Source organism: Pseudomonas sp. DCB_AW (genome assembly GCF_026240895.1).
In the GTDB taxonomy this organism is placed as follows: domain Bacteria; phylum Pseudomonadota; class Gammaproteobacteria; order Pseudomonadales; family Pseudomonadaceae; genus Aquipseudomonas; species Aquipseudomonas kermanshahensis.
In genome coordinates, this window is sequence record NZ_JAPFCE010000001.1 from 281,305 (window position 1) to 336,264 (window position 54,960).

Sequence of the window (54,960 nt, forward strand, 5' to 3'; positions counted from 1 at the left end):
GTTTGATACTGGTCAGCACACGCACGTCGGCCTGGGCTGAAAATGCGATGAAAGCGACAAAAAGGGCTAGGAATCGGGACACGGTGAATACTCGGCTCGACAGAAACAGGTAACATAATAACGTCTCCATCCAGAACCGTCGCTGCCCATGTCCATCACGCCGCTGGCCAACCGCCCCCACGATCACTCCCATTGCGTACACAGCGCACTGGCCGAAGCCGATGCCTTGTGCACCCGCCAGGGGTTGCGCCTGACCGCACTGCGCCGCCGTGTGCTGGAGCTGGTCTGGCAAAGCCACAAGCCGCTGGGGGCCTACGACATTCTCGCAGTGCTCAGCGAGCAGGACGGCCGCCGCGCCGCACCGCCGACCGTGTACCGCGCCCTGGATTTTCTCCTCGACAACGGCCTGGTGCACCGCATCGCCTCGCTCAACGCCTTCATCGGCTGCAGCCACCCAGAGCATGTGCACCAGGGCCAGTTCCTGATCTGCCGCGCCTGCCATGTGGCCATCGAGCTGGAGCAGGACAGCATCAGCGACGCCATCATCAGCAGCGCCAAGGGCGTCGGCTTCAGCGTCGAAACCCAGACCGTGGAAGTAGTCGGCCTGTGCAGCAACTGCCGGAGCGCGGCATGAGCGACGCCCTGATCCGCCTGGAGCAGGTCGGTGTCACCTTCGCCGGCGAGGCGGTGCTCGACAGCATCGACCTGTCAGTGGCACCGGGCCAGATCGTGACCCTGATCGGCCCCAACGGGGCAGGCAAGACCACCTTGGTACGCGCCGTGCTGGGGCTGCTCAAGCCGCACCGGGGCAAAGTCTGGCGCAAGCCGAAGCTGCGCATTGGCTACATGCCGCAAAAAATCCAGGTGGATGCCACGCTGCCGCTGTCGGTGCTGCGCTTTTTGCGCCTGGTACCCGGCGTAGACCGCCCAGCTGCCTTGTCGGCGCTGCAGGAAGTGGGGGCCGAGCAGGTCATCGACAACCCGATCCAGACCATTTCCGGCGGCGAGATGCAGCGCGTGCTGCTGGCCCGGGCGCTGCTGCGCGAGCCACAACTGCTGGTGCTCGATGAGCCGGTGCAAGGGGTCGACGTGGTCGGCCAGACCGAGCTGTACAACCTCATCACCCGCCTGCGCGACCGCCACGGTTGCGGCGTGCTGATGGTTTCCCACGACCTGCACCTGGTGATGAGCGCCACCGACCAGGTGGTCTGCCTCAACCGGCATGTGTGCTGCTCCGGCCACCCCGAGCAGGTCAGCAACGACCCGGCCTTCGTCGAGCTGTTCGGCCAGAACGCGCCAAGCCTGGCGATCTATCACCACCATCACGACCACAGCCACGACCTGCACGGCTCGGTCGTCGCCCCTGGCACCCATGTTCACGGAGAGCACTGCAAGCATGGCTGATTTTCTTCTTTATGCCCTGCTTGCCGGTCTGTCCCTGGCGTTGGTGGCCGGCCCTCTGGGGTCTTTCGTGGTGTGGCGGCGCATGGCCTATTTCGGCGATACCCTGTCCCACGCCGCGCTGCTCGGGGTAGCCCTGGGTTTCGCCCTGGACGTGAGCCCAGCACTGGCGGTAACCGTGGGCTGCCTGCTGCTGGCGATCTTGCTGGTGACCTTGCAGCAACGCCAACCGCTGGCCTCCGACACCCTGCTTGGCATCCTCGCCCCCAGCACGCTGTCCCTGGGCCTGGTGGTCCTGAGCTTCATGCACGATGTACGCATCGACCTGATGGCCTACCTGTTCGGCGACCTGCTGGCCATCAGCACCACTGACCTTGCCTGGATCCTCGGCGGCAGCGTGCTGGTATTGCTGCTGCTCGCCGCACTGTGGCGGCCGTTGCTGGCCGTGACCGTGCATGAAGAATTGGCCATGGTCGAGGGCCTGCCAGTAGCGGGCCTGCGCCTGGCCTTGATGCTGTTGATTGCCGTGGTGATCGCCGTGGCGATGAAGATCGTCGGTGTGCTGTTGATTACCTCGCTGCTGATCATCCCCGCCGCCGCCGCGCAACGCCACGCCCGCTCGCCCGAGCAGATGGCCTTGGGCGCCAGCCTGCTGGGGGTGACGGCGGTGTGCGGCGGCTTGGCCATGTCCTGGTTCAAGGACACCCCGGCCGGCCCCTCCATCGTGGTCTGCGCGGCAGTGCTATTCTTGCTGAGCCTGGCCCTGCCAAAACGCTGAAAACCGGGGTGCGCAACAGCGCACCCTGCAACCTTTTCGCGGGTAAAAGGTCTGTAAGACTTGTTTTCGAGCGTGCACACCTGGGTGTAGACTTGCTCGCTTTTTGCGCAAATAGAGAGTCGCAGGAATGAAGCCGTTCGCCTCCCGTTATCTGCTTGTTGCCGCGTTTTCCCTGTTCCTGGCTGCCTGTTCCAGTGCCCCGGTCGAACAGGCCGATGCACCTGCCCAAGCCGATGCCTGGCAGCAGTTGCAACAGAACATCGCCAGCAATGAGCTGGCTACCGCCGAAGACCAGTTGGCTGCCTTGCAGGCCCAGTCACCTGTTGACCCGCGCCTGGAACAGTACCAGCGGCAGCTGGCCGAAGCGTACCTGCAGCGTAGCCAGATCGTCCTGCAGAAGGGCGACGTCAACGCTGCAGCCACCGCCTTGGCACGTGCCCGCGCGCTGATGCCCCAGGCCCCGGCGGTCACCGGTGGCGATGCCGTCAGCCAGGCCCGTAAGGCCGAGCTGGAAAAGGCCGAGGCTGCGCTGAAGGCGGCCGAGGCCAAGCCCCAGGCGCGAGTGATCGACCCAACTGCACCGAGCACGGTGATTGCGCTGAAGACCACGGACATTGCCGCCATGCGCCGTCAGCTCGATGAGATTGCTGCCGATGTGGTGAGTTACCAGTGCGACGTGGTGTTCCAGGTGCCGCGCACCGAGGATGCACCTTGGTTGAAGACGCTGCTGGAAAAGCGAGTGCACAAGATTGACAGCGGGTTCAAGCTAAACCAGAAGCACGAAATTCAGCGCAAGCTGCCCGCCCAGGTGGTACTGGTCCCGCATCAGCGCTGAACAGCTTCGCGGGGCAAGCCCGCTCCCACAAGGCCACCACTACCTTCGGGAACTGTGGTGCACTTGTAGGAGCTGGCTTGCCGGCGATGGGCTGCAAAGCAGCCCCCCTTAGGCAGGCACCGCCTCAGCAGCCGCCTCCCGCTCCCAAACCCGATGCCCCTCTACCGCTTTCACAAAGGCATCCACGGTTTTCTGGTCATCCCCCAGCAGCAAGCCCTTGTCCTCCTTGAGCCCCAAGCTGCCCAGCAATGCCTTGCCTTCCTTGGCCAACGCGATCGCCTTCAGGTGCTTGTAGCCTTCCAGCAGGAAGTGCTTGGCCAAGCCACTGGCGCCCAACGCATCCAGCGACGCCTTGCCAGCCGGCACCAGAATGCCGTCGAACATGATCGAAGGCATGCCCTCCATCGACGCATCCACCGGCAGCGGCTTGCCTTGGGCGGTTTTAACCGGCGCCGAACTTGGCCCCAGCACCAGAATGCGCGCACTGTGCGCCTCCAGCGCCTTGACCAACTGATCGACACTCGCCCCATCCACCCCATCGGCCACCAGCACGGCAATCTTGCGGCCTTTGATACCGACACTGCCCGGGTGATTCATCTGGCTCAAGGCCGGTGATTGCGCCAACTTGCTGCCTTTGACCTGCACCGTGCCAGCCTTGGGCGCAGGCAAGCCCAGGTTGGCCGCCACCGCTGCTGCCAGCTTCAGGTCGATGTTGGCCAGAATCTCGTTCACCTCTCGCACGCGGATGTGCTCGCGCTCCACCTTGCCCAGCTCGAAGCTGTACGCCTTGATGATGTGCTGCTGCTCATTGGGGCTCATGCTGTGGAAGAACAAACGCGCCTGCGAGAAGTGATCGCCGAACGACTCGCTGCGCTGGCGAATCTTCACCGCGTCGATGCGTTCCTGATAGCTCTCAAAGCCGCCATCCTGGGCCGCGGCAGGGGTTTCTTTCGGCCAGCCGCCGTCAATCGAGTTGGGTTCGTAGGACGCGCGGCCCTTGTGGATAGTCTGCCGGTGCAGCGCGTCACGTTGGTTGTTATGGTTCGGCGCGACCGGGCGGTTGATCGGGATTTCATGGAAGTTCGGCCCACCCAGCCGGCTCAGTTGCGTGTCGGTGTAGGAGAACAACCGGCCTTGCAGCAGGGGGTCATTGGAAAAGTCGATGCCCGGCACGATATGCCCAGGGCAGAACGCAACCTGCTCCACTTCGGCGAAGAAATTGTCGGGGTTACGGTTGAGCACCATCTTGCCCAACGGCGTAACCGGCACCAGTTCTTCGGGGATGATCTTGGTGGGGTCGAGCAGGTCGAACTCGAATTTGTGCTCATCGGCTTCCGGCACGATCTGTACGCCCAGCTCCCACTCAGGGTAGTCGCCGGTCTCGATGGCCTCGCTCAGGTCGCGGCGGTGGAAGTCGGTGTCCTTGCCCGCAAGCTTTTGCGCTTCGTCCCACAGCACGGAGTGCACGCCTTGGCGCGGCTTCCAGTGGAACTTGACGAAGCTGGCCACGCCTTCGGCATTGATCAGGCGGAAGGTGTGGATGCCAAAGCCCTCCATCATCCGCAGGCTGCGCGGAATGGCGCGGTCAGACATGGCCCACATGACCATGTGCGCCGACTCAGGGACCAGCGAAACGAAGTCCCAGAACGTGTCGTGGGCCGAACCGCCGGTGGGCATTTCGTTGTGCGGCTCGGGCTTCACCGCATGCACAAAGTCGGGGAACTTGATCGCATCCTGGATGAAGAACACCGGCATGTTGTTGCCAACCAGGTCGAAATTTCCTTCATCGGTGTAGAACTTGACGGCAAAACCACGCACGTCCCGCACTGTGTCACCCGACCCACGTGGGCCCTGCACGGTGGAAAAGCGCACGAACACCGGGGTGATCTTCTCAGGGTCCTGCAGGAAACCGGCCTTGGTCAGCTCGGCGTGGCTGCCGTAGCTCTGGAAGTAACCATGGGCGCCGGTGCCTCGGGCATGGACGATGCGTTCAGGGATGCGCTCATGATCGAAGTGGGTGATCTTCTCACGCATGATGAAGTCTTCGAGCAGCGACGGCCCGCGTGGCCCGGCCTTGAGGGTGTTCTGGTTGTCGGCGATCTTCACGCCTTGATTGGTGCGCAGGGCCTGGCCTGTGGCATCGCTGCGCACATTTTCAAGGCTCTGCAGCTTGGTATTGGTATTGGCATGATCAGGGCTGTTGACCCCGGCGGCCTGGCTTTCTTTGGGTGCATCAACTTTCTTGCTGGGCATGGTCGGCTTTCCTCATCAGTCATCAGGCATTGCCCGTGAGGGCTTGTTCTATTAGTGACTGGAGCCCGATTGGCTACGTTCAATAAGCTTTACCGGTTGTCGCGTTATGCCCGCCGGGTTGGTGCATTACGAAATAAATGCTAAGAACAGCTATGGGAAAAGGCTAAAATGCGCCACCCCAGCTAACCGCTGCCCCAAATTCCATGCGCCCCACAAGGTTCGCTACGTGATCGAGTTCCAACATGTGCACAAGACCTACCGCGTCGCCGGTAGGGAAATCCCCGCCCTCAACCCGACCAGCCTGACTATCGAAGATGGCCAGGTGTTCGGCCTGATCGGCCACTCCGGCGCTGGCAAAAGCACCCTGCTGCGCCTGATCAACCGCCTCGAAGAGCCTTCGGGCGGCAAGATCATCGTCGATGGCGAGGACGTCACCGCGTTCAACGCCAACCAGCTGCGCGGCTTCCGCCAGCAGGTCGGGATGATTTTCCAACACTTCAACCTGCTGGCCTCCAAGACCGTGGCCGACAACGTGGCCCTGCCATTGACCCTGGCCGGCGAGCTGTCGCGCAGCGACATCGACAAGCGCGTCACCGAGCTGCTGGCCCGCGTCGGCTTGCAAGACCACGCCAAGAAGTACCCCGCGCAGTTGTCGGGCGGCCAGAAGCAGCGCGTCGGCATCGCCCGCGCCCTGTCTACCAACCCTAAGATCCTGCTGTGCGACGAAGCCACCAGCGCGCTTGACCCGCAGACCACTGCGTCGGTGCTGCAACTGCTGGCCGAGATCAACCGTGAGCTGAAGCTGACCATCGTCCTGATCACCCACGAAATGGACGTGATCCGCCGGGTCTGCGACCGCGTGGCCGTGATGGACGCCGGGCAGATCGTCGAACAAGGGCCGGTGGCCGATGTGTTCCTGCACCCGCAGCACGCGACTACCAAGCGTTTCGTCCAGGAGGACGAGCAGGTCGATGAAGGCGAGCAGCGTGACGACTTCGCCCACGTACCCGGCCGCATCGTGCGCCTGACCTTCCAGGGCGAGGCCACCTACGCACCGCTGCTGGGCACCGTCGCCCGCGAGACGGGCGTCGACTACAGCATCCTGGCCGGGCGTATCGACCGCATCAAGGATGTCCCCTATGGGCAGCTGACCCTGGCCGTCACCGGCGGCGACATGGAAGCGGCGTTCGACCGCTTCAAGGCAGCTGACGTACATATGGAGGTACTGCGTTGATGGACGCCCTGAATTTCTTTGCCAACGTCGACTGGGCCGAAATCTGGCTGGCCACCATCGACACCATGATCATGCTGTTCGGCTCGCTGTTCTTCACCGTGCTGCTGGGCCTGCCGTTGGGCGTGCTGCTGTTCCTTTGCGGCCCGCGCCAGATGTTCGAGCAAAAAGGCGTGTACGCGCTGCTGTCGCTGGTCGTCAACATCCTGCGTTCGCTGCCGTTCATCATTTTGCTGATCGTGATGATCCCGATCACCGTGCTGATCACCGGCACCTCGCTGGGCGTCGCCGGCGCCATTCCGCCTCTGGTGGTCGGGGCCACGCCGTTCTTCGCGCGCCTGGTCGAAACCGCCCTGCGTGAAGTGGACCGCGGCATCATCGAAGCCACCCAGTCGATGGGCGCAACAACGCGCCAGATCATCACCAGCGCGCTGCTGCCCGAAGCCCGTCCCGGCATCTTCGCGGCCATCACCGTAACCGCCATTACCTTGGTGTCGTACACCGCCATGGCCGGTGTGGTCGGCGCGGGCGGCCTGGGCGACCTGGCCATCCGCTTCGGCTACCAGCGCTTCCAGACCGATGTCATGGTCGTGACCGTGGTGCTGTTGCTGGTGCTGGTTCAGGTGCTGCAGAGCGTGGGCGACAAACTGGTCGTGCATTTTTCCCGTAAGTAACCCCAATGGGGTCGGCCTGGCCGACCCGTTCGGGGGCCGTCGCGGCCCTCACAAGGAGTGATCAATGAAGAAGCTGCTTGCTGTTGCTGCCGCTGTCGCGGCCTTCTCGGCCCACGCCGATACCCTGACCGTCGCCGCCACCCCGGTGCCGCACGCCGAGATCCTCAACTTCGTCAAACCGCAACTGGCGAAAGAAGGCGTGGAGCTGAAGGTCAAGGAATTCACCGACTACATCCAGCCGAACGTGCAGGTGGCCGAAAAGCGCCTGGACGCCAACTTCTTCCAGCATCAGCCGTACCTGGACGAGTTCAACAAGGCCAAGGGCACCGACCTGGTCAGCGTGACCGGCGTGCACATCGAGCCGCTGGGCGTTTACTCGACCAAGGTCAAGAAGCTCGACGAGCTGCCCTCCGGCGCTACCGTGGTCATCCCCAACGACGCCACCAACGGCGGCCGCGCGCTGCTGCTGCTGGACAAGGCCGGCGTGATCAAGCTCAAGGACAACAAGAACATCCTGTCGAGCGTTAAGGATGTTGCACAAAACCCGAAAAACGTGAAGTTCCGTGAGCTGGAAGCGGCCACCATCCCGCGCGTGCTGACCCAGGTCGATGCGGCCCTGATCAACACCAACTATGCGCTGGAAGCCAAGCTGAACCCTGAGAAAGACGCGCTGGCCATCGAAGGCAGCGACTCGCCATACGTGAACATCCTGGTTGCCCGCCCGGACAACAAAGACTCCGAAGACATGAAGAAACTGGCGGCCGCGCTGCACTCGCCAGAGGTGAAGCAGTTCATCAACGAGAAGTACAAGGGCGCTGTCGTACCGGCGTTCTAAGCCTCTAGATCAGGCTGGATTCTTCGCGGGGCAAGCCCGCTCCCACAGGTACATCGCTAGCCTCAGGCTTTGGGATAATGCTGTGGGAGCGGGCTTGCCCCGCGAAGCTTTTAAAGCCTGTTTAGTCCCGCTTGACCAGCCCCGGCAACTGCGCCACCAGCTTCTGGTTGTTGAACGGCGCACGAATGAACCCGCGCTGACGCCCATCCGGCCCAACGATCGCCAGGTTGCCGCTGTGATCCACGGTGTACCCCGGCTTACTGGTATCAGCCGGAATGAACGGAATGCTCAAGGCATTCGCCAGCTTCTGGGTGTCTTCGATCGACCCCGCCACCCCGACAAAATCTTTGTCGAAGTAGCCCAGGTACTGCTTGAGCTGGTTCGGCGTGTCGCGGTTAGGGTCCACGCTCACCAGCACCACCTGCAACCGGTCCACGGCTTCCTTGGGCAATTCGCTCTTCACCTGGCGCAACTGGGCCAGGGTGGTGGGGCAGATGTCTGGGCAATAGGTGTAGCCGAAGAACAGCAGCGACCATTTACCCTTCAGGTCATCCAACTGCACGGGTTGGCCATCCTGGTTGGTCATGGTCACATCCGCCACCGTACGGCTCTGCGGCAAGAGGATGATGCCGGCGTCGATCAGCTCGGTGGGGTTCGGCTGATCGCGGCCATTGAGCACCTTGTTGACGGTCAGGCCCAGGATCAACGCGACCAGGGCGACGAGGATGAAGACGGTTTTCTGGGTTCGGGTCATAGGTTCAACAACAGGTAGTGGTCAATAAGCAACGCGATGAACAGCGCGAACAAGTAGCCGATAGAGTACTTGAAGGTGCCAATCGCCGCGTGCGGCCGGCTGCCACGGTACAACACCCAGGCCCACTGCAGGAAGCGCAGGCCCAAGGCGAGGGCACAGGCGAGGTACAACGGGCCGCTCATGTGGATGGCATAGGGCAGCAGGCTCACCGCCAGCAAAATCAGGGTGTAGAGCAGGATATGCAGCGCGGTGTAGCGCTCGCCATGGGTCACCGGCAGCATCGGGATATCGGCCTTGGCGTACTCCGCTTTGCGGTGGATGGCCAAGGCCCAGAAGTGCGGCGGGGTCCAGGCGAAGATAATCAGCACCAGCAACAGCGGCTCGGCACTGACATGGCCGCTGACCGCCACCCAGCCAAGCAGTGGCGGCGCCGCGCCGGCCAGGCCACCAATCACGATGTTCTGCGGCGTGGCACGCTTCAAGAAGCCGGTGTAGAGCACCGCATAGCCCAGCAACGACGCCAGTGTCAGCCAGGCGGTCAGGCTGTTGGTGAACACCAGCAACAGCGCCATGCCCAGCACCGCCAGTGCCAACGCAAAGGCCAGCGCCGGTAGCGGCGCGACCCGGCCTGTGGCCAACGGCCGTTTGTGGGTACGCGCCATCAAGGCGTCGATGCGCCGGTCTACCACGTGGTTGACCACCGCCGCGGCGCCCGCACACAGGCCAATGCCCAGGTTGCCGAACAGCAGCACGCTCCAGGCAACGCCTGCGCGGCTGGCGAGGAACATGCCTGCCAGGGAGGTGATCAACATCAGCACCACCACCTTGGGCTTGGTCAGCTCCAGATAATCGCGCCAACCTGCCCGTCGTACGCTTAGAAGCGTCGCCACGAATCGTTCCTCATAGGGTGGGAGATATCCACGCCCACCACCGGCGTCAGGCGCCAGCCATGGCCGACGCGCACTTTGTCGACCACGCGGATGCGGTAATTGACCAGCACCATGCTCATCAACAGCATGGCCCCGCCTGCGTTGTGGGCCACTGCCACGCCAAGCGGCAGGTGGAACAGCACGTTGCTGATGCCCAGGCCGACCTGCACGGCCAAGGCCAGCAACACCAGCCGGGCCAGGCCAGAAAGGCCGCAGCGGTACAGCTTGAAGCTCAGCATCAGCAGCACGGCACTGACCAGCAAGGCACCCAGCCGGTGGCTGATGTGGATGGCCGTGCGCGCATCGCTGTCCAGTTGCCCGCCCAGGTAGTTGGGGCCGACGTGCTGGGTCAGGTGAAAGCCGTTGCTGAAGTCCGCTGCCGGCCACCATTGGCCGTGGCAGGTCGGCAAGTCGATACAGGCGACCGCCGCATAATTGGCGCTGACCCAGCCCCCCAAGGCGATCTGGCCGATCACCACCAACAGCGCCAGGGCCGCGATCCGGCGCAGGCTTAACGGCAGTTTTGGCAATGGCGCAAAGGCCCGGGATAGACGCAGAGACAGCAGAAACAGCAGGCTCAAGGTGGTGAACCCACCCAGCAGGTGCGCGGTGACCACTTGCGGCCACAGCTTGAGGGTTACTGTCCACATGCCAAACGCCGCCTGGGCCAACACTACCCCCAGCAACAGCACCGGCAAGCGGTAGGGCTGGCCATCACGTGCATGCCGGCGCACGGCCTGCAACGCCAGCCAGGCAATCACCAGCGCCAGGGTGCCGGCGAAGTAGCGATGGACCATCTCGGCCCAGCCCTTGGCGGCTTCCACCGGGTGTTCGGGGAAGTGCATTTCGGCATGGGCCAGCTGGGCGTCGGTCTTCGGCACACTGATAAAGCCATAGCAGCCGGGCCAATCGGGGCAGCCCAGGCCTGCATGGGTCAGGCGGGTATAGGCGCCCAGCAGCACGACCAGCAGTGCCAGCAGGGTGGCGAACACAGCGAGGCGGAATCCGGGTCTGGCCATGACAGGCTCCTAGCCGATGTTGGACAACTTGAGCAGGTGGCGCAGGTCGTCCAGCACGTGCTTGCCGTTGACCTTGGCGTCGTAACGCAACACCAAGTTGCCGTGCGGGTCGACGATCCACAGTTGCGGGCCAAGCTCACCGACCTTGTTCAGGTAGCGCTGGGCATCCAGCGGGTAGCGTTGCAACTGCGGGTACTCACGGCCAAGCAGCGCCTGGTAGTCAGCGCTCAACGGCTGCGCGGCAGCCAGCGCATGGCTGGCACGGCCGGCATCACGGCCCAGGCCAACTTGTATCTGCCGGGCCAGGTACACCAGGCGCTGGCAATCTTCGGCGCAGGCCTCGGGCGTGCTGACCAACACTTGCCAGCGCGCGTCCTGGCCATCGATGCCGATATCGCTGCGGCTCTCGCCGTTGCCGATCATCGCGCCGTGGTAGCTGCGGCCGTCTGGCACCCAGAACTTGAGCTTGTACATGCTGGTGGCCAGGATCATCGGGCCGAGCACTACCAGCAGAATCAGAATCAGCTGCAAACGCCCGCGGGTTCTGGGCTTGCTGCGTTCAGGCACGTCCAGTGGACGGGTGGCGGCGGCCATGGTGGTTCTCCTTTTTATCGTTGTGCCAGCCAAAGTAGAGGTAAAGCAGCACCAGCGCGGTGGCCAGGGCAAACCACTGCACCGCATAGCCCAGATGCTTTTCCGGCCCCAGTGCGACGACCGGCCAACCCAGGCGATAGCTGGCCGGCCCGGGCTCCAGGCGCAGCTCATGGGCGTAGCCTTCACGGCCCAATTGCTGCCACAGCTGGGCGGCATCGATGGCCGTCAGCAAGTGCGGCCATTGGCCGCCGGCGGGGTCCGGGTGCAGCTGGAAGGTGCTGCCAGGCGCTACATACACCGACGCGTCCAGCGCCAGCGGCTGCGCCGGGGTTGCGAAGTGCACCGGCACGCGGCGGTCCGGCCACGGCAACCAGCCGCGGTTGACCAGCAACCACAGCCCACTGGCCTGGTCATGGAAGGGCTGCAACAGCTCGACGCCGGCCTCGCCGTCGCGCATTCGGTTATCCAGCAGCAGGCTGTGTTCACCATCGAAACGGCCGTACAGGTGCACACGGCGGTAGGCGGCATCGTCGCGTTGCTGCAACTGGGCAGTGGAGAGCGGCGTGTCGAGGCTGCGCTCGGCATAGGTCGCCAGCAGCGCGCGCTTTTCGTCGGCGCGGCCCAATTGCCAGCAGCCAAGCGCGATCAACCCCGGTAGCAGCGCAAGCACCACCAGGGTCGGGACCCAACCTGGGCGAAACGGCCTCACAGGCGCCTCGCTATACTTATCCACATCACCGCATCCCCCCGGAGAAGCGCCATGCTCAAGGCCGCGATTGTCCTGATGCTGTTGGCCACGGTTGCCAGCCTGTTCAGTGGCCTGGTGTTCCTGGTCAAGGACGACGAAAACTCGACCCGTTTGCTGAAGGCATTGACCGTGCGCGTGACCCTGGCGGCCCTGACCATCGGCCTGGTGGCCTACGGCTTCATCAGTGGCCAGCTGGTGTCACACGCCCCCTTCTGAACCTGTATCGCCTTGACTGGCCTGCACATGTGTCAAAGCACATACACAAAGATGAACAGCCCCACCCACACCACATCGACGAAGTGCCAGTACCAGCTGGCCGCCTCGAAGCCGAAGTGTTTGTCGGGGTTGAAGTGCCCGCGCAGGATGCGCACGAACATCACGATCAAGATGATCGTGCCCAGCGTCACGTGGGCGCCGTGGAAGCCGGTGAGCATGAAGAAGGTCGCGCCGTAGATCCCCGAGCCCAGCGTCAGCCCCAGCTTGGTATAGGCCTCGTGGTACTCGTAGGCCTGCAGCGTGATGAAGCTGATGCCCAGCGCGATGGTCAGCGCCATCCACAGTTTCAGCGCACCCCGGTGGTCACGCCGCAAGGCATGGTGGGCAATGGTGATGGTCACACTCGAGCTCACCAGCAAAATGGTGTTGATCAACGGCAAGTGCCAAGGGTCGATGACTTCCTTGGGCGGCGGGAACAGTTTCGGGTCAGGCGTGTGCAGCAGCGGCCAGGCAAACTCGAAGCTGGGCCACAGCATGTGCGCAACGCCTTTGGCCCCTTCACCGCCCAGCCAAGGCCCGGCCAATACGCGGACGTAGAACAGCGCGCCAAAAAAGGCCAGGAAGAACATCACCTCGGAAAAGATGAACCAGCTCATGCCCCAGCGGAACGAACGGTCCAGCTGCGGGCTGTACAGCCCGCCACGGCTTTCTTTCACCACCGCCCCGAACCAGCCGAACAGCATGTAGGCCAGGCACAGCGCGCCGACGAAGAAAATCAACGGCCCATGGGAGTCGGGGTGCCCGGCTTTCATGTCGTTGAACCAGGTGCCAAGGCCGAACACCGTGATGAACATGCCGACCGTCGCGATGATCGGCCACTTGCTCTGCGCCGGAACGTAGTAGTGCTCATGACTTGCCATTGCTGTTCTCCTTCCCTTAACGGGCGCCCTGGACGTCCTGGGCCGCAACATGCGCGACCGGCGGGTGGCGAGCGGTGATGTCGAACAAGGTGTAAGCCAGTGTCAGGTGCTTCACGCTGGCCGGCAGATCGCGGTCGACGATGAAGCGCACCGGCATCTCGATGCGTTCGCCGGGCTGCAGCACCTGCTGGGTAAAGCAGAAGCACTCGGTCTTGTGGAAGTACGCCGCGGCCTCGGCCGGGGTGATGCTGGGTATCGCCTGGGCGCTCATCGGCCGGTCGGTCGGGTTGCGCGCGACGAAGATCATCTGGTTGACCGCACCTGGGTTCACGTCGATCTGGTCGGCCGTGGAGTAGAAATCCCAGACCATGTCGCTGGCGTTGGTCGACATGAACTGCACCCGTACCGAGCGCGACGGGTCGCTGACCTGGCTGCCTTCGTACTGGCCGCCGGTCTTGCCATTGATGCCAAAGGCCCTGCACATCACGTCGTAGATCGGCACCAGGGCGAAACCGAAGGCGAACATCACCACCGTCAGCATCAGCAGGCGCATGACCAGGCGTTTGAGCGACAGGCCGTTCATGGCTATTTCACGTCCGGTGGCGTCTGGAAGGTGTGGTAAGGCGCAGGCGAGGGGATCGACCACTCCAGGCCCTCGGCACCGTCCCAGGGTTTGGCCGGCGCCGGGGCGCCGCCGCGGATGCACTTGATGACGATGAACAGGAAGAAGATCTGCGTGGCACCGAACATGAACGCGCCGATCGAGGAGACCATGTTGAAGTCGGCGAACTGCAGGTTGTAGTCCGGAATACGCCGCGGCATGCCCGCCAAGCCCACGAAGTGCATGGGGAAGAAGGCCATGTTCATGCCGACGAACGACAGCCAGAAGTGCAGCTTGCCGAGGGTTTCGTCATACATGTGTCCGGTCCACTTCGGCAGCCAGTAGTAGGCCGAGGCGAAGATGCCGAAGATCGCCCCAGGCACCAGCACGTAGTGGAAGTGCGCGACCACGAAGTACGTGTCGTGGTACTGGAAGTCGGCAGGCGCGATGGCCAGCATCAACCCGGAGAACCCGCCGATGGTGAACAGGATGACGAAGGCGATGGCGAACAGCATCGGCGTCTCGAAGGTCAGCGACCCTTCCCACATGGTGCTGACCCAGTTGAACACCTTCACCCCGGTCGGCACGGCAATGAGCATGGTGGCGTACATGAAGAACAGCTCGCCCACCACCGGGATGCCAACCACGAACATGTGGTGCGCCCAGACGATGAACGACAGGAAGGCGATCGCCCCGGTGGCATAGACCATCGAGGTGTAGCCGAACAGCGGCTTGCGCGAGAACGCCGGGATGATCGAGCTGACCGCGCCGAACGCCGGCAGGATCATGATGTACACCTCGGGGTGGCCGAAGAACCAGAACACGTGCTGGAACAGCACCGGGTCACCGCCACCCGCGGCGCTGAAGAAGCTGGTGCCGAAGTGGATGTCCATCAGCATCATGGTCACCACACCGGCCAGCACCGGCATCACGGCAATCAGCAGGAACGCGGTGATCAGCCAGGTCCAGACGAACAGCGGCATTTTCATCAAGGTCATGCCGGGGGCGCGCAGGTTGAGGATGGTGGCAATGACGTTGATCGCGCCCATGATCGAGCTGATGCCCATCAGGTGGATGGCAAAGATGAAGAAGGTCACGCTGGCCGGGGCATAGGTGGTCGACAGTGGCGCGTAGAAGGTCCAGCCGAAGTTCGGCCCGCCGCCGGGGCTGAACAAGGTCGAGACCAGCAGCAGGAAGGCCGCAGGCAACAGCCAGAAGCTGAAGTTGTTCATCCGCGGCAGGGCCATGTCCGGCGCGCCAATCATCAGCGGGATCATCCAGTTGGCCAGGCCTACGAAGGCTGGCATCACCGCACCGAACACCATGATCAGCCCGTGCATGGTGGTCATCTGGTTGAAGAACGCTGGCTCGACGATCTGCAGCCCCGGCTGGAACAGCTCGGCGCGGATCACCATGGCGAACGAGCCACCGAGCAGGAACATCATGAAGGCGAACCACAGGTACATCGTGCCGATGTCCTTGTGGTTGGTGGTCAGCACCCAGCGCATCAGGCCCTTGGCCGGGCCGTGGGCATGCTCATGGCCGTGGGCGTGGTCGTCGATCACTGCACTCATGTCCTGTCTCCTGCAATCCATTGATTGCCGCGAGTAACCCGGTTCATTGCGCTTCTGCCTGCTTGAGCGCCAGCACATCCTTCGGCGTGACCATGTCGCCCTTGTTGTTGCCCCAGGCGTTGCGCTCGTAAGTGACCACGGCGGCAATGTCGACTTCCGAGAGCTGCTTGCCGAACGCGGCCATGGCCGTGCCCGGTTTGCCGTGGAAGACGATGCTCAGGTGGCCTTCCTTCGGCCCGGTGGCGATCTTCGAGTCCTTGAGGGCTGGGAACATCGGCGGCAGGCCCTGGCCTTCGGCCTGGTGACAGGCCACGCAGGTGGTGTGGTAGACCTTGTCGCCGCGCTCGACCAGCTCTTCGAGGGTCCACTCTTTGCTGGTCAGCTCCTTGAGCTTGGCCGCCTCGGCCTTGCGTTCGCCCAGCCAGGTGTCGTAATCGGCCTTGGACTTGACCTCGACCACCACCGGCATGAAGCCGTGGTCCTTGCCGCACAGCTCGGTGCACTGGCCGCGGTAGATGCCGGGCTTCTCGATGCGCGTCCAGGCCTCGTTGACGAAGCCTGGGATGGCATCACGCTTGACCGCGAACGCCGGCACCCACCAGGAATGGATCACGTCGGCGGCGGTTACCAGAAAGCGCACTTTCGCGCCCACCGGCAGCACCAGCGGCTGGTCGACTTCGAGCAGGTAGTGCTCGTCCTTGGGGGCCTTGTTGTGTATCTGATCGGCGGGGGTGGCCAGGTTGCTGAAGAACTCCACGTCCTGGCCCAGGTACTTGTAGTGCCACTTCCACTGGTAGCCGGTGACCTGGATGTCGATGTCCGACTCACTGGCGTCGTAGATGTCGATCAGGGTCTTGGTCGCGGGGATGGCCATGGCCACCAGGATCAGGAACGGCACCACGGTCCACATGATTTCGACCCAGGTGTGCTCGTGAAAATGCGCTGCCTGTTGGCCTGTGGAACGGCGGTGGACGACCATCGACCAGAACATCGCGCCGAACACCACGATGCCGATGATCACGCAGATCCAGAAGATGGTCATGTGCAGGTCGAAGACGGCGTTGGAGACTTCCGTCGCCCCCGGGTGCATGTTGACGGTCCAGGCGGCGTTGGCCTGTCCGAAAACCGTCCACAACAGGAGGCCCATCCAGACATGTGGATGTCGCATCATTGCGGGTTCCCCTTCTAATTCTTGTAGTCCCGAAGGCGTGGCCTGCGGCAAGAGGGAACGGCGGTCAAGACTGCCTGGCTTCGACGACCGAGCCCCTGCAAAAGCAGACGGGCCTCATCAACGAATCACGTTCAACGGGAGTATAGACAGCGACCAATGGCACGCAATGCAGCCTGTGAAATGAACTTCACGAAATTGCGCAATGCCCTGAAAACCGCGCGCTTGATAGGATATGGCGCAATAGTGGCATACCGATATGCCAGAGCAAGCACACGTTTGCGCGGTTTATAACAAATACGTCTTAGGTATTCTGTATACCGAGCTAATTTAGTGTCTTCCGTTTGACACGTAATGTCCCTGGAGTTGTCATGAACATCGCTGCTGTACGCGAGCAGATTAGCCAAGCCCATCAACACGAACTTGAAACCGGCCAACTGAAAGAACGTCTAGAGCTACAACTGCCGCACTTGCACCCCTCGATCCAGCTACCTGAGCAGGACGCCCAGGGTAGCTTGGCGCGTTTCGTCAGCGCCTACATCGACCAGGTTCCAGAGCTGCTGGAGGCTGCCCACGAGGTAGCCCGTGAAGCGGGGATCGAGTCGCAGATCAAACCGGTACTGAAAATTGCCGAAGCTTATTTCCAGCAGCCGCCCACGGTGATGCAAGGGCATGTCGGGCTGGATTGCCTGCTGGACGAGGCCTACCTGGCGCATCGCCTGGTGGAGGAGGTCAACGACCTGTACATCCGCCACTTCAAGCAGCCGTTGATTCCGTTCGACACCACGATGGCCAACCTGATTGCCCATCAACTGATCGGCGAGACCTTCGCCAACCAGCTCGATGAAGTGGTGCATCATTCGGTCGACGAGATGCTCAATGACGAGAGCTTTGCGGTGGAATCGGTGGAGGCTTATCGCGAGAAGCTGAGCAGCCCGGAAACCGGCAACGCCTGGAAGCGTTGGCCGTGCCTGTCGCGTCAGCTGGGTGTTGAGCTGGGCCAGCCTGCCTGATACTCCTGTCCCGGCCTCTTCGCGGGGCAAGCCCGCTCCCACAGGTAGGGTGCTGTTCTCAGGGACAGCACCCTACCTGTGGGAGCGGGCTTGCCCCGCGAAGAGGCCAGATCAGTCAACACAACAGCTAAATACTAAGCCCCAACCCCAGCCGTCGTCCGCAGCCGCCCCTCGATGCGCCGCTTCAAGCGCCGCTGCTCGATCAACAAGCGCGACCCATTGGCTGCATTGCTCCGGCCCCAGTCCTCAAGCAGTTCCAGGCACGAGTGGTCGATATAGCTGAGGTTGCCCAACGGCACATGCAAGGTGGTCCCCGCCGGCACCGTGTCCAGCACCTGGGTCAACGCCGGCACCTTGAGGAAGGTCGCAGCGCCACTCAGGCGCAGTTCCATGTGCCCAGGCTTGCCCAGGCTCACCAGGTTGATTTTCAACCGCGCCGCCTTGAAGGCCAGCTTGAGCAAGGTCAAGGCAAAGCCCAGCAGTACACCGGTCAGCAGGTCGGTGAAAATGATCGCCAGGGCCGTCGCCGCATAGGTGAACATCGGCATGCGGCCATACCGGCCCAACCCACGAAACGCCTTGAAGTCCACCAGCTTGATGCCGGTAAACACCAGCACACCCGCCAAGCTCGCCACCGGGATCTGCTGCAGCACACTGCTCAACACCACGACAAACGCCAACAGCCACAAGCCATGGAAAATCGCCGAGGCTCGGGTCTGCGCGCCGGCCTGGACATTCGCCGAGCTGCGCACGATCACCCCGGTCATTGGCAGGGCGCCGAGCACACCGCACAGCATGTTGCCGATGCCCTGGGCGGACAGTTCGCGGTCGAAGTCCGAGCGCTGGCCGCTGTGCATACGGTCCACCGCGGCAGCCGACAACAGGGTTTCGGCACTGGCAATGAACGCCAGGGCGAATGCCGCCACCAGCAGGGTCGGGTCGGCCAGGTTCATCAGGTCATCCAGGCGGATCCAGTCGATGGCCTCGGAAAGGTCTGCCGGCACCTGCACCCGGTTCACCGGCAGCGCCAGCCACAGGCTGATGGCGGTCATCGCTGCTACGCCCAGCAAGGCACCGGGCACGAACCGCAGCTGTTGCGGCCGCAAGCGCTCCCAGCCCCACATGATGGCGATGGTACCCAGCCCAAGTGCACCGGCTTGCCAGCCGGCCTCTGCGCTTTCCAACGGCAGGGCTGCGGCCAGGGTTGCCGGAAACGCCAGCAGGTTCTGCATGCCCGAAGGCTGCGGCGCCGTGTCGAACATCACATGCACCTGCGACAGCACGATCAGCACACCAATACCCGCCAGCATGCCGTACACCACGGCCGGTGCCGTGACGCGGAACCAGCAGCCCAGGCGCAAGCGCCCCGCCAGCAATTGCAACAGCCCGGCCAGCAGCAGGATCGGCCCGAGCATGGCCACGCCGTGCTGGCGCACCAACTCGAACACCAGCACCGCCAAGCCGGCGGCAGGGCCACTGACCTGCAGCGGCGAGCCCGCCAGGAAGCCCACCACGACGCCACCGATAATGCCGGTGATCAGGCCCTTGGCAGGCGGCATCCCCGAGGCGATGGCGATGCCCATGCACAAGGGCAGGGCGACCAGAAATACCACCACCGACGCCAACAACTCTCGCGGCAAGGCCGCTTTCAACTGTGTCATGTTCACCGTGTTTCTCCATTTATCTGTTGCACGGCCATTCCTCTGGCCGTGAGCACGTTGGCCCCTGAAAAACGCGCAGGCGCGGGCCGCCAGCGAGCATGCCGGCAAGGCAATCAGGGAATTCAAGGCAGCCGAAGGCCGCGCCACACCCCTACAGGGTGCAGCCGGCTATCAAGGTTCTAGCGGTGGAAGGGTCGCTTAGTAGCGGCCTCTCGGGGTAGCGCAGGGGACCGGCTCGCCCGCAGCCAGGGGCAGGAAGCTGTCGCTGGCAGCGTCATAGGCTTCGATCTTGCTGGTCTCGATGTCGTAGACCCAACCGTGGATATACAACTCACCCGCCGCCAGGCGCGAGGCGACCGAGGGGTGAGTGCGCAGGTGATGCAGCTGGGCGATGACGTTTTCTTTGGTCAGCACCTGCATGGTCTCGTGCTCGCTGCCGCAGGAGCAGTTGTTCTCAACCACGGTGCGTGCCACTTCGGCATGGCGCAGCCAGGCGGAAACCGTCGGCATCTTGGTCAGCGATTGCGGGTTGAGTACGGCACGCATCGCGCCGCAGTCCGAGTGGCCGCAGACGATGATGTGGTGTACACCCAGGGCCAGTACCGCGTATTCGATGGCGCTGGAGACGCCGCCGTTCATCTGACCATACGGGGGCACCACGTTGCCGACGTTACGGGTCACGAACAGGTCGCCTGGCGAGCTTTGGGTAATCAGCTCGGGGACGATGCGCGAGTCGGCACAGGTGATGAACATGGCGCGTGGCGTTTGCGCGGTGGCGAGCTTCTTGAACAGCTGTTGCTGCTCGGGGAAGACGTCATGGTGAAAGCGCAGAAAGCCGTCGACGATGTGCTTCAGGGCGGCATCGGCGCTCTCGGCGGGTACATCCGGAACGACCTTGGATGGGTCCTTGACGGGCATGATTCATCCTCTTGACGGTGTGAAGGTAAGTCCATTTTACCGGTGAAAGATTCAGGCTATGCAGGGATTTAGATGACGCGCACAGGCCACAGATCACAGTCTTCGTTGACTGATTGCCTACGCTAGCGGGGAAAACTTAACTGAAACTTAATTCGGAGGCTCTAGAACAGGCGTTCCAGATAGGTAAGGCGGGATTTGAATAATAGCAAAAAAACATCAATTGCCTAGTACCATTACTGTAATTATTCACTTGGATTAGTGGTACTAGGGTTACCTGTAGGAGCAGCCTTGTGCTGCGAAGAGGCCGCTAGCCGCACCAAACATCGATTGCAGGCTACCGGCCTCTTCGCAGCGCAAGGCTGCTCCTACAACGGCTCGATCGAGCGGCTGGGTTACAACGGCGTTTTTCGCCACACCAGCCAAGGTTCGACCACTTCGCCCAATTGCCCTTGCGGCACGGCCCCGAAATAACGGCCATCGAACGACAAGCGGCTGTACTCGGAGAGCATCAGCACCTCGTCGCTGCCCAGGCGGAAGTGCGCCAACGGTGGCTGCGGCATGGGGCGGCCACTGGGGTCTTGGTGCAACGGCTGGCTACGCACCTGCAGTTCACCGTTGATGCTGACACCCTCTGGCACGATGAGCACATCGTCACCCGGCACCCCGACCAGGCGCTTGATCATATGCATGTAGCCGCCGGGGCAGGGGCCGCTGATCAAGTAGCCGCGCTCTTGGGCCAACTGGAAGACCTCGGTCTGCGGCGGGCAAAACATCACCAGGTCGCCTTTTTCCGGTGCCTTGTCGACCACCCAGTAAATGCCCGGCGGAAAACTGCTGGTGACGTTAAGCCGCGCGCCGCCCCACAGCACCAGCGGCACTGCGCAAAACGCCAGAATGGCCACGACAGCGGCCACGCTCAACGGCCGTTTCATGCCGGCAACTCGATGGTGCGGTCGCTTTCACGCGGTGCCGGCACCTTGGCGCGGGCCAGGAATACCGGGTCCTGGAAGTACAGCGGTTGCTTGCCATAAAACGCCGGGTAGCCTGCGCAATACACCACCATGTCGCCGGCTTCCTGGATATTGCCCTGGCCATCCTTGCGTGGGCCTGGCATGCGCAGGGCCTCGTCGGTGGTCAGCAGCGGTCGCTGCACTTCCTGAATGGTGCGCGACACCTGGCCCAGCAATGCGCTGGAACGTCGCCCACTGGTGGTGACCTGCTCTTTGACGATGGTGGTCTGCCCGGTGAGCTTGGACAGGTGCTCCGCCGTTTCCACCCGGTTTGGCGGGTAGGCGTTCTGGATGTGGCAGTTGGAGGTGATGCTCTCGTTCTGCCCGTAGAACTCCTGCAACTGCGACAAATCTTGGATGATCAGGTAGCACTTGATGCCATAACCGGCCACGAAGGCCAGCGACTCCTGCATGATGTCGAGCTTGCCCAGGCTCGGGAACTCGTCGAGCATCATCAGCAGCCGGTGCTTGTAGTGCGCCTTGGGCCGGCCGTCCTCGAAGTCCATCTTGTCGGCCAGCAGGCGCACGATCATGTTCACCAGGATGCGCACCAAGGGGCGCAAGCGCGCCTTGTCGTTGGGCTGGGTGATGATGAACAGGCTGACCGGGTCGTCGTGGTTCATCAGGTCGCGGATCTTGAACTCCGAGCGGCTCACGTTGCGCGCCACGATCGGGTCGCGGAACAGCGACAGGTACGATTTGGCGGTCGACAGCACCGAGCCGGCCTCTTCGGCCGGCCGGTCGAGCATGTCGCGTGCAGCAGACCCCACCAGCGGGTGGTTTTCGCCATCGAGGTGGCCGTAGTGGGTCATTTCCGCCCACAGCTCGCTGATTGGCCGCGACGGGTCGGCGAGCATGGCGTCCAGCGCCGGCAGGCTGGCGACACCACCCTCGTCCTGCGAGCGGTAGCACAGGTGCAGGATGCAACCCACCAGCATCGCCTGGGAGGTCTTCTGCCAGTGGTCGTTGAGGCCCTTGCCGTCCGGGTCGACGATCAGCGTGGCCAGGTTCTGCACATCGCCCACTTCAAACTCGGTGCCCAGGCGGATTTCTTCCAGCGGGTTCCAGCCCACGCAGCCATTGGCGGTGGCCGGCTCGAAACGCAATACCCGGTTGCCGGCATGCTGCTGACGCCAGCCAGCGGTGAGCGCCCAGAGTTCGCCCTTGAGGTCGGTGATCACCGCGCTGTGCTTCCACGACAGCAACGTCGGGATCACCAGGCCAACGCCCTTGCCGCTGCGCGTCGGGGCGAAGGTGAGGATGTGCTCCGGGCCGTTGTGGCGCAGGTAATGCAGCTTGTTGCGCTTGTCCAGCCAGGCGCCTACGTACACGCCATCATCAGCCAACAGGCCGGCGCTCTCGATATCCTTGCGCTCGCCCCAACGCGCAGAGCCATGAAGGAACTGATTGGCCTTGGAGCTGTTGCTGCTGATCATGCGGATCACGACCATCGCCATCATGCCGACGCCGCTGACCAGAACCCCCAGGGACCCGGCGCGCAGCAAGGTGTCCTGGTACTGATCGGACCAGTTGGCGGCCCACACCAGAATCATCCATGGGGCGTAGACGCCATTCAGGTTGGCCCCCAACGCCGCATGGTTATTGAACAGGTAGGCGAAGTACTGGGTGGCAGTAGCCAGGCCGGCCAGCAGGCAGAAAATGGCCAGGATGGCCTGCCACGTGTTGCCGCCACTGCGCTGGCCGCCGCGGATCTGCGGGCCCACAGCGTTGTTATGTTTCATGGGTTCGCTCCGTGAACGAAAGGATGGGATAGGGAAGGTGCTGGTTCATGGCGAGGTTGTGCGCGAACGCCCGATGTCCTGGGCCTGGGTACGCCGCTGCGCCTCAGTAAGCGTCCGCTCGGCCTGACGCTGCAAGCTCCATTGCTCGACCAGCTCTGGCTGTTCGGCGCGCAGTTGGCGCACCGCCAACTCCTCGATGCGTGGGGTGTACAGGCCCATGCCGTGGTGCAGCTCCTGCACCCGCTCCAGGCGGCCTTGCAGTTGCTGCAGCCGCGCCTGGCAACGCTGATTGCCCTGCTCCCAGGCGGCGCGGGTGGAGGGCAGGGCCAGCCAGCTCGGGCGCGAGGCCTGGTTCTGCTGCAATTGCGCCTGTTGGCGGTCCAGCATGGCCTCCAGGCGCTGCTCGAGGGCCTCGGCCTGCTCGGCCTTCTGCTCGACGCACTCGCCAAGTGCCTGGTTGTAGCGTGCTTGCACTGGGCTGGCGTCCAGCAGCGCGGTCTGCTCGGCGGCCAGCGCCTGAGCCTGCGCCTCCAATGCCTGCCCGGCATCGTCGAGCGGCGGCTTGGGCGGTTTAGGCTCGTTCATGGGCATCTGCTTCATATCAGGAAGAGGTATCCGGCCTTGGCCATCGGGATGCGAATCAGCCACAGCGCCACCAGGTGCAGCGGGTAATAGGCGTAGAACAGCCAGCGCCAGCGCGGCAGGTCAGGCCTGACCCAGCGGGCGGCCAGCAGCACCGGCAACGCGGCCAGCGCCCAGGCATTGCCGTTGATCGGCGTTAACGCCGCAAGCGCAAGCACGGCCCCCACGGCAGCCAGCAGGTTCGGCCGCCGCACGTACCAACCCACGCAAAGCCCCAACAGCACGGCCGGCCACCAGAACTCGACCCAGGCACCGCCCACGACCACCACCAGTAACGCCAGCCCCCAGAACAGCGGCCGCCCTTGCGCAGCACGGTCGCAGGCCTCGGTCGCCAGGGTAATCACCAGCAAGGTGAAGAGGATGTTCAGCGGGTAGCCGCCGTACAGCAGCCCCCCAAGGGCAATGAACGGCGGCGTCGCCAACACCCCGAACAGAAACAGGCGCAGCGCAGTGCGCCGGTAAGCACCGTTTTCCACTGTTCCAGGCCGCGCCAGGTTGTACGCCAGCACGACCACGAACAGCGGCATCGCCAAGCGCCCTGCCTCGAACAGGTAAGGCAGGGTCTCGTTGAACAGGTACTTGTTCACGTGGTCGCCGGTCATCAGCAACAGCGCCAGCCACTTCAGCGCTTCTACCGTACCGTCGGCGAGTTGCAGGCGCGGCATCGAAATCACCGACGCATGGCCTGGGAAAGCCCTGTATCGAGCTCCAGCTTCGGCGCCACATCACGGGCCAGGTCGCCGATGCCTTTCTCGTGGACGATCGCCGTGCTCTTGCCTACCTGGAAGTTGCGGCTCGGGTCGACGTCACGGCGGTCATGAATGACGAATTGATCCGTCTGGCCGACCTTCTGCAGGATGTGGTGCTCGTCCATGTCGACGACCATCCCGCTGACCGCCTTGCGCCCGCTCTCTGAAGCTTCGCCGATACTGGCTGAGGGGTTCAGGCCGCGGGCTTTGTCTTCCATCGACTTGAATGAGTCACTGCGTTGCTGGGCTTGGGGGTCGACCTGCGGGCCCGCCGTTATCCCTTGTGGAACCGGTACGGCTTGCAGCTTCAGGCCCTCGATGTAGTCCGTGCTGGGCCGCGAAGCCTTGAGCTCGCCGGATAGTGTCGCAACCTGTTCCTGCGAAGCGGCATTCAATTGTGCACGTGCCTGCTTCAAGCTATCCAGGGTCTCGGACTTCGCGTGCGTGCGCTCTTCCAAGCCCAAGAACTGCGCCGACGCCGATAGCGCCTGACGCCCGATATCCGCAATCTTGCCGCCCACACCCTCAAATCCGCGCACCAGTGCACTGCGGCTAAGGCTGTCATCATTCTCGAAGATGACACCCCGACCATTGGTCTCGTGATCGAAGGGGCGTGCCTGGCGATCAAAGGGGTTGAACGTGCCGCGTTCCATCGCGAAGGGCGTGTTGTTTACAGCCTGGTACGAACCGTCCTCGCCACGACTGAACGCTTTGTTACCTTCCTTCAGACGCGAATCGATCAGGGCTTCCTGGACCTTTTCGGGGCTCTTGACCACGTCGTTGTACTGCTCGATGCGCTGCACGTCTTCCTGCTGCATCGGCTTCATCTCGATGCCAGCGGACTGCAGGCGGTCGTGCATCACTGCCAGCGGCCCTGCTGCCAGCACGTCGTCTTGATAGCCGCCGCCGACTTGCGAGTGCGCGCCAGCGAATTTCAGCTCTTCGATACGCGAGTTGTCGTCATTGCGCAACGCACTGGTCAGGCGGAACGTATCGCGGTATTCGTTCATCGCGACCAGGTGAGTGGTCGAGTCGACGTTCTTGCCGATTTCCAGGTTCTTGCCCAAATGGGTATCGGACTTCGCGTTGCCATACGAGGCGACGGTGTCAAAGATGCCCAGTTTATTCACATGGGCCTCGCCGGGGGGGATCAGGAAATCGCCAGTGGGTTGCCCCTGACCATCCAGCTTTGGCACACCGCGCTCGATGAACTCGTTGGCCAATGCACGGGACTGCGCCGCGCCACGGCTGAAACCGACGATGTTGACGTCGACTTTTTCGTCCGGGTACTTGTTATGAAAGGCCACGATAGCGTCGTAGGCCTGATCGATACGCTCCTGGCCACCCAGCCCGGTACCGCCCTCGAGCAAGGAACGCCCCGTGGTGTTGGCTTGGCTGCCAACGCCATCGAAGTAGATTTTTTCCGATTGCCCGGAGCGCTCATTGGCATCGTACTGCTGGGGAGGCTGCCCAGAGTTACGGGCCAGGTTGGTGCCCTGGGCCGTATCCAGTTCATATAGGCGAGCGACGTTGGTCTGCTTGCCTTCAGGTACATCCAGGTCTTTGTTGTTACCGGTGCCATCGAAGTACACCGTAAAGCGCTTAGCATCGCTCATGCCATATCCCTATGGATAATCCCCCCCTTGGGCGGGATCACCTCTCCAAACCAATTCGTATCAGGAACCCTGCTTGTTCAGCGACACGATCAAATCGTGCACACCATCACCGGCGCCATCAATGAAGCTGCCCAGAAACGCGTCACTCTTGTGCAGCAATGGAGAGCCCTTCAGCGAGTCACCTGCAGCCCGAATGGCCAGCGAGCCAAAGGTTTCGCCCATGGCAGATACACTTTGGGCGCGGGCAGCAGGGTCGTCGTAGGGTTTCTTGAACCAAGTTGCAATCTGGTATTCGACGTTTTGCGACTGGAACGCACGGTTCAGATGGTCGGCCAGGGCAAAGAGCGTTTCTTTGGCCAGCGTAGGATCGACATCATTGGCTTTCAGTACGCCCTCGACCCGCTTGCACGCCGCCTCGATCAAATCCTCGTGGGTATAGCCCGGCATGGGAGGAAACACACCTTCAGGCAGTTTCATGCCAGGGGTGTAAGGTTGGTACTGGCCTTGATTGTCTTGCATGGAAAGCTCCTTGGTTTGAACTGCAGAAGAGGTGGCAGGCAGGAGCACACAGGCTCCCAGCACGAGAGGGACGAGCGCGCTTAGGCGAAGTCGCATCAATAAGCCCTCATGACTGCGTGGTTTGGTCGTTTCAATCAATCTCTCCTTGCACCCGCCATACGACGGTTCCTTGTTTCAATTCAAAGCTACTGATGATGGGTTCACCAAGGCATCATCCTGCTCATGTCCCTAGTTGGCGAGACGTCGCTTTCAGGCGCTCGGCTTGTTCAATGTCACGATCAGATCGTGGACACCATCACCGGCGCTTCGGGTGTAGCGTTCGAAGAATGCTTCGCCCTTGTTCAAGAGTGGGGACCCTCGCAGCGACTGCCCGGCAGCACGGATCGCCAAAGCACCAAAGCTCTCGCCCATGGCGGCAACACTCTTGGTGCGGTCAGTGGGATTGTCGTAAGGCTTCTGGTACCAGGTCGAAATCTGATACTCGACGTTCTGCGCCTCCAGTGCCTCATTGAGGTGTTTGGCCAGCGCGAAGAGCGATTCCCTGATCAGGGTGGGGTCTATTCCCTCAGCCTTCAGCACCGCTTCTGCGGGTAGGGCAGCAGCGCCAATCAAGTCCTCATGGGTATAACCCTTCATCGGCGGGAACACGCCTTCGGGCAGTTTCATGCCTGGGGTGTAGGGCTGGTACTGGCCTTGATTGCCTTGCATGGAAAGCTCCTTGGCTTGAACTTCAGAAGAGGTCGCAGGCAGGAGCATGCAGGCTCCCAGCACGAGGGGTACGAGCGCGACAAGGCGCAGCCGCGGCCAGAGGCGGCTGGGGCGGATGGGGCGGATGGGGCGGCGCGATGCCTTGTCGGTAACGGCGGTGCCCATACCGAGAGTGGGTAGGGTCAATCTTTCTCTCCTTGCATCCGCCTCGCGGCGGGTCCCTGTATCGTTTCGAGATGCGGCTACTGTGACCAGCGAATCCATCATTTGCTCCCCATCACCAGCCCCCGGGGCACATAGGCTGACGTGCCCGCGGGTTGCGGCATGACCGGCTGCTGCACGACAGCCGCCTTCACCGCCTGCGCGGTGTCGACCACTGCCACGGACGCCTCGGCCGGTGCGCCGGAGAATACCGCGCTCTGCGCCACCTGCTGCGTGGCAAAGCGGGCATCCAGCCAATCGGCCCAGTAGACGGCGCGGCGCATGATCTGCTGGCGGTAGCGCGCATTGATGGCGGGGGTGCGCGAGTGGTAATTCGCCACCCGCGTCCACAAGTCGCCGCGGTCATTGCGCACGTGGCCACGGATGCGCCAGGCGGCCAACTCGTAGGAGTAGCAGCCGCCTTGCTCGACATCCTCAGGGGTGATGCCGTATCGCGAGAGCTCGCGCAGGTAGGCGGTGTTGAACTGCATGGGGCCCACGTCGTAGGTGCCATTGTGGTTGCGCACCCACTGGCCAGGCTTGCCACCTTCCTGGCCGGACACGGCCAGGACGATGTTCACCGGCAGCTCGTATTTGACCGCCGCCATGATCGAGCAGGCGATGGGTTCGCTCAGGGCCGGGGGCGGAACGTCAGCGACGAATGGCATCGTGGCGCGCCTCAGATGACCTTGCCGAACTTGTTGTTGATCGACTTGGTTGCCTTCGGGTCAGCGGTCTCGCATTGGTCGAGGAAGGACTGGCGGGCGTCCGAGGTCTGGCTCAGTTTGATCTTGCCATGCTTCTTCTTGACGATGCTGAAGTAGTCATTGACCGGGTCACTGCAGTTATCGACCACACCCGCCCCCTTCAGCTTGCCCCACATGCACAGGACAGTGGCGCAAGGGTCATCGGCCTGGGCGGGCAGGGCGACGGCGAAACTAGCGGCCAGCACGGCGGCTGGAAGCGTTTTTGCAAAGTTCATGAGCACTCCTTGTTCAAGTCCTGTCCTGTTTGCTCTCGCTGAAGTTCTTCACTTCGGCATCCGGTTCGAAGTCACGGCTGGACGACCGGGTGTCCAAGTTTGAACGCCGGGTGGAACCGGGTTCGGAAATTTCCATGGCAACCCGCCCGGCGAGGGAATTGTCGATGCGTGACTGCGCCGCACGCCCCATCCCCGACATGAGGTTGGCGCCCATTTGCAGGGCTATGCGACCTGCGGTGCCTGCCCTGCTGGAGGGTGAGTTGCCAGCCCCTTCGGCATTACCACCTTTGGCACCCGTGCCACCCTGCGAACCCGAACTGCCGCTGGTTGAGCCACCGCCACTGGCTGAGGTCTCGGCAGACCCCGTCTCACCACCACCTCCTGCAGAGGCACCTGAGGCACCCGCTGCACCGGATGACCCGCTGGATGAGTCAGATTGAGCGCCGCTGGGCGCTGCACCCGCAGACTCACCGCCAGAAGATGACTCAGACGAACCGCCCCCCGAAGAGGATTCGCCTCCAGCAGAAGAGGCTGCCTGCGCACCACCTCCAGATGCCGAGGATGCGGCGGACGCGGCGGATGCAAAGCCCATGGCCGAGCCGAGCGCGCTGGGGCCACCAGCGCTGCCGCCGCCGGAGCTTGCTCCGCCAGCGCTTGAAGGACCACCCAACATGCCCCCCATGCGCGAGGCGATGTCGGAGCCTGCGGCAACACTCGATTGCGCCCCTTTGAAGGCGGATTGCAAGGCTTGCGCAGCGCCCATCATGTTCGCGCCGCCCGTCATCATCGCCGAAGCGCCCTTACTCATCATTGACGCTGCGGTGGTTGCGGCACCTACAACCGCACCGGCCCCAAAGTTGCCGATACCGGTGGATGCACTGCCTGCGCCGCCCACGAGGGCTGCAATCATGGGTGGGATCTTGTTCACCAAAAACAGCAGCAAGACCGAAACCACCAACATCACGGCAAGTTCCTGCACAGCAACTTCATCACTGATTCGGGCGACAAAGGTTTGAATAAAATCCTTGCCGATCGCAATCAGCAACACCATGGCGAACAATTGTGCGCCGACACCCAGCACAGCACGGTAGTAGTTCAGCGCCATGTCGGATGTCCAGCGGGAGCCGCCGAACCCCAGAAAGAAAACGCCGGCATAGAGGAGGAACCAGCTCGATGCAAGCAATACCAAGAGGTTGATGCTCACGATCGCCAACACCAGCAATATACCGATGGCCATGAATTCCATGGTCAGCTGACGGCCCAACTCACGCCACGTCAATTGATCAGCCGCCTGGATGGTCCTGTCATATAGCTCGAAGCCAAGGTCCACAATGGTGGAGGGCTTCAGATCTGTCGTGCCGAGATTTCCCGCGGAAGCGCCAAGCTGGCTCAATGAACGAACGATGGTATCGGCGATACTCATCCCCTGCATTGCATTTTTCAGCAGCCACCAGTAAAAGCCGAAAACCACCATGAAGCGGATGAGCTCGGAGAAAAACTCTGCAATATCTGCCTTTCGCATCAGCAGCATGCCGAACGTCCAGACCATCGATATGGTAGCCAGGGCTAGAAACAGCCGTTCGGCAGCCGCTTGGATAGTCGGCAGCCACTTCTCCGTCGCCTTGTGGAACCGGAGGAGCACCTCATTCATGATGCCTGAGCTTTCCAATTGCTGATCCGCCGCGTAGACGAGCGTCGGCGTTGCAATAACAACTGCAACCAGCAGTACCATCAAGAGTGATCTCCGACGCGCCCAAATCATCAACCTGACCCCGTCTTAAAATTGGTCTTCTGGACTTTTCTTAAATTTCCACTCGGTCATCTTGCGTGCCTTGAGGAAGCTTTTGCAGTTCGTGATGAACTCATTACGATTCGCCTCTTTGGAGAGGCTATCCAGGTGTTCTTCATACAGCGGTGCAGTGCAATTTTCTTTGGTAGGCTCAGGCACTTTTTCTTCTGAGCAACCCGCCAGGGCTGCCATTACAGATAGCGCCAGGGCCAGCTTGGTAGTCGTGAACTTCATCATTGATATCCTTAGAAATTGTCTACAGGGCTTTTCTTGAACTGCCACGTTGTCAGCTTTTTGGCCTGGGCTTCACCGCGGGCTTTTTCATCCAGTTCTGCCGCCGCTCGGTTGGCTTCCGCCGCCTGTTGAGCAAGCATCAGCGTGCGCAACTGCAACAGTTGGTTGGATTGCTGACTGGCCAATTGGTTGGCGTACTGAATCGCCTTCACCTGGCCATCCGCCGTGGTCGCAGCTTGCTGCAGGCTCTCCAACTGCCTGGCATCAGCCTGCAAGTTTTCTTGCTGCTGCTGGATACTTTTGAACAAGGCGTCATTCGCCGTTTTCTGCGATTCGGACACCATCTCTTCATGCCGGACCAACTCCGCACGGTCCTCGTCTGTGCAACCGCCACCACCGAAGCATGGGGAGCTCTTGTAATAGTTGGTGTCCTGGAACTTTTTCAAATATGCATCCAGGCTTCCCGCCTGATGCGTGTAGTAATTGAGCATGTCCTGAGTTTCCATCAACTTGTTGATGGTGGCATTGGCCTTGTCCCAGATATAAGCCGCCGGCGCCGCCGTGTTTTGCACCATGTTCTCGTACTGTTCGAGCTGTTTCTGATACTGCAAGCCCTGGCGCGCGTACTGTTCGACCTGTTTCTCGTATTCCATCAGCTGCTTGGCGGTCTGTTTCACGCTCTCCACAACCGCCAGCTTGCCGAGGGCAACGTTTGCTCCATCAATCACGGGGATACCCGCGTGCGCGGGGAAGGTAACTGCAAGACCGGCCAACAGCGCAATGGTGGGTTTCAACAAGGTCGGGTATTTCATGTTGCTCTCCTTGGCAAATTGCTCAGTAGTCGAAAGACTTGTAGGGCTTCGAGAACGTCAGATCCTTGGTAACCATTACGTTGAAGCGATAGCCCGGACGGATTTCGAGGGTTGGCGCAATGTTCAGGTTCTTTCTGATCATTTGTACTGTCACCTGGCCCAACTGCTGGCCCAGCGCTTCGCTCATGGCGCTACTGGCAGTCTCCCGGTCACTTTCGTTGCTGCTGGCGCGGTCTTGGCTAAGGCTGACACCGGCAACGATCCCTGACATCAACAACGCCGAGCCGAAGATACGGACATAGTGATTGTTGACCTGGTCGTTAAAGCCGGAGTAACCGCCGCTGTCGCTACCGGGCATCGAACCGATGTCCATTGCCTTGCCATCAGGAAAGACAATGCGCTGCCAGGCCACCAGTACGCGCGACTGACCATAACCCACGTCGCTGGAGTAAGAGCCGATCAGCCGCGATCCTTGGGGCAGCAGCAAATGCTTACCCGTGGCAGTGTCGTAAACGCCTTGGGCGATTTGAGCAATGATCTGGCCAGGCAGCTCCGAGTTGATGCCGGAAATCATGACAGCGGGTATCACATAGCCGGCACGCAGCTCGTAGGGGCTACGCGGTTTTTCCATCGCCGCGTCCAAATGCCAGCGGTCGTCTTCACCAGACTTGCCGAACTGGTGGTAATCCTTGCCAGAGTTACTGGCCGCTTTAATCAGGAAAGGCGAATCACCCTGCCCACCGCCATACATGCCATCTCCACCGCCCGTACCGATCGCTCGTATTTCAGCCAGGCGCGCCTTGTAGGCCTCGGTTGGGTCGCTGCGCGACGTCTCCTGCAGACTTTGACGGGCCGCTGCGATGCGAGCCAGGGCATCCTCCCTGCTCACCGGGCCACCACTCACGCTTGACCCAGCGCTGCGCGGTGCATCGACCTGCACGGTACTGCGCGCCCGCACCGCTTCCTGAAACTGCTGCCGCTTGATTTGACGGATGCGATCAAGCTCTTCGGAATTTGCACTGGGCGGCAGCTCGCGCGGAGGCAGCGGTGGCGCATCAATGTTACTCGGGCGCACGACCTGCAGAGCGGCAGGTTGCACTGCTGGCGTATCATCCAGTTTCGGCACGACCGGTGGCTGCGCTTTGCTGGGGATGATGCCGTCCTGGTCCATCCCGTTGATCTGCTGGGCAAACATGCTGCTGTTGCCGGCCTTTTCCGCCGTCTTTTTCTCCGGCTTGTCCTGCTCCTCGGCGCGATCAGACGCGACCAGCAGCATGATCAGCAGGAACACCATGGCGGCGCCGCCGATGAGGTACATCGGCCAGTTGTTGACCCGGCGCACACCGCTCTTGCGGTTCAGCTTGCCAGGCGATGCATCGGGAGACATGACATCGTTGCTGCTACTCATCGTTCGTCACTCCTTGCGCACCCAGGCCCCGGCAGGCAGCACGCGGCCGCTCTGTACCGCATAGACGCGGCTCAAGGACTCGCGCCCGACCAACAAGGTCACGCGTAACAGCTCGCTATCCTTGGGCGTATCGAGGACATAATTGACCGTAAGCGGCACTGCCGTGCCGGCCGGGGCTGGCGCAGGCTGAGCTTCGGGGTTGAATTCCTGCACCGAGAAGCCCGATGCGCGCAGTGCGGTTACCAAAGATGCGCCGTAGCCGTCAGAGGTTTTCTGGTTGACCCGCAGGCGCGTGCTGGCCGGCGGATGCACCACCGCCAATTGGCGAGCAGTGGCACTGGCCAACTGCTGGTTGATCGCTGGCGTGGCGCGTTCGGCAAAATTGCCATAGGGGCCGTTGGCGCAGGCCGCAAGCAAGAGGCAGGCAAAAGGTGCGATCCATGCTCGCATCGTTATTTACCCCTCTGGATGGTGACGCGGTCTTGCGACTTGCCGACGCCGGCAATCAGGATCGCCTTGTCGAAAACGGTGTCGACGATGTAGCGGTCGCCCTGAACGCGGTAGTTGACCATCACAGTCTCGTCATCCTTGAACCAGCCACCTTCCTTGCGAATTACCAGCAGCGTCGGCGCTTCAGTCTGGCCCATGGTGCGCGGCATCTGGATGATGGTCTTGCTGCCGTCGTTGTACACACGCACTGGCTTCCACGAGGTGTCACCGTTGACGCTGTAGTCGAAGTTCAGGTTGCCCAGGTATTCGCCGGTCTCCGGAATGGTCGCCTTACGGCGCTCGGTCACTTCGCGATTCTTGATCAGGTTCCATTTCGCCAGCGCTTCCTCCGGGTAGGTGAAGGCGACTTGCGGCATGTACTCGGTACGGTGCGAACGCAGTTTGAAGTGATAGGTGCGGCGGTTTGTGGTGACCACCAACGAGGTTTCCAGGCCCACATCCATCGGCTTGATGATCAGGTGCTGGACTTCGTTCTCGCCCACGCCGGTGATAGCCGGCTCGACCGTCCAGCGCGCGGTGTCGCCGAGGTTGATCGAGTTGACCTGTTCACCCGCCTGCAAGGCGATGTCGCAGACCTGCAGCACGGCGCAGACAATGCTCGGTTGCTGGGCACCGAAAATGAAGCGGGCGGTGCCATCGCCGCCATCCACCGGTTTGATGCCGGTGGCACTGGCCTGCTGCCAGCGCTGGGAAATCGACAGCGCTGCCTTTTCCTGAGGGGTCAGGGTCGGGTTGGCATCGGAGAAATACAGATCGGCCTGGCTGGTTCCTGGCGCGGCCTGCGCGAAGACGGGCAAGGCTGCCGCGAGCATGGCGCAAAGGTAACGGTTCATGGTCGGTCCTTCAGAGTTGCTTGGCCCAGGAGAAGTCGCGCACGTAGGTCCCGATCGGGTTCATCCTTACTTGCTCTTCGCTGGTCTGAGTAGTGGGTTCGGCGGAGTAGGTGGTCACCAGCGCGCGCCAGTTGGCCTTGCTTTTGACCAAGCCCTGGCGGTCGCGGCTGACTTCTTCCCAGTCCACCTGCCAGGTCTCCGGGGTCTGCTGCATCACCGAGCGGATATCGACGTTCACGGTCTCTTCGGCGGCGCGTACGAACGGGCTCGATTCCTTGCTGCCGTTGAGCCACTCGTTCATCTTTTGCGTTGCCGGATCGTTAGGCCCCAGCAGGGCATAGATGCGGAAGATCGACTTGCGCAGCAGCGCAACGTCCGGGGTGACGGTGCGCGCATCGGTAATGAAAGACGCCACCTGCGACTTCATCACCCGCAGGTCCACCGGCGCTGCCGCCTGTGCGGGGGCGATGGCCATAGGCTGGCCAAGCTTGTCTACTTCCACCACGTAGGGCACGAACTTCGACTGGCTGCCGATGTGGATGATGCCGCCGACTCCAGCGAGGGCGACCATCATCGAGAGGATGCCCACCACCTGCCAGGACTGGCGCGAGGTCACCAGGCTGCCGACGTGGTCGTTCCAGGTACGGCGGGCAGTAAGGTAAGGGTTGTCGAGGACGGCGCCCTGAGGCGCCTCCGTTTTGACGGTGGCATTGGCGGGACGCTTGAAAACCAGTCCCTTGATGCTGTCAGCAAGGCTCATGCAGCAACTCCATAATCATTCAATCTCAGGCCTTTGGCAGCCAGCCATTCAGCCACCCAGGCATTGCCATACTTGGCTTCCAGACGCTTGATGGCAGCCACGGACTCTTTGTCGGAGGAGCCGACAAAGGCCAGGGCCAGCGGCCCAAGGGCGAGGTCGTAAAGGCGTCGGCCGTTTTCCGACACGTAGTAGTACTGGCGCTTGGGCACAGCCGTGGCGAGGATCTCGATCTGCCGGGCGTTCAAGCCCATGCGGCGATAAAGGGCAGCGGTGTCCTCGTCGCGGGCATAGACGTTTGGCAGGAAGATCTTGGTGGCGGTGGACTCGACGATGACGTCGAGAATCCCCGAGTTCGCCGCGTCCGACAGGCTCTGCGTGGCCATCAGCACCAGGCAGTTGGCCTTACGCAGTACTTTCAGCCATTCGCGGATCTTCTCGCGGAAGGCCGGGTGGCCGAGCATCAGCCACGCTTCGTCGAGGATGATCACCGCCGGCTGGCCTTTGAGCGCGCACTCGATGCGGCGGAACAGGTACAGCAGCACCGGCAGGGCGTACTTGTCACCCAGGTTCATCAGCTCTTCGATCTCGAACACGGTGAAATCGGACAGCGACAGGCCGTCTTCCTCGGCATCGAGCAGGTGGCCCATGGTGCCGTCAACGGTGTACTGGCGCAGGGTTTCGCGGACCGATTCGTCCTGCACGATGATGCAGAACTCGGACAACGTGCGAGAGCCGTCGCGGTACATGGTCATCACCGCATGGCCAATCTCGTTGCGCTGGGCCGCAGTGGTTTCCAGGCCATTGAGCGCCAGCACGGTGTCCAGCCACTCCATCGCCCAGGCGCGATCGCCTTTGGTCTCGAGGAACTGCAACGGGCAGAAGGCAAGGCGCTCGTCGTCAGCCGCCACCGTAAAGTGGCGCCCGGAGCGGCCATTGCTCTCGGCGCGAATACCAGCCGCCAGCGGGTACATCGACATGCCCTTGTCGAACGCGAAAATCGACATGCCCTTGTAACGACGCAACTGGGCTGCGATCAGCGCCAGGTGCGTCGACTTGCCCGCACCGGTTGGCCCAAACATGAAGGTATGGCCCAGGTCACGCACGTGCAGGTTGAGGCGGAATGGCGTCGCGCCACTGGTCACACAGTGCATCAGCGCTGGCGACAGCGGTGGGTAGAGCGGGCAGGGCGCCTCGGCGCTGCCGGTCCAGATGCTGCTGGTGGGCAGCAGGTCGGCCAGGTTCAAGGTGTTGATCAACGGGCGACGCACGTTCTCTACGCCGTGCCCTGGCAGGCTACCCAAGTAGGCATCGAGGGTGTTGATGGTCTCGATACGTGCGGCAAAGCCCAGTCGCTCGATGGCCTTTTCGACACTGCGCGCAGACTCTTCTAGGCTTGCGCGGTCTTCGCCCATGAGGACCACCACGCTGGTGTAGTAACCCTGTGCGACCAGGCCGCTGTTCACCTCGGCGATCGCATCGGCGGCGTCCTGCACCATCGACAGCGCATCCTGGTCGATGTTGCTGTTGTTGGTGTTGAACACCTGGTCAAAGAAGCCGCGGACTTTCTGCTTCCACTTCTTGCGGTACTTTTCCAGGTGCTGCACCGCTTCATGGGTGTCCATGAAGATGAAACGGCTGGACCAACGGTACTCGCACGGCAGCTCGGCCAGCGCGGCGAGGATGCCTGGCGCCGACTCCAGCGGGAAACCTTCGATGGCGACCACCTGGACGAAGTTGCGACCGATCTTCGGGACCACACCACCCCACAGTTCCTTGCCACCGATGACGGCATCCAGGTACATCGGGTTGCTCGGCAGCAACACCGGCTGGCTTACGCCGGTGACGCAGAACTGCACCCAGCTGAGCAAATCATCATGGGTAATCTGCGCACCTTCCTCGGTCACCAGACGGCTGCCCTTCAGACGGGTCAGCTTTAGCACCGAGGCCAGGCTGCCTTCAACGCTTACGCAGTCTCGCTTGAATTGCTCGATCAGGTTACGGGTGCGAGCCTTGGCATCCGGCGGCGCAGTATCGTCATCGAACATCAGTTCAACGAATTTCTGCTGAGCCAGCATCGGCGGGAAGAAAGTGAGGGACAGCACGAAGTACCCTTCGTACATGGTCCCCAGCGATTCAAAGTACGCGCGGCGCTCTTCGTCCATGGCCTCGGTGAGGCTGTCGGCGAAATGGGATACGCCTTTGGCCGAGTAGTTCGACGCCGGGCGGCGTACCGCATCGACGTGAATCATCCAGCCATTGCCCAGACCCGCCAGCGCCTGGTTGATCCGCAGCGAAACCAGCTCGCGCTGCGCTTCGGTGCTGCTGGCGTTGTCGTCACCTCGGTAAAGCCAGGCGGCCATGAAGGCGCCGTTCTTACCCACGATCACACCATCGTCGACCATCGCCGCATGGTTTAGCAGATCGGCAAGGCCGGCATCCTTCGTGCGATGCTTCTTCAACTTGAGCTCCGCATCCACCTGCAGCAGACGCTGGATCAGCATGATGACCAGCAAAGCACCGAGGGCTGCGATGGCATACGCAATACCTTCGATCATTTGTATTGACTTCCCTGACTTGGAGGATTGTCCCTGAACGGTGTGCTACGCGCCGGGTAATACGATTTGTAACGCCGGTGACGAAGATAGACGTGGCGCATTTTCGGGTCTGATTTGGCCATGATTCGAAACACGAACAGCGAGCCGAACCACAGCGTCAGGCCCACCAAGGTTGCCCGCAGCTCTTGGGCGCTGAAGATCAACGCGAACGCGAGCAACCCGGAGAACATCACCAGCTCGCGATCCCCGCCCATGAACAGGTTGTCCCGGTTGCCGGCCCTTCGGATGGGAATCGTGCGCAGTGCCATGGTTCAGACCTGACCTTGTACCGGGCCGAACTGCGGTAGCAGCTGAGCCAGCTCGGCGGTGGTGCCGAAGAATTGCTGCATGATGTTGTTGGCACCCACGATCAGCGCCATTACCAGCACCAGGAAAATCAGGGTACGGAAGAAGCCGTTGAGGTCGCCGCCGAAGATCAGCACACCGCCCGCGACCACGATGCCGATAATCGACAGTGCAAAGGCGACTGGGCCGGTAACCGATTTACGCAGGGAGTCCAGCCAGCTTTCGTACGGCAAGGTGCCGGCACCACTGGTAGCCGCAAAGGCATTGTCCGGCGCAACCATCACCGCTAGCAGCAGGAAGCTGAGGGCCAGAAAGCCAAACGTTTGGGCATTGAAACGGAACAGCGAAGTGTTGGCGTGCATGTGCAGTGTTTTCCTTAAAGATTGCGCATGGTGTAGCGGCCGTTGTCGTACCCGGAAACCTCGAGGATTTCCTGAATGCGGCGGCCTTCTGGGGTTCTGGCGATGGAGATGACGACGTGAACCGCTTCGCCAATTAGCGGTTCGATTTCGGCCGGGGCCGATTTATTGCGGGAAACCAGGGATTTGAGGCGGGTCAGCCCCTCGCTGGCGCTGTTGGCGTGCAACGTCGCCGCGCCGCCAGGGTGGCCGGTGTTCCAGGCATCGATCAGGTCGAGCGCTTCTTCACCGCGCACCTCGCCCACCAGGATGCGATCCGGGCGCATGCGCAGGGAGGTCTTGAGCAAGTGGGTCATGCTCACATCGACGGTGGTGTGGTACTGCACGAAGTTCTTGGCCGCGCACTGGATCTCGCCGGTGTCTTCGATGATGAAGACCCGCTCGCTGGGGAACTCCACGACCATTTCGTTGATGACGGCGTTGACCAGGGTGGTCTTGCCGGTACCGGTACCGCCGATGACCAGGATGTTGCGGTGATCGCGGATGGCGCGCTTGATGGCGTCGCACTGGATCGGGGTCATGATCCCCGATTCGACATATTGGTCCAGGGTGTAGATGGCCACCGCCTTCTTGCGGATGGCAAAGGTGGCCGCACGCACCACGGGCGGCAGTTGGCCGGCGAAGCGCGAACCGTCCAGCGGCCACTCGCCCTCGAGCAACGGCTTGCTGCGGGTCACTTCCTTGCCGTGGAAGCCGGCCACGGTCTTGATGATGGACTCGGCCTGGGCCGGGCGCAGGTCGCCGATGTGCCTCATCGGCTTGCCCAACTGCTCCAGCCAGAGTTTGCCGTCGCCATTGCACATCAGCTCAACGGTCTGCGGATCGTTGAGTGCATCGATGATGAGGGGGCCGGCATCGCGCTCCAGTTTCTTTTTGGCGCGCTCTTTCAGGCTGGCAGTTTCTGCGATTTCCACACTTGATCGTCCATGAAAATAGATACCACCCCAAGGTCTTGGGGAGGGCACTCCAAATGTTTTCTCGTGCAGTTCTTTGAACTAATGGCGAAGCGGAATGTCACCGCCCGCGAACTAACCTGCAATTGCAGAATTTGTTCGTGTTATGCGAGCCACTTCACAAGGGCGCGCAGGTTACCCGGCAACAATTACTAACGAAAGAGTCGATCTCTTACAGCTTTGTAAGCTTTCTCTTACACGCTTGGGACTAACGTCCCATTGACTAGTCAGACAGGAATGGCTGCAGGCACCGTAAAATCTGGGCTTAACAGAACATCTATATTAATTTGATATTTAAGTGCCACTATCTTTGCCAGTATTAAATGGCTTGAAAAATTTGACAGAGTTCACACTTGCACGCGACGTATTCTTACGTAAAACGCGGCCAGGGAAAGTTGATCCAGTATGAATATAGGCTCCGCAGGCACTTCAACTTCACCGGCTTCGCTGAAGTGTCACTGAGTGGTGGCAATTAGATGCCATATTGATATCTATGGTGCCACTTCGCCGTTATTTAGGGGCATTCAAAATAATGCCAACTGGCCACCAGGCGGGCAGAATTTCGAGCAATCGAGCGCCTGTGCTTCACGCCCCTCGAATGCCAGTTTGCGCATGGCTTTGGCGAACCGCTGCGCCAACAGCTCGGCGAAAATACCCTCGCCACGCATGCGTGCACCAAAGCGACTGTCATACAGTTCACCGCCGCGGCTCTGGCGAATCAGGCTCAACACATGGGTTGCACGCTGGGGGTAATGGTCCTGCAACCACTGCTCGAACAGCGGCGCCACTTCCAGCGGCAGGCGCAACATCATGTAGGCAGCGCTTTGCGCACCGGCCTCCTTGGCGGCCTCCAGCAAGCGCTCCAGTTCACTGTCGTTGATCATCGGTATCATCGGCGAACACAAGACCCCCACCGGCACACCCGCCTCGCGCAGCACCCGGATCGCCCGCAACCTCGCCTTGGGCGATGCCGCACGTGGCTCAAGCACCCGCTTGAGGTCGTCGTCCAGCGTCGTCAGGCTGATCATCACCCGCACCAGCCGCTGGCTGGCCATCTCGGACAACAGGTCGAGGTCACGTAGCACAAGTGACCCTTTGGTGACGATGGTCACCGGGTGGCGGAAGCGCAGCAGCACTTCAAGCAAGCGCCGGGTCAGCAGGTGGTCACGCTCGATGGGCTGGTAAGGGTCGGTGTTCGAACCCAGGTTAATCGGCGCGCAGACATAGCCCGGTTTGCTCAATTGCTGTTCGAGCACATCGGCAGCATTGGTCTTGGCGATCAGCTTGGTCTCGAAATCCAGGCCTGGGGACAGGTCCCAATACGCGTGCGAGGGGCGGGCATAGCAGTAGATACAACCATGCTCGCAACCTCGATAGGGGTTGATGGACCGGTCGAAGGGCAGGTCGGGCGAGGTGTTGCGGCTGATGACGGTCTTGGCGGTTTCGACCCGCACCTCGGTGCCTTGGGTCAGCGGTACTTCCTGGTACCAGCCGTCATCCTCCGCAACCGAATGGTTCGGGGCAAAGCGGTTGTGTGGGTTATGCGCCGTGCCACGGCCTTTTTGCGGTGCTGGAGGAATCATCATCCACCCCTATACTGTATCCATATACAGTATAGGTGGCATGCGGTTTATTCCAGCGCCTCTGGTCAGGTCAGGCCGTACCAACGTGCATAGGCGGCATGGCTGGGCAGGCGCCCGAGGAAGGCTTCGATGCCATCACGCAGGGGCTGCGAGGCACCGGGTTCGAACAGGGTCTCTTGCAGCGCGCGCCCCGTTTCGCGGTCGAGCAAGCCGTGTGCTTCGAAACGCGTGAAGAGGTCAAAGGCATGCACGTCTGCCCACAGGTAGGCGTAAAAGCCGGCATCGTAGCCAGTGACCAAGTGATCGAAGGCATGCGCGGGGTGCTCGAAATCCGCCAAAGGCCAGTAGCCGCAAAGGCCGCGGGCTTGCTGCAGGCGCTGCTCAAGCGTTCTGCCGTCATGGGGCGCGCCGTACAGGTCGAGGTCGAACAGCGCCAGGCTCAGGTCGCGGCCGATTTCCTCGATACCTTCCTGCTTGAACTGGCTCAGGTATGCCTCAGCCTGGGCCTCGCTGAGCGCACTCCCATCTTCACGCTGCGCCGCGATACCTGCCAGGTAGCGCGCATCCCACACCCAACGCTCCAGCAGCTTGCCGAACAGCTCCACGCCGTCACTGCCCAGCTCGGTGACATTGGACATAACCTGGTTGGTGGTGCGCACCAGCAAGTGGTGCAGGGCATGGCCGAATTCGTGGTACAGCTTGCGCAGCGACAGGTGATCGAGCAACGGCTCGGCACCCGCCAGTGCAGCGGGGATATCGCTGTTCACCACCACCACCGCGGGCTGGTAGATGCCTTCGGCATCGATGCGGCGGTTACGCACATAGATGGTGAACACGGCGTCGGGCTGTTTGCCGGCGTGTTGCACCGCGTCCAGGTACACCAGGCCTATGTAGGCGTGGTCCTGCCAGACCTCGAAGCTTTGCACGCTGTCGTCCCAGGCAACCAGCTGCCTGGGACGCAGGTCGAGCGCAAACAGTTGCCAGGCCAGGCCAGTCAAGGCCGTGACCACTGCACTCAACGGGAAGTAATCACGAAAGGCCTCATTGGCGCTGGCGTCGCCCGCTGTGGCCTGTAGATAGCTGATGTCCCAAGGCTGAACAGGCCCCAGGTTTTGCGCAGTCGCCTGCTGCTGAAGCTTCGTGCGCCATTGCGCCATTGCCGGCCTCACTGCCGCTGCCAGGCCCTGGAGAAAATCACCAACCTCGCTGAGCGACCCGGCGCTCTTGCTGCGCAGGCTCAGTTCGACGTGATTGGCAGCACCCAACAGGCGGGCTTTTTCGTCCAGGCATTCGGCCAGTTGCTGCAGATGGGTGCCGTTATCCTGCGCCAGATCGGTGCTGACGCCACGGGTATGAAACGCGCGGTAGAGCCGCTCACGCAAGGGGCGGTGGGCTGCCTGGCGCAGCACGGCCTCGGTGGATGCGCTTTCGCAGGCGACCAGCCAGCCTTGCTCGCCGGACTTCTCGGCGCGCACCGCCAGCTCTTCACGCAGCCTAGGTGGCAGGCCACGCAGTTCGGCTTCATCATCGACCCGCAGCCCTGGCCGGTCGAGGTTGCCTAAGAACGCTTGGCGCAGGTTGCCGGTCTGCGTCTGTAACTCGACCAGGCGCGCCTTGTCGGCTTCGCCGAGCGCAACGCCACTGCTGGCGAACTTGTCCAGGTGCCAACTCAGGGTGGTGCGCTGCTGCGCAGCCAGGTTCACGCCATGGGCACTGCTGGCCAAGCGTGCGTAGAGTGCCTGCAGGCTGACGTTGGTGAATTTTTGATCGAAGCGCGCGACCGTTCGGGCGTAGAAGCCCATAACCGCCTCGCCCCAGCTCGGCGCCTTACCCATCAGTGGCATCACGGCATAGAGCACCGCCAGCAATTGCGCATCCAGCTCATCGACTGCCAACACCAGGTCATCCCAAGTGGGCAGCGCCTGTTGCCGTTCGATGATGCGGGCGATGCCTTGTTCGTGCGCCTGCAGCATATGATCGAATGCCGCCTGCATGTTCTGCAGGGTGATCGCGGAATAATCGACGGGGGTCTTGCTGCCTTGCAGGAGGGGATTGTCCATGACGCATCGCCTTGCTCAGTGGGGGAGCGGGCGAGCATGCCTACCTGGCAGGGCGGTAGAGGCTTGATTATCTACCACCCGGCCAGGCAGGCCGGCCTTATTCGGCCGGTTTCTTCAGCTTCGGATTGGGGAAGAACTGCACGGTCTGCACCTTGGCCGGCGCCGGCTTGGGCGCCAGGTGGTTGACCCGCGTGCCGAGCTCCGAAGGCACCGACAGCCCTTGTTCATTCAGGGTATCGGTGAAGCCGCAGGCCACGCACTCGCGGTGCGGCACGCCATCTTCGTTCCACATCATCAGCTTGTCGGGCTCGCTGCACGCCGGGCAGACCGCCCCGGCGATAAAGCGCTTCTTGGTCTTGTTCACAACTACCTCACTCATGCCGCCGCGTCCTCGCTCAGCCCGCAGTGGCGCAGCAATGCATCAATGGAAGGCTCACGGCCACGGAAGTCGACGAACAGCACCATCGGCTCACGCGAACCACCCCGCGCCAAGATCGCCTCGCGGAAGGCACGGCCGGTCTCGGCATTCAGCACGCCTTCTTCCTCAAAGCGCGAGAACGCGTCAGCCGACAGCACTTCAGCCCACTTGTAGCTGTAGTAGCCCGCGGCATAACCGCCCGCGAAGATGTGCGCGAAGCTGTTGGGGAAACGGTTGTACGCCGGTGGGCGCATCACGGTCACCTCGTCGCGCACGCCTTCGAGCACCTCCAGCACGCTGCGGCCATCGCCGTGGGTGGCGTGCAGCTCGAAGTCGAACAACGAGAATTCCAGCTGGCGCACCATCATCATGCCCGACTGGAAGTTTTTCGCCGCCAGCATCTTGTCCAGCAGGTCCTGGGGCAGGGCAGCGCCCGTTTCGTAATGGCCGGAGATCAGCGCCAGGCCTTCCGGCTCCCAGCACCAGTTCTCCATGAACTGGCTCGGCAACTCGACCGCGTCCCAGGCCACGCCATTGATGCCAGACACACCGGCATGTTCGATGCGGGTCAGCAGGTGGTGCAGGCCGTGGCCGAACTCGTGGAACAGGGTGGTGACTTCATCGTGGGTCAACAGCGCTGGCTTGCCAGGCGCGGCAGGGGTGAAGTTGCACACCAGGTTGGCCACCGGGCTCTGCAGCGCGCCTTCAACGGTGCGGCGACGGTCACGGGCGCCGTCCATCCACGCGCCACCGCGCTTGTTGGCGCGGGCATAGAGGTCGAAGAAGAAGCGGCCGACGTGCTGGCCGTTTTCCTTGATTTCGAACAGACGTACATCCGGGTGCCAGCTGTCGAAGCCTTTGAGCTCGGCGATTTCGATGCCGTACAGGCGCTGAACGATGCTGAACAGGCCCGACAGCACCTTGTCGATCGGGAAGTAGGCACGCAGGGTTTCCTGCGACACGCTGTAGCGTTGCTCGCGCAGCTTCTCGCCAAAGTAACCGGCATCCCAGCTGGACAGCTGCGGGCAGCCCTGCTCGGCAGCGTAAGCCTTGAGCTGCTCCAGGTCCTGGGCAGCGAACGGCTTGGAGCGCTTGGCCAGGTCACGCAGGAAGCTCAGCACCTGGTCGCTGGACTCGGCCATCTTGGTGGCCAGGCTCAGCTCGGCATAGTTCGGGTAGCCCAGCAGCTTGGCCAGTTCCTGACGCAAGTCGAGGATTTCCTGCATCACCGGGCCATTGTCGAACTGGCCGGCATTAGGGCCTTGGTCCGAGGCGCGGGTGCAGTAGGCGGCATACAGCTCTTCGCGCAGGGCGCGGTCGCTGGCGTAGGTCATCACCGCGTAATAGCTGGGGAATTCCAGGGTGATCAGCCAGCCGTCGAGGTCTTTGGCCTGGGCCGCGGCCGCCATCTGCGCCTTGGCCGAATCGGTCAGGCCGTCCAGCACGGCTTCGTCGGTGACGTGCTTGGTCCAGGCCTGGGTGGCATCGAGCAACTGGTTGGAGAACCGGCTGCCCAGCTCGCTGAGCTTGCTCTGCACTTCGGCATAGCGCTGCTGCTTGTCGGCCGGCAGGTCGATGCCCGACAGGCGGAAGTCGCGCAGGGCATGTTCGAGGATGGTCTTCTGCGCCACGTCGAAACTCGCCGCTTCCGGGCTGTTGACCAGCGCCTCGTAGGCTTCGAACAGCGCACGGTTCTGGCCCAGTTCGGTAGAGTAGGCGCTCAGCGCTGGCAGGCAAGACTCGTAGGCCTCGCGCAATTCCTTGCTGTTGCACACAGCATTGAGGTGGCTGACCGGGCTCCAGGCAGCGCCCAGGCGGTCATTCAGTTCGTCCATGGCCAGCACCAGGCCAGCCCAGGTAGGGTTCTTGCCCTGCTTTTCGAGGATATCGGCAATGGCTTTGCGGTTGTCGGCCAGGATCTCTTCGATCGCCGGCAGCACGTGTTCGGCGCGGATCGCCGAGAAGGGCGGCAGATCGTAGGGCTGCAGAAGCGGGTTGGTCGCACTCACGGTTTGGATACCTTGGCAGAAGAAACACTGGACCATCTTAATTACAATCGACGCCGACCGCAGCAGGCAGCCTGCCTATCGGCACAGATGAGAGACCCTATCATGGCCATTCGAAGCTTCCAGCAACACACTCCGAAAGTTGCACCACGGGCCTTCGTCGACCGCTCGGCGGTGGTGTTGGGCGACGTGGAGATTGGCGAAGACAGCTCGGTCTGGCCCTTGACTGTAGTACGCGGCGACATGCACCGCATCCGCATCGGCGCACGCACCAGCGTGCAGGACGGCAGCGTGCTGCACATCACCCATGCCGGCCCGTTCAACCCGGATGGCTTCCCGCTGATCATCGGCGATGAAGTGACCATCGGTCACAAGGTGATGCTGCATGGCTGTACCCTGGGCAACCGGATCCTGGTGGGCATGGGCAGCACCATCATGGACGGCGCCATCGTCGAGGACGAGGTGATCATCGGTGCCGGCAGCCTGGTACCACCCGGCAAGCGCCTGGAGAGCGGCTTCCTGTATGTGGGCAGCCCGGTAAAACAGGCCCGGCCGCTGACCGACAAAGAACGCGCGTTCTTCCCGTACAGCGCCAGCAATTACGTCAAGCTCAAGGACCAGCACCTGGCCGAAGGCTACGACCAACCAGAATGACTTGAGTGGAATCGCTTACATGCACCAGCAGAACATCCTCTTCGACCTTGATGGCACCCTGACCGACCCGCGGTTGGGCATCACCCGCTCCATCCAGTACGCCTTGGCCAAACTGGGCATCGATGAACCCGACCTGGCCCGCCTCGAACACTTCATCGGCCCGCCCTTGCTGCAGGCGTTCATGCAGTTCTACGGCTTTGACGAAGCCAAGGCGTGGGAGGCGGTCAATTTTTATCGCGAGCGCTTCCGCGTCACTGGCCTGTACGAAAACCAGGTGTTCGAGGGCGTACCGGAACTGCTCAAGGCCCTCAATGGCCAAGGGCGCACACTGTATGTGGCCACGTCCAAGCCTTGGGAATTCGCCCGCGAGATTGCTCGACACTTTGCGTTCGACCATCACTTCAAGGTGATTTATGGCAGTGAGCTGGACGGCACCCGAACTAACAAGGTCGAGTTGATTCGTCACCTGCTCGACGAGGAAGGGCTGGACCCGGCGCAAACGCTGATGATCGGCGATCGCAAGCACGACCTGATCGGGGCCCGCAGCAATGGGCTGCAGGCGGTGGCGGTGGGGTATGGGTTTGGTAGCGAAGAAGAGTTGACGGCCCAAGCGCCGGAGTTTCATTTCGCTACGTTGGCCGAGATGCATCGGGCCTTCATTAACGCCTGATAATGATTGGGGCTGCTTTGCAGCCCATTCGCGGGGCAAGTCGGACCGCCGCACCGCCGCTCCCACAGGTACCGCATCGCTATGAATGGCAGTGCAAAACTTGTGGGAGCGGGCTTGCCCCGCGAATGGGCCGCACAGCGGCCCCAAAATCTCATTGGGTAACCACAACCCGCGCCAACGCCGCCTTACGCGCTTCAACCGGCAACCGCCCAAGCGCCTCGACCCGCTCATAAAACCGCCCCCAATCCCCACCAACCTCACCAAACACCGCTGCAAACGCCGGCACCCATTGGTCATACAGCCCAAACGGCAGCAGCTTGGCATTGCTCATCGGCCCATACATCCAGGCGTCATAACGCGTGTCGCCCGCCCACTGGCTATCACGCACGGCTCGGTACTCGCGCCGCAACCGCTCGAACTCCGCCTGCTTCGCCACACGCTTATGCGCGTCATCCAGCGGCCCGGCATACATCTCCTGGAGCCGTTCACGGCTGGCCAGCACCAGCCGAATGAACTGGTCACGCTGCTGCGCCTGATCATCCTCGATCGCTGCAAGCCCACGCGCTGCGCGCCATTGCCGCGATCCCTCCTGCTCGACGAAGGTGGCAAACGATTCGTTGAACGCCGTGTCGTCCTGCACATAAAAGCGCTGATGGGCCAGCTCATGGAAAATCAACGACGCCAACCGCTCATCCCCCCAGCCAACCATCGACGACAACAACGGGTCGTCGAACCAGCCCAGGGTCGAATACGCCTCGACGCCGCCCACATACACATCCATACCCGCCTGGCGCATCAACGCCGCCGCGCCACGCGCCGCCCCCTGGCGGTAATAGCCGCGATAGGCCACGCAGCCGGCAATCGGGAAGCAATGCGTCACCGGCTGCAACGACAGTTCAGGCGTGGCGAATACATTCCATACCACGTAGGGGCGCCCCAGGTCGGCGTAAACCCGGTAGCTGCGGTTGTCCGGCAGTTTCAGCTGCTGGCTGGCGAACACCCGGGCCTGTTCGGCATGCTGTAGCCGCGCACGTAACTGCGGGCTGCTGGCCGGGTCTGCCAGCACCTTTTCCACCGGCTGACGCGCGCGCAGTAGCTGCCATTGGCCCTCTGCTAACTGGCCGTAATAGCCGACGCTGCTGCAACCGTTCAGCAGAACGGCCGCCAACACGGGAACAAAACGGGTGAAAAGGCGGTCGAGTGGCCCAGGGCCTGAGCGCTGAAAAAGAAAAAGTCGAAGCATCTGGGACTGTCTGACTCGCTCATGGCCAATACGCTCCAAGACTATCTCGCCAGGGGGGAGTTTCGCCATGCGTCCATTGTTTGCCGCCAGCACACTCATGCTGTTGTCTGCGTGCTCAACCCTGCCGGACCCCGATCCGAATCAGGCCTGGGTCGACCTCACCCCCGTTGACGAGACGTCGCTGCACGCCGTGCAGGTGGACGAACGCGACTGGGCTGACACACGCTATTTCGAAGTTGCCCCCGGCAGCCACGAACTGACCGTGCGCTACCAGTTCCCGGTCACCCCGAGCAATATCGGCCCGGTCAACGAGCCGCTGTGGCGCGATTGCCAGCTCAACCTCACCTTCAAAGACTTCAGCGCCGGCCAGCGCTACCAGTTGCAGGCGGGCAGCATCGGCTTCCGACCCTGGATCAAACTTTACGACCACCAGCAAAAACTGGTGGGCCAAGGCCTGCCAGCGGGCTGTCAACGCACCTGAACCCCGCAAACGGCGCTATGCTTGTAACTTGTGAATCGCAAGTGGGAGTTTTGCCATGCGCCAGCCCATGATGCTGATCGCCCTCAGTGCACTGGGGGCTTGCGCCAGCCCCTTGCCGCCCGTCGACCCCAAGCAGGCCTGGGTCGAGCTTTCCACCATCACCCCCGGCAGGGTCCTCATGGCCGACCGCCTCGACGGTCAGCGGCTGGAGGATGGCCGATACTTCCAGGTAACGCCTGGCAAGCACGAGCTGGTGGTGCGTTTCGATTATGAGATTTACGGCGGGGGCATCATGTCCCAGCCGAGGGACCGTACCTGTTATCTGACGGTGCGCTATGACAGTTTCAAAGCCGGCGAACGCTATCGCCTGGAGGCCCGGGCGCCCGTGATGGAGCCGCAGGTGCTGCTGTACGACGCCAGCCGCAAGGTGCTGGTGAACGAGCCCAGCAACGTGTTTTGCATTCCGTGACGTTGGGGGCGCTTTGCGCCCCTTTCGCGACGCAAGGCCGCTCCCACAGTCAGTCATGTACCTGTAGGAGCGGCCTTGCGTCGCGAAGGGCCGCAAAGCGGCCCCAGCATTCAGATGCTACCGGTCGTTCTTCTGGTAGATGATCTTCTTGGTGCCACCTTCGCAGCTACCCACGACCATGTTCGGGTCCTTGACCTCGCTGTTGGGCACGATTTCCAGGGTGTAGGACGGTACGCCCTGGGCCTGGATCTTGGCCTCGATCTCGGCTTTCAATTCTTCGCACGGCTTCACTGCCGCCAGCGTAGAGGTGGCGAGCAGGGAGGCCAACACGGCGATTGCTACGCGGATCATGGAACGGCTCCTGAAAGGGCAGTCGTGCTGCCATTGCTGGTTAGACTACAGCAAACCGCCCTCGTTGCGCCGCCTAGCCCACCAGCGAGGCATCCAGGCTGATGGTGGCATTGAGCACCTTCGACACCGGGCAACCGGCCTTGGCCTTGTTGGCGATTTCAAGGAACTGCGCCTCGCTGGCGCCCGGCACCTTGGCCTTCAGAATCAGGTGCACGGCAGTGATGGCAAAGCCGTCGGCCTGCTTGTCCAGCGTCACCTCGGCAATGGTATCGATGCGGTCTGCGGTCAGCCCCGCTTCACCCAGCATCATCGACAGCGCCATCGAGAAGCAACCGGCATGGGCAGCGCCGATCAGCTCTTCCGGGTTGGTGCCGGGCGAGCCTTCGAAACGGGTATTGAAGCCGTACGGGTTCTGCTTGAGCGCGCCGCTTTCAGTGGAAAGCAAGCCTTTGCCGTCCTTCAGGCCGCCTTGCCAGATCGCCGATGCTGTCTTTTTCATGATGCCTCCTGGTCGCTACGTTTACATATCTTGGGGTGACATGCTTAAGGGTTCAGAGGTCGGCTACCTACGGCAAGTTCAGATCAATCTGACCGCAAGCATTGAATCCACCGAATGTGCCCATACAGAGTTCAAAAGGCCTCTGGCCAACCACCTTCAAGGAGGCTCCGATGACGCAGCTGCGTGACCTGAAAATTTCCACCCTCGACCTCGTGCCCGTGCGCGCCGATGGCGGGCCGGCGCAGTCGCTGCGTAACTCGCTGGACCTTGCACAGCACGCGGAACGCTTCGGCTACAACCGCTTCTGGGTCGCCGAGCACCACAACATGGATGGCATTGCCAGTTCCGCGACCTCGGTGTTGCTCGGCTACCTGGCGGGCGGTACCTCGACCATTCGTGTCGGTTCCGGTGGCGTGATGCTGCCCAACCACGCGCCGCTGGTAATCGCCGAACAGTTCGGCACCTTGGCCAGCCTGTACCCAGGCCGCATCGACCTGGGCCTGGGCCGCGCCCCTGGCTCCGACCAGATGACCGCCCGGGCCCTGCGCCGCGAGCGCTCCGGCAGCGCGGACGACTTCCCCGATGATGTCGAAGAGCTGTCGCGCTACCTCGGCCCGCGCACCGATGATCAAAAAGTGATCGCCGTGCCAGGGCATGACACCGAGGTGCCAATGTGGCTGCTCGGCTCAAGCCTGTTCAGTGCGCAGTTGGCCGGCATGCGCGGTATGCCCTATGCGTTCGCCTCGCATTTTGCGCCGCGCTACATGCACGAAGCGATTCGCGTCTATCGCAACCATTTCAAACCCTCCACCACGCTGGACAAGCCTTATGTGATGCTCGGTATTCCCATGGTGGTGGCCGACACCGACGAGCAGGCCGAGTACCTGGCCACGTCGGTGTACCAGCGCATTCTTGCCCTGATTCGCGGGCAGAGCCTGATGCAGCGTCCGCCCGTGCCAAGCATGGATGGGCTGTGGCTACCCCACGAGCGCGATGCGGTGATGAGCTTCCTCGGCCTGGCCATGATTGGCAGCCCGCAGAAGGTGCGGGCCAACGTCGAGGTGCTGCTGGAACAGACCGGCGCGGATGAGCTGATCTTTACCTGCGACTTGTATGAGCATGCGGACCGGGTCAGGTCCTATGAACTGATGGCAGAGGCCTTGAAGGCCTAGTAGCCCGCCTCGCGGGTAACCCCGCGAAGAGGCCGTCACTCAACCACGCCGGTAGACAATTTCCTTGGTACCGGCTTCACAGCTGCCAATCACCTTGCCCGCTGCATCGCCTTTCTTGACGATCTCCAGCGTGTAGCCATGCACGCCTTTGGCATCCAGCTTGGCGGCAAGCTCTGCCTTCAGTTCTTCACACGGCTTGCCCGCCGCCAGCGCACCACCCGCCAGTGCCATCAGGCCCGCCGCCAGAATCAGTTTCTTCATCGATCGCTTTCCTTGTACAGATGAAAATCAAAGAGGGCGCCGGCAACGGCGCCCCCTCTCTATTACCCCATCTTGCCGGCGCCAGCTAGCCCGGTAATGCTTCAGCTATTGGCAATCCGAAACCCGACCTTGAGCGTGACCTGGAAGTGCGCCGCCTTGTTGTCATGGATATGGCCCCGCGTGTCGATCACTTCGAACCATTCCAGGTGCTTGATGCTCTTGCCCGCTTCGGCCAGGGCATTGTTGATCGCGTCCTCGATGCTGGTGGGCGACGACCCAACCAGTTCGATCTTCTTGTACGTGTGATGATCGGACATGTGCACTCTCCTTGGATGACGGTGAAATTGAGCCTAGCAGCGCAGGCCTGGTTTACCTGCGAGCCGTCGCCAGGGATGAAAGTTCGATCGCACTTTCGCCGCGCGGTGCAGTCGCAATCCTTACAGCCCATCCCCGAAGGAGAGTCAACATGCACCGCAACTCGCTGCGTAAAACATCCCTGGAAAGCATGGAAGCCGAGATCGAAAGCCTTCTGAAATCGCTGGAAAACCTCAAACACGATGCCTCGGAGGAGTCCCAGAAGTCGGTGAAGGCAATCCGCAGCAACGCCGAGAGCGCACTCAAACATTCGCGCAGCCTGCTGAGCGACGCCTACGAGGAAGTGAAGACCCGCACTCGCCAAACCGGCATCGCCACCCGTGACTACGCCCAGGAGCACCCCATCACCACCGCCGGGGTAGCCGTGGGTGCCTTGGGCCTGCTGGCGGCTTGGCTGCTGTACAAGCGCAACTAAGCGATCTGCAGCCGCAGTTCCTGGCGCAGCCATTGCGCCAGTTGCTCGGCGCGCCCATCCGCGGCGCGCCGTGGCACCCACAGCGCCAGCGCGGCGTGCGTGGGTGAAAAGCCCCAAGGGGCCGCCAACCTCCCAGCCCGCAGATCATCCGCCACCAACTGCTGCGGCGCGATCGCGACCCCCAGCCCGGCCACTGCGGCCTCCAGCAAGTAGTACAGGTGTTCGAAGGCCTGGCCGAACGGCAATGCGCCCGGCTCGAGCCCGTGCTGCGCCGCCCACGCAGGCCACGCCTGCGGGCGTGAGGTGGTGTGCAGCAGCGACTCGCCCAGCAAAGCCTGGGGCGCCGCGCCGCGCAAACGCTCGAAGCCGGCGAAGTGGGGGCTGAGCACAGGCCCGATGCGTTCTTCGGCCAACACGTGCACCTGCATGTCTGCCGGCCACGGTGGCTCGGCAAACACAAGCAAGGCATCCAGGCCTGGGCGCCGCGGGTCCAAGTCGCCTTCCCCGGCAGACAGGTGCAGGCGCAGCTCCGGCAGGTCCGCCTTGAGCCGCCCGAGCCTGGGGATGAACCACCGCGCCAGCAGACTGCCGGAACAGCCAAGGACGAACGGCGCCTCGCTGTTATCCCGGCTCAACTCGGCACACACACCCCGCAACCTGTCGAATGCCTCGCCACTGGCATCGCGCAGGCGCATGCCGGCATCTGTGAGTTTGATGCCACGCCCATCCTTGACGAACAGGGCAATGCCCAAGTGCTCTTCAAGCACTTTGATCTGCCGGCTGACCGCGCCGTGCGTCACATGCAGCGCTTCGGCCGCCTGGCTGACGCTGTTAAGCCGGGCAGTCGCCTCGAAGGCCCGAAGGGCATTGAGCGGGGGAAGGTCCTGGGCCATTGTCTTGTGAGTTTTCCTGACAGGTTTGCGCAATCTTATCGGTTTTCAGACGGGCGTTGCGTGGTTAGAGTAAAGCCCATCACTCATTCATTACGCCTTGGAGCGCCCCATGACCCAGACTCAATACCGCCCTGGCCCAGACGCCAACGGCCTGTTCGGCTCGTTCGGCGGCCGCTACGTGGCAGAAACCCTGATGCCACTGGTACTGGACCTGGCCCGCGAATACGAAGCCGCCAAGGCCGACCCGAAGTTTCTCGAAGAGCTGGCGTACTTCCAGCGCGACTACATCGGCCGCCCGAACCCGCTGTACTTCGCCGAGCGCCTGACCGAGCACTGTGGCGGGGCAAAAATCTTCTTCAAGCGTGAAGAGCTCAACCACACCGGCGCGCACAAGGTGAACAACTGCATCGGCCAGGTGCTGCTGGCCAAGCGCATGGGCAAAAAACGCCTGATCGCCGAAACCGGTGCCGGCATGCACGGCGTGGCCACCGCCACCGTCGCCGCCCGCTTCGGCCTGCCTTGTGTCATCTACATGGGCGCCACCGACATCGAGCGCCAGCAGGCCAACGTGTTCCGCATGAAGCTGCTGGGCGCCGAAATCGTCCCGGTCACCGCCGGTACCGGCACCCTGAAAGACGCCATGAACGAGGCCCTGCGCGACTGGGTCACCAACGTCGAAGACACCTTCTACCTGATCGGCACCGTCGCCGGCCCGCACCCGTACCCGGCCATGGTCCGCGACTTCCAGTCGATCATCGGCAAGGAAACCCGTGCCCAGTTGCAAGAGAAGGAAGGGCGCCTGCCCGACAGCCTGGTGGCCTGCGTCGGTGGCGGCTCCAACGCCATGGGCCTGTTCCACGAATTCCTTGAAGAGCCAAGCGTGCAGATCATCGGCGTCGAAGCCGGCGGCCACGGCGTGCACACCGACAAACACGCGGCCAGCCTGAACGGCGGCGTACCCGGCGTGCTGCACGGCAACCGCACCTACCTGCTGCAGGACGCTGACGGCCAGATCACCGACGCCCACTCGATTTCCGCCGGCCTCGACTACCCGGGCATCGGCCCGGAGCACGCTTACCTGCATGAAGTGAAGCGCGTCGAGTACGTCAGCATCACCGACGACGAAGCCCTTGATGCGTTCCACGCCACCTGCCGCCTGGAAGGCATCATCCCGGCCCTGGAAAGCTCCCACGCCCTGGCCGAGGCGATCAAGCGCGCACCGAACCTGCCCAAGGACCACCTGATGGTCGTGTGCCTGTCCGGGCGCGGCGACAAAGACATGCAAACCGTGATGAACCACATGGCCGCCCAGGAGAAACAGGCATGAGCCGTCTTGAACAACGCTTCGCCGAACTCAAGGCCGAAGGCCGTTCGGCACTGGTCACCTTCGTTACCGCGGGCGACCCGGGCTATAACGCTTCGCTGCGCATCCTCAAGGGCCTGCCGGAAGCCGGCGCCGACGTGATCGAGCTGGGCATGCCGTTCACCGACCCGATGGCCGATGGCGTGGCCATTCAGCTAGCGACCCTGCGTGCACTGGAAGCCGGCCAGACCTTGGCCAAGACCCTGCAGATGGTTCGTGAATTCCGCGTGGGCAACCAGGCCACGCCGATCGTGCTGATGGGTTACTACAACCCGATCCATCGCTTTGGCGTGGAAAAGTTCGTGGCAGAAGCCAAGGAAGCCGGCGTCGATGGCCTGATCATCGTCGACCTGCCGCCCGAGCATGATGCCGAGCTGGCCACCCCAGCCCAGGCTTCGGGCATCGACTTCATCCGCCTGACCACCCCGACCACCGACGACGCACGCCTGCCGCGTGTGCTGGAGCGCAGCTCCGGGTTCGTCTATTACGTGTCCGTCGCCGGTGTGACCGGCGCGGGCTCGGCAACCACCGAGCACGTGACCGAAGCCATCGCCCGCCTGCGTCGGCATACCGACCTGCCGATCAGCGTTGGTTTCGGCATTCGTACCCCGGAGCAGGCTGCGAACATCGCCCGCCTGGCCGATGGTGTGGTGGTGGGGTCGGCGCTGGTCGACAAGATCGCTCATGCCAAGGATGCCGATCAGGCCGTCAATGATGTGCTGAGCCTGTGCTCGGCGTTGGCTGAAGGCGTGCGCGGCGCCCGACGCTGATTGGCGTTGCATTCTTCGCGGGGCAAGCCCGCTCCCACAGGTTCACTGCAATCTGTCAGAAAGCACTCGACCTGTGGGAGCGGGCTTGCCCCGCGAATGGCCGCATAGCGGCCCCCATCTAACCGCCAAAAATCGACAGCTTCAGCGGCCGCACAGCCCCCATCCAGATCGCATGATCCCGGTGATCCGCCAGCTCATCCCCGGTCAGCGGATGCAGAAACACCACCAACCCTTTCCGATACAGCGCCAGCCACGGCAACACCACCCCCACCACTTCAGGCCCGAACGCCAGCTGGCAACTCCAGTCCGGATGCGGCCCCACGGGTTGCTGGTGCATGCGCCCCATGGTCACGGGGAACAGCCGCGCC

Annotated in this window: 61 protein-coding genes (2 of these 61 cut by a window edge); 17 read left to right on the forward strand and 44 right to left on the reverse strand. The window is 62.2% G+C overall.

What is annotated here, in order from left to right; all coding sequences use genetic code 11:
- Window positions 1-130 carry the 5' portion of a zinc ABC transporter substrate-binding protein gene (locus tag OO306_RS01300; RefSeq protein WP_265967453.1) on the reverse strand. It extends 827 nt beyond the left edge of the window, so 130 of the gene's 957 nt are visible here — the first part of the coding sequence; the start codon lies at window positions 128-130; the stop codon falls past the left edge of the window.
- 18 nt (window positions 131-148) lie between these two features.
- Here OO306_RS01300 and zur point away from each other — a divergent pair, with 18 nt between their 5' ends.
- The 4 genes from zur (at window position 149) to OO306_RS01320 (ending at window position 3,014) form a co-directional block, all read left to right on the forward strand.
- Window positions 149-634: a zinc uptake transcriptional repressor Zur gene (zur, locus tag OO306_RS01305; RefSeq protein ID WP_027591979.1), complete on the forward strand. Its 486-nt coding sequence runs from the start codon at window positions 149-151 to the stop codon at window positions 632-634.
- Window positions 631-1,404 carry a zinc ABC transporter ATP-binding protein ZnuC gene (znuC, locus tag OO306_RS01310; protein WP_265967454.1) on the forward strand — a complete coding sequence of 258 codons (774 nt, stop codon included), beginning with the start codon at window positions 631-633 and terminating at the stop codon, window positions 1,402-1,404. The genes zur and znuC overlap by 4 nt, the downstream gene beginning before the upstream one ends.
- Window positions 1,397-2,179, forward strand: coding sequence for a zinc ABC transporter permease subunit ZnuB (gene znuB / locus OO306_RS01315; protein ID WP_085272110.1), 783 nt, complete (start codon window positions 1,397-1,399; stop codon window positions 2,177-2,179). Before znuC ends, znuB begins: the two co-directional genes overlap by 8 nt.
- Window positions 2,180-2,306: 127 nt before the next feature.
- Window positions 2,307-3,014 carry a PA5502 family lipoprotein gene (locus OO306_RS01320; protein WP_085272111.1) on the forward strand — a complete coding sequence of 236 codons (708 nt, stop codon included), beginning with the start codon at window positions 2,307-2,309 and terminating at the stop codon, window positions 3,012-3,014.
- 108 nt (window positions 3,015-3,122) lie between these two features.
- On the opposite strand, the gene katE is transcribed toward OO306_RS01320, so the two are convergent.
- Window positions 3,123-5,267, reverse strand: coding sequence for a catalase HPII (katE, locus tag OO306_RS01325; RefSeq protein ID WP_265967455.1), 2,145 nt, complete (start codon window positions 5,265-5,267; stop codon window positions 3,123-3,125).
- Between the two features lie 226 nt (window positions 5,268-5,493).
- On the opposite strand from katE, the gene OO306_RS01330 reads away from it, so the two are divergent.
- From OO306_RS01330 to OO306_RS01340, 3 genes are all read left to right on the forward strand, one after another.
- Window positions 5,494-6,501: a methionine ABC transporter ATP-binding protein gene (locus OO306_RS01330; RefSeq protein ID WP_027591984.1), complete on the forward strand. Its 1,008-nt coding sequence runs from the start codon at window positions 5,494-5,496 to the stop codon at window positions 6,499-6,501.
- A complete protein-coding gene (locus OO306_RS01335) occupies window positions 6,501-7,172 on the forward strand; it encodes a methionine ABC transporter permease (RefSeq protein WP_027591985.1) in 672 nt (223 codons plus the stop codon). The genes OO306_RS01330 and OO306_RS01335 overlap by 1 nt, the downstream gene beginning before the upstream one ends.
- Window positions 7,173-7,236: 64 nt before the next feature.
- Window positions 7,237-8,007, forward strand: a complete 771-nt coding sequence (locus OO306_RS01340; protein ID WP_265967456.1) for a MetQ/NlpA family ABC transporter substrate-binding protein — start codon at window positions 7,237-7,239, stop codon at window positions 8,005-8,007.
- A 121-nt stretch (window positions 8,008-8,128) separates the two neighbouring features.
- On the opposite strand, the gene OO306_RS01345 is transcribed toward OO306_RS01340, so the two are convergent.
- From OO306_RS01345 to OO306_RS01365, 5 genes are read right to left on the reverse strand one after another with little or no spacing between them, the layout of a single operon-like run.
- Complete coding sequence (locus tag OO306_RS01345) at window positions 8,129-8,761, reverse strand: SCO family protein (protein ID WP_027591987.1); 633 nt, start codon at window positions 8,759-8,761, stop codon at window positions 8,129-8,131.
- Entirely contained in the window at window positions 8,758-9,651 is an 894-nt protein-coding gene (gene cyoE / locus OO306_RS01350) for a heme o synthase (RefSeq protein WP_265967457.1), read from the reverse strand. The genes OO306_RS01345 and cyoE overlap by 4 nt, the downstream gene beginning before the upstream one ends.
- On the reverse strand, window positions 9,636-10,709 hold the full coding sequence (locus OO306_RS01355; protein WP_027591989.1) for a heme A synthase: 1,074 nt from the start codon (window positions 10,707-10,709) through the stop codon (window positions 9,636-9,638). The genes cyoE and OO306_RS01355 overlap by 16 nt, the downstream gene beginning before the upstream one ends.
- Before the next feature lie 9 nt (window positions 10,710-10,718).
- The gene (locus OO306_RS01360; RefSeq protein ID WP_027591990.1) at window positions 10,719-11,303 is read right to left on the reverse strand and encodes a hypothetical protein; all 585 of its coding nucleotides are present in this window, start codon (window positions 11,301-11,303) and stop codon (window positions 10,719-10,721) included.
- On the reverse strand, window positions 11,269-12,012 hold the full coding sequence (locus OO306_RS01365; RefSeq protein WP_099428004.1) for an SURF1 family protein: 744 nt from the start codon (window positions 12,010-12,012) through the stop codon (window positions 11,269-11,271). Before OO306_RS01365 ends, OO306_RS01360 begins: the two co-directional genes overlap by 35 nt.
- Window positions 12,013-12,063: 51 nt before the next feature.
- Here OO306_RS01365 and OO306_RS01370 point away from each other — a divergent pair, with 51 nt between their 5' ends.
- Window positions 12,064-12,267, forward strand: coding sequence for a twin transmembrane helix small protein (locus OO306_RS01370; protein WP_027591992.1), 204 nt, complete (start codon window positions 12,064-12,066; stop codon window positions 12,265-12,267).
- A 32-nt stretch (window positions 12,268-12,299) separates the two neighbouring features.
- On the opposite strand, the gene OO306_RS01375 is transcribed toward OO306_RS01370, so the two are convergent.
- From OO306_RS01375 to coxB, 4 genes are read right to left on the reverse strand one after another with little or no spacing between them, the layout of a single operon-like run.
- Window positions 12,300-13,187, reverse strand: a complete 888-nt coding sequence (locus tag OO306_RS01375; protein WP_027591993.1) for a cytochrome c oxidase subunit 3 — start codon at window positions 13,185-13,187, stop codon at window positions 12,300-12,302.
- 16 nt (window positions 13,188-13,203) lie between these two features.
- A complete protein-coding gene (locus OO306_RS01380) occupies window positions 13,204-13,770 on the reverse strand; it encodes a cytochrome c oxidase assembly protein (RefSeq protein ID WP_265967458.1) in 567 nt (188 codons plus the stop codon).
- Between the two features lie 2 nt (window positions 13,771-13,772).
- Window positions 13,773-15,362: a cytochrome c oxidase subunit I gene (ctaD, locus tag OO306_RS01385; RefSeq protein ID WP_027591995.1), complete on the reverse strand. Its 1,590-nt coding sequence runs from the start codon at window positions 15,360-15,362 to the stop codon at window positions 13,773-13,775.
- A 43-nt stretch (window positions 15,363-15,405) separates the two neighbouring features.
- Window positions 15,406-16,533, reverse strand: coding sequence for a cytochrome c oxidase subunit II (gene coxB / locus OO306_RS01390; protein WP_265967459.1), 1,128 nt, complete (start codon window positions 16,531-16,533; stop codon window positions 15,406-15,408).
- Window positions 16,534-16,901: 368 nt separating this feature from the next.
- Here coxB and OO306_RS01395 point away from each other — a divergent pair, with 368 nt between their 5' ends.
- Complete coding sequence (locus tag OO306_RS01395; protein ID WP_027591997.1) at window positions 16,902-17,543, forward strand: hypothetical protein; 642 nt, start codon at window positions 16,902-16,904, stop codon at window positions 17,541-17,543.
- Between the two features lie 134 nt (window positions 17,544-17,677).
- Here OO306_RS01395 and OO306_RS01400 read toward each other — a convergent pair whose 3' ends face one another.
- The 26 genes from OO306_RS01400 to prlC form a co-directional block, all read right to left on the reverse strand.
- On the reverse strand, window positions 17,678-19,204 hold the full coding sequence (locus OO306_RS01400) for a SulP family inorganic anion transporter (RefSeq protein ID WP_265967501.1): 1,527 nt from the start codon (window positions 19,202-19,204) through the stop codon (window positions 17,678-17,680).
- Window positions 19,205-19,402: 198 nt separating this feature from the next.
- Window positions 19,403-20,122: a carbonic anhydrase gene (locus OO306_RS01405; RefSeq protein ID WP_099428002.1), complete on the reverse strand. Its 720-nt coding sequence runs from the start codon at window positions 20,120-20,122 to the stop codon at window positions 19,403-19,405.
- 392 nt (window positions 20,123-20,514) lie between these two features.
- On the reverse strand, window positions 20,515-21,054 hold the full coding sequence (gene traF / locus OO306_RS01410) for a conjugative transfer signal peptidase TraF (RefSeq protein WP_265967460.1): 540 nt from the start codon (window positions 21,052-21,054) through the stop codon (window positions 20,515-20,517).
- Window positions 21,051-22,874, reverse strand: coding sequence for a type IV secretory system conjugative DNA transfer family protein (locus OO306_RS01415; RefSeq protein ID WP_265967461.1), 1,824 nt, complete (start codon window positions 22,872-22,874; stop codon window positions 21,051-21,053). Before OO306_RS01415 ends, traF begins: the two co-directional genes overlap by 4 nt.
- Window positions 22,875-22,919: 45 nt before the next feature.
- Complete coding sequence (locus OO306_RS01420) at window positions 22,920-23,459, reverse strand: IncP plasmid survival protein KfrC family protein (protein ID WP_265967462.1); 540 nt, start codon at window positions 23,457-23,459, stop codon at window positions 22,920-22,922.
- A gap of 11 nt (window positions 23,460-23,470) precedes the next feature.
- Window positions 23,471-24,181, reverse strand: coding sequence for a TraX family protein (locus OO306_RS01425; RefSeq protein WP_265967463.1), 711 nt, complete (start codon window positions 24,179-24,181; stop codon window positions 23,471-23,473).
- Window positions 24,182-24,186: 5 nt separating this feature from the next.
- Complete coding sequence (locus OO306_RS01430; protein ID WP_265967464.1) at window positions 24,187-25,881, reverse strand: DUF2235 domain-containing protein; 1,695 nt, start codon at window positions 25,879-25,881, stop codon at window positions 24,187-24,189.
- A 60-nt stretch (window positions 25,882-25,941) separates the two neighbouring features.
- Complete coding sequence (locus tag OO306_RS01435; protein ID WP_265967465.1) at window positions 25,942-26,538, reverse strand: hypothetical protein; 597 nt, start codon at window positions 26,536-26,538, stop codon at window positions 25,942-25,944.
- 111 nt (window positions 26,539-26,649) lie between these two features.
- Window positions 26,650-27,294 (reverse strand): hypothetical protein, encoded by a 645-nt coding sequence (locus OO306_RS01440; protein ID WP_265967466.1) that lies wholly within the window; start codon window positions 27,292-27,294, stop codon window positions 26,650-26,652.
- Between the two features lie 77 nt (window positions 27,295-27,371).
- Window positions 27,372-27,977, reverse strand: coding sequence for a muramidase (locus tag OO306_RS01445; RefSeq protein ID WP_265967467.1), 606 nt, complete (start codon window positions 27,975-27,977; stop codon window positions 27,372-27,374).
- Window positions 27,978-27,988: 11 nt separating this feature from the next.
- On the reverse strand, window positions 27,989-28,291 hold the full coding sequence (locus tag OO306_RS01450; RefSeq protein ID WP_252826327.1) for a TrbM/KikA/MpfK family conjugal transfer protein: 303 nt from the start codon (window positions 28,289-28,291) through the stop codon (window positions 27,989-27,991).
- A gap of 13 nt (window positions 28,292-28,304) precedes the next feature.
- Window positions 28,305-30,023 carry a P-type conjugative transfer protein TrbL gene (gene trbL, locus OO306_RS01455; RefSeq protein ID WP_265967502.1) on the reverse strand — a complete coding sequence of 573 codons (1,719 nt, stop codon included), beginning with the start codon at window positions 30,021-30,023 and terminating at the stop codon, window positions 28,305-28,307.
- A 45-nt stretch (window positions 30,024-30,068) separates the two neighbouring features.
- On the reverse strand, window positions 30,069-30,314 hold the full coding sequence (trbK, locus tag OO306_RS01460; RefSeq protein ID WP_033702502.1) for an entry exclusion lipoprotein TrbK: 246 nt from the start codon (window positions 30,312-30,314) through the stop codon (window positions 30,069-30,071).
- 11 nt (window positions 30,315-30,325) lie between these two features.
- On the reverse strand, window positions 30,326-31,126 hold the full coding sequence (trbJ, locus tag OO306_RS01465) for a P-type conjugative transfer protein TrbJ (protein WP_265967468.1): 801 nt from the start codon (window positions 31,124-31,126) through the stop codon (window positions 30,326-30,328).
- A 22-nt stretch (window positions 31,127-31,148) separates the two neighbouring features.
- Window positions 31,149-32,468 carry a TrbI/VirB10 family protein gene (locus OO306_RS01470; RefSeq protein ID WP_265967469.1) on the reverse strand — a complete coding sequence of 440 codons (1,320 nt, stop codon included), beginning with the start codon at window positions 32,466-32,468 and terminating at the stop codon, window positions 31,149-31,151.
- Window positions 32,469-32,540: 72 nt separating this feature from the next.
- On the reverse strand, window positions 32,541-32,984 hold the full coding sequence (locus tag OO306_RS01475) for a conjugal transfer protein TrbH (RefSeq protein ID WP_265967470.1): 444 nt from the start codon (window positions 32,982-32,984) through the stop codon (window positions 32,541-32,543).
- 2 nt (window positions 32,985-32,986) lie between these two features.
- Entirely contained in the window at window positions 32,987-33,877 is an 891-nt protein-coding gene (gene trbG / locus OO306_RS01480) for a P-type conjugative transfer protein TrbG (protein ID WP_033702498.1), read from the reverse strand.
- Between the two features lie 10 nt (window positions 33,878-33,887).
- Window positions 33,888-34,637, reverse strand: coding sequence for a conjugal transfer protein TrbF (locus tag OO306_RS01485; RefSeq protein ID WP_099452532.1), 750 nt, complete (start codon window positions 34,635-34,637; stop codon window positions 33,888-33,890).
- Window positions 34,634-37,192: a VirB4 family type IV secretion/conjugal transfer ATPase gene (locus tag OO306_RS01490; protein ID WP_099452531.1), complete on the reverse strand. Its 2,559-nt coding sequence runs from the start codon at window positions 37,190-37,192 to the stop codon at window positions 34,634-34,636. The genes OO306_RS01485 and OO306_RS01490 overlap by 4 nt, the downstream gene beginning before the upstream one ends.
- Window positions 37,189-37,500, reverse strand: a complete 312-nt coding sequence (locus tag OO306_RS01495) for a conjugal transfer protein TrbD (RefSeq protein ID WP_099452530.1) — start codon at window positions 37,498-37,500, stop codon at window positions 37,189-37,191. The genes OO306_RS01490 and OO306_RS01495 overlap by 4 nt, the downstream gene beginning before the upstream one ends.
- Window positions 37,501-37,503: 3 nt before the next feature.
- Window positions 37,504-37,899: a TrbC/VirB2 family protein gene (locus tag OO306_RS01500; protein ID WP_099452529.1), complete on the reverse strand. Its 396-nt coding sequence runs from the start codon at window positions 37,897-37,899 to the stop codon at window positions 37,504-37,506.
- Window positions 37,900-37,913: 14 nt separating this feature from the next.
- Window positions 37,914-38,864: a P-type conjugative transfer ATPase TrbB gene (gene trbB, locus OO306_RS01505; RefSeq protein ID WP_308445328.1), complete on the reverse strand. Its 951-nt coding sequence runs from the start codon at window positions 38,862-38,864 to the stop codon at window positions 37,914-37,916.
- A gap of 569 nt (window positions 38,865-39,433) precedes the next feature.
- Window positions 39,434-40,492 carry a PA0069 family radical SAM protein gene (locus tag OO306_RS01510; RefSeq protein WP_265967471.1) on the reverse strand — a complete coding sequence of 353 codons (1,059 nt, stop codon included), beginning with the start codon at window positions 40,490-40,492 and terminating at the stop codon, window positions 39,434-39,436.
- A 65-nt stretch (window positions 40,493-40,557) separates the two neighbouring features.
- Window positions 40,558-42,552 (reverse strand): M3 family metallopeptidase, encoded by a 1,995-nt coding sequence (locus OO306_RS01515; protein ID WP_265967472.1) that lies wholly within the window; start codon window positions 42,550-42,552, stop codon window positions 40,558-40,560.
- A gap of 97 nt (window positions 42,553-42,649) precedes the next feature.
- On the reverse strand, window positions 42,650-42,931 hold the full coding sequence (locus tag OO306_RS01520; RefSeq protein ID WP_027592019.1) for a YheV family putative zinc ribbon protein: 282 nt from the start codon (window positions 42,929-42,931) through the stop codon (window positions 42,650-42,652).
- Complete coding sequence (gene prlC, locus OO306_RS01525) at window positions 42,928-44,979, reverse strand: oligopeptidase A (RefSeq protein ID WP_265967473.1); 2,052 nt, start codon at window positions 44,977-44,979, stop codon at window positions 42,928-42,930. The genes OO306_RS01520 and prlC overlap by 4 nt, the downstream gene beginning before the upstream one ends.
- A gap of 102 nt (window positions 44,980-45,081) precedes the next feature.
- Here prlC and OO306_RS01530 point away from each other — a divergent pair, with 102 nt between their 5' ends.
- Window positions 45,082-45,630: a gamma carbonic anhydrase family protein gene (locus OO306_RS01530; protein ID WP_027592021.1), complete on the forward strand. Its 549-nt coding sequence runs from the start codon at window positions 45,082-45,084 to the stop codon at window positions 45,628-45,630.
- 19 nt (window positions 45,631-45,649) lie between these two features.
- Window positions 45,650-46,300 carry an HAD family hydrolase gene (locus tag OO306_RS01535; protein ID WP_265967474.1) on the forward strand — a complete coding sequence of 217 codons (651 nt, stop codon included), beginning with the start codon at window positions 45,650-45,652 and terminating at the stop codon, window positions 46,298-46,300.
- 151 nt (window positions 46,301-46,451) lie between these two features.
- Here the strand turns inward: OO306_RS01535 and OO306_RS01540 are convergent, their stop codons facing one another.
- On the reverse strand, window positions 46,452-47,543 hold the full coding sequence (locus tag OO306_RS01540; RefSeq protein ID WP_265967475.1) for an aminopeptidase: 1,092 nt from the start codon (window positions 47,541-47,543) through the stop codon (window positions 46,452-46,454).
- A 67-nt stretch (window positions 47,544-47,610) separates the two neighbouring features.
- Here OO306_RS01540 and OO306_RS01545 point away from each other — a divergent pair, with 67 nt between their 5' ends.
- Window positions 47,611-48,024: a hypothetical protein gene (locus OO306_RS01545; RefSeq protein ID WP_027592024.1), complete on the forward strand. Its 414-nt coding sequence runs from the start codon at window positions 47,611-47,613 to the stop codon at window positions 48,022-48,024.
- Between the two features lie 55 nt (window positions 48,025-48,079).
- A complete protein-coding gene (locus OO306_RS01550; protein ID WP_085272118.1) occupies window positions 48,080-48,493 on the forward strand; it encodes a hypothetical protein in 414 nt (137 codons plus the stop codon).
- Between the two features lie 117 nt (window positions 48,494-48,610).
- Here OO306_RS01550 and OO306_RS01555 read toward each other — a convergent pair whose 3' ends face one another.
- The gene (locus tag OO306_RS01555) at window positions 48,611-48,844 is read right to left on the reverse strand and encodes a DUF1161 domain-containing protein (protein WP_027592026.1); all 234 of its coding nucleotides are present in this window, start codon (window positions 48,842-48,844) and stop codon (window positions 48,611-48,613) included.
- 73 nt (window positions 48,845-48,917) lie between these two features.
- Complete coding sequence (locus tag OO306_RS01560; protein WP_027592027.1) at window positions 48,918-49,343, reverse strand: OsmC family protein; 426 nt, start codon at window positions 49,341-49,343, stop codon at window positions 48,918-48,920.
- A 170-nt stretch (window positions 49,344-49,513) separates the two neighbouring features.
- Between OO306_RS01560 and OO306_RS01565 the strand changes: the two genes are divergently transcribed.
- The gene (locus tag OO306_RS01565) at window positions 49,514-50,515 is read left to right on the forward strand and encodes an LLM class flavin-dependent oxidoreductase (RefSeq protein WP_099427987.1); all 1,002 of its coding nucleotides are present in this window, start codon (window positions 49,514-49,516) and stop codon (window positions 50,513-50,515) included.
- A gap of 39 nt (window positions 50,516-50,554) precedes the next feature.
- On the opposite strand, the gene OO306_RS01570 is transcribed toward OO306_RS01565, so the two are convergent.
- Window positions 50,555-50,776 carry a DUF1161 domain-containing protein gene (locus OO306_RS01570; RefSeq protein WP_085272120.1) on the reverse strand — a complete coding sequence of 74 codons (222 nt, stop codon included), beginning with the start codon at window positions 50,774-50,776 and terminating at the stop codon, window positions 50,555-50,557.
- Between the two features lie 101 nt (window positions 50,777-50,877).
- On the reverse strand, window positions 50,878-51,093 hold the full coding sequence (locus OO306_RS01575; RefSeq protein ID WP_027592030.1) for a dodecin: 216 nt from the start codon (window positions 51,091-51,093) through the stop codon (window positions 50,878-50,880).
- A gap of 149 nt (window positions 51,094-51,242) precedes the next feature.
- Between OO306_RS01575 and OO306_RS01580 the strand changes: the two genes are divergently transcribed.
- Window positions 51,243-51,566 carry a YqjD family protein gene (locus tag OO306_RS01580; protein ID WP_027592031.1) on the forward strand — a complete coding sequence of 108 codons (324 nt, stop codon included), beginning with the start codon at window positions 51,243-51,245 and terminating at the stop codon, window positions 51,564-51,566.
- Here the strand turns inward: OO306_RS01580 and OO306_RS01585 are convergent.
- Window positions 51,563-52,459 carry a LysR family transcriptional regulator gene (locus tag OO306_RS01585; RefSeq protein WP_099427986.1) on the reverse strand — a complete coding sequence of 299 codons (897 nt, stop codon included), beginning with the start codon at window positions 52,457-52,459 and terminating at the stop codon, window positions 51,563-51,565. The genes OO306_RS01580 and OO306_RS01585 overlap by 4 nt on opposite strands.
- A 109-nt stretch (window positions 52,460-52,568) precedes the next feature.
- Here OO306_RS01585 and trpB point away from each other — a divergent pair, with 109 nt between their 5' ends.
- Both trpB and trpA read left to right on the forward strand, forming a co-directional pair.
- Window positions 52,569-53,786, forward strand: a complete 1,218-nt coding sequence (gene trpB, locus OO306_RS01590; protein ID WP_027592033.1) for a tryptophan synthase subunit beta — start codon at window positions 52,569-52,571, stop codon at window positions 53,784-53,786.
- Complete coding sequence (gene trpA, locus OO306_RS01595) at window positions 53,783-54,592, forward strand: tryptophan synthase subunit alpha (RefSeq protein ID WP_265967476.1); 810 nt, start codon at window positions 53,783-53,785, stop codon at window positions 54,590-54,592. Before trpB ends, trpA begins: the two co-directional genes overlap by 4 nt.
- Window positions 54,593-54,710: 118 nt before the next feature.
- Here trpA and OO306_RS01600 read toward each other — a convergent pair whose 3' ends face one another.
- Window positions 54,711-54,960, reverse strand: the 3' portion of a protein-coding gene (locus tag OO306_RS01600) for a DOPA 4,5-dioxygenase family protein (protein ID WP_027592035.1). It continues 83 nt past the right edge of the window; 250 of the gene's 333 nt are visible here — the last part of the coding sequence; its start codon lies off the right edge, out of view — the gene reads right to left on this strand; its stop codon occupies window positions 54,711-54,713.

Coding starts and splice junctions, on each gene's coding strand:
- OO306_RS01445 (WP_265967467.1), bottom strand. CDS start 27,977: ATGCCATTCGTCGCTGACGTTCCGCCCCCGGCCCTGAGCGAACCCATC.
- OO306_RS01565 (WP_099427987.1), top strand. CDS start 49,514: ATGACGCAGCTGCGTGACCTGAAAATTTCCACCCTCGACCTCGTGCCC.
- OO306_RS01570 (WP_085272120.1), bottom strand. CDS start 50,776: ATGAAGAAACTGATTCTGGCGGCGGGCCTGATGGCACTGGCGGGTGGT.
- trpA (WP_265967476.1), top strand. CDS start 53,783: ATGAGCCGTCTTGAACAACGCTTCGCCGAACTCAAGGCCGAAGGCCGT.
- OO306_RS01475 (WP_265967470.1), bottom strand. CDS start 32,984: ATGCGAGCATGGATCGCACCTTTTGCCTGCCTCTTGCTTGCGGCCTGC.
- OO306_RS01395 (WP_027591997.1), top strand. CDS start 16,902: ATGAACATCGCTGCTGTACGCGAGCAGATTAGCCAAGCCCATCAACAC.
- OO306_RS01335 (WP_027591985.1), top strand. CDS start 6,501: ATGGACGCCCTGAATTTCTTTGCCAACGTCGACTGGGCCGAAATCTGG.
- OO306_RS01400 (WP_265967501.1), bottom strand. CDS start 19,204: ATGACACAGTTGAAAGCGGCCTTGCCGCGAGAGTTGTTGGCGTCGGTG.
- OO306_RS01320 (WP_085272111.1), top strand. CDS start 2,307: ATGAAGCCGTTCGCCTCCCGTTATCTGCTTGTTGCCGCGTTTTCCCTG.
- OO306_RS01355 (WP_027591989.1), bottom strand. CDS start 10,709: ATGGCCAGACCCGGATTCCGCCTCGCTGTGTTCGCCACCCTGCTGGCA.
- OO306_RS01585 (WP_099427986.1), bottom strand. CDS start 52,459: ATGGCCCAGGACCTTCCCCCGCTCAATGCCCTTCGGGCCTTCGAGGCG.
- OO306_RS01530 (WP_027592021.1), top strand. CDS start 45,082: ATGGCCATTCGAAGCTTCCAGCAACACACTCCGAAAGTTGCACCACGG.
- OO306_RS01340 (WP_265967456.1), top strand. CDS start 7,237: ATGAAGAAGCTGCTTGCTGTTGCTGCCGCTGTCGCGGCCTTCTCGGCC.
- OO306_RS01580 (WP_027592031.1), top strand. CDS start 51,243: ATGCACCGCAACTCGCTGCGTAAAACATCCCTGGAAAGCATGGAAGCC.
- OO306_RS01360 (WP_027591990.1), bottom strand. CDS start 11,303: ATGGCCGCCGCCACCCGTCCACTGGACGTGCCTGAACGCAGCAAGCCC.
- trbG (WP_033702498.1), bottom strand. CDS start 33,877: ATGAACCGTTACCTTTGCGCCATGCTCGCGGCAGCCTTGCCCGTCTTC.
- OO306_RS01515 (WP_265967472.1), bottom strand. CDS start 42,552: ATGGACAATCCCCTCCTGCAAGGCAGCAAGACCCCCGTCGATTATTCC.
- OO306_RS01450 (WP_252826327.1), bottom strand. CDS start 28,291: ATGAACTTTGCAAAAACGCTTCCAGCCGCCGTGCTGGCCGCTAGTTTC.
- OO306_RS01405 (WP_099428002.1), bottom strand. CDS start 20,122: ATGCCCGTCAAGGACCCATCCAAGGTCGTTCCGGATGTACCCGCCGAG.
- OO306_RS01535 (WP_265967474.1), top strand. CDS start 45,650: ATGCACCAGCAGAACATCCTCTTCGACCTTGATGGCACCCTGACCGAC.
- OO306_RS01560 (WP_027592027.1), bottom strand. CDS start 49,343: ATGAAAAAGACAGCATCGGCGATCTGGCAAGGCGGCCTGAAGGACGGC.
- OO306_RS01555 (WP_027592026.1), bottom strand. CDS start 48,844: ATGATCCGCGTAGCAATCGCCGTGTTGGCCTCCCTGCTCGCCACCTCT.
- OO306_RS01495 (WP_099452530.1), bottom strand. CDS start 37,500: ATGGCACTGCGCACGATTCCCATCCGAAGGGCCGGCAACCGGGACAAC.
- OO306_RS01485 (WP_099452532.1), bottom strand. CDS start 34,637: ATGAGCCTTGCTGACAGCATCAAGGGACTGGTTTTCAAGCGTCCCGCC.
- OO306_RS01540 (WP_265967475.1), bottom strand. CDS start 47,543: ATGCTTCGACTTTTTCTTTTTCAGCGCTCAGGCCCTGGGCCACTCGAC.
- OO306_RS01420 (WP_265967462.1), bottom strand. CDS start 23,459: ATGAACGAGCCTAAACCGCCCAAGCCGCCGCTCGACGATGCCGGGCAG.
- katE (WP_265967455.1), bottom strand. CDS start 5,267: ATGCCCAGCAAGAAAGTTGATGCACCCAAAGAAAGCCAGGCCGCCGGG.
- trbK (WP_033702502.1), bottom strand. CDS start 30,314: ATGAAGTTCACGACTACCAAGCTGGCCCTGGCGCTATCTGTAATGGCA.
- traF (WP_265967460.1), bottom strand. CDS start 21,054: ATGAAACGGCCGTTGAGCGTGGCCGCTGTCGTGGCCATTCTGGCGTTT.
- trbJ (WP_265967468.1), bottom strand. CDS start 31,126: ATGAAATACCCGACCTTGTTGAAACCCACCATTGCGCTGTTGGCCGGT.
- coxB (WP_265967459.1), bottom strand. CDS start 16,533: ATGATGCGACATCCACATGTCTGGATGGGCCTCCTGTTGTGGACGGTT.
- trbL (WP_265967502.1), bottom strand. CDS start 30,023: ATGGTACTGCTGGTTGCAGTTGTTATTGCAACGCCGACGCTCGTCTAC.
- zur (WP_027591979.1), top strand. CDS start 149: ATGTCCATCACGCCGCTGGCCAACCGCCCCCACGATCACTCCCATTGC.
- OO306_RS01380 (WP_265967458.1), bottom strand. CDS start 13,770: ATGAACGGCCTGTCGCTCAAACGCCTGGTCATGCGCCTGCTGATGCTG.
- OO306_RS01345 (WP_027591987.1), bottom strand. CDS start 8,761: ATGACCCGAACCCAGAAAACCGTCTTCATCCTCGTCGCCCTGGTCGCG.
- ctaD (WP_027591995.1), bottom strand. CDS start 15,362: ATGAGTGCAGTGATCGACGACCACGCCCACGGCCATGAGCATGCCCAC.
- OO306_RS01500 (WP_099452529.1), bottom strand. CDS start 37,899: ATGCACGCCAACACTTCGCTGTTCCGTTTCAATGCCCAAACGTTTGGC.
- OO306_RS01520 (WP_027592019.1), bottom strand. CDS start 42,931: ATGAGTGAGGTAGTTGTGAACAAGACCAAGAAGCGCTTTATCGCCGGG.
- znuC (WP_265967454.1), top strand. CDS start 631: ATGAGCGACGCCCTGATCCGCCTGGAGCAGGTCGGTGTCACCTTCGCC.
- OO306_RS01510 (WP_265967471.1), bottom strand. CDS start 40,492: ATGATTCCTCCAGCACCGCAAAAAGGCCGTGGCACGGCGCATAACCCA.
- OO306_RS01430 (WP_265967464.1), bottom strand. CDS start 25,881: ATGAGCGATGCTAAGCGCTTTACGGTGTACTTCGATGGCACCGGTAAC.
- OO306_RS01370 (WP_027591992.1), top strand. CDS start 12,064: ATGCTCAAGGCCGCGATTGTCCTGATGCTGTTGGCCACGGTTGCCAGC.
- OO306_RS01545 (WP_027592024.1), top strand. CDS start 47,611: ATGCGTCCATTGTTTGCCGCCAGCACACTCATGCTGTTGTCTGCGTGC.
- OO306_RS01575 (WP_027592030.1), bottom strand. CDS start 51,093: ATGTCCGATCATCACACGTACAAGAAGATCGAACTGGTTGGGTCGTCG.
- OO306_RS01415 (WP_265967461.1), bottom strand. CDS start 22,874: ATGAAACATAACAACGCTGTGGGCCCGCAGATCCGCGGCGGCCAGCGC.
- OO306_RS01375 (WP_027591993.1), bottom strand. CDS start 13,187: ATGGCAAGTCATGAGCACTACTACGTTCCGGCGCAGAGCAAGTGGCCG.
- OO306_RS01490 (WP_099452531.1), bottom strand. CDS start 37,192: ATGATCGAAGGTATTGCGTATGCCATCGCAGCCCTCGGTGCTTTGCTG.
- OO306_RS01550 (WP_085272118.1), top strand. CDS start 48,080: ATGCGCCAGCCCATGATGCTGATCGCCCTCAGTGCACTGGGGGCTTGC.
- OO306_RS01425 (WP_265967463.1), bottom strand. CDS start 24,181: ATGCCGCGCCTGCAACTCGCCGACGGTACGGTAGAAGCGCTGAAGTGG.
- znuB (WP_085272110.1), top strand. CDS start 1,397: ATGGCTGATTTTCTTCTTTATGCCCTGCTTGCCGGTCTGTCCCTGGCG.
- trpB (WP_027592033.1), top strand. CDS start 52,569: ATGACCCAGACTCAATACCGCCCTGGCCCAGACGCCAACGGCCTGTTC.